The organism is Streptomyces sp. CB02400, from assembly GCF_001905725.1.
In the GTDB taxonomy this organism is placed as follows: domain Bacteria; phylum Actinomycetota; class Actinomycetes; order Streptomycetales; family Streptomycetaceae; genus Streptomyces; species Streptomyces atrovirens.
The window spans coordinates 254709-309952 of record NZ_LIWB01000009.1 but is presented as its reverse complement, the minus strand read 5'-3'; the positions used below and the strand labels follow the sequence as shown (position 1 = coordinate 309952).

The following is a 55244-nucleotide window of genomic DNA, read 5'->3' as shown; positions in this document are numbered from 1 at the left end:
GTCTCCGTCGGCCGCCGACCCGGAGATATCCGCCGGCGGGGATCCGCGCCACCGCGTCCTCGCCCACTGGACCGCGCCGGACGGCACCGAGCGGAGCGGGCCGGTGCCGACACGCCTGAAGGATCCCCGGCCGGACGACCGCTTCCGGATATGGACCGACGGGCACGGGACCACGGTGGCCCGTCCCCTGGACACCGCGACGGCCACGACGCACGCCGTGCTCGCCGGCATCGGCGCCGCCCTGGTGACCGCGGCCCTCGCCGAGGGCTTCAGGCGGCTGGCCGTCCGGCGCATGGTCCGCCGCCGGTACGCGCGTTGGGACCGGGCATGGGAGAAGGCGGGCCCGGACTGGGGCAGGACCGGGACCGGCAGCTGACCGACGTCACGGCTCTGGTCAACCCGGTGCCCGTGCGCACGCTACGGTGGTCCGGCCGAACCGATCGGCGGCAACACGCGCGTGAACGAGCCACGTACGACAAGGTGGGGGCACAGCTACGCCATGGCACAGGGCACGGTCCAGGTGACGCACACCGGCACATCGAGGTGGCGGCGCCGCACGGGTGAGTACGCATCGCTCGCCGCCGCCCTGGAGGCCGCGGCCGAGGGCGACGTCCTCACCGTCGCTCCGGGGACCTACCGGGAGAACCTCGTCGTGCAGCGGGCGGTGACCCTGCGCGGTCCCGAGGGCTCACCCGGCTCGGTGCGCATCGCGCCCCCGGACGGCGTTCCGCTGACCGTGCGCGCCTCGGCGGTGGTACAGGACCTGCACGTGGAGGGGCAGGACGCCACCGCCCCGGCCGTGCTGGTCGAGGGGGGCACCCCGGAGCTGCGCGACATACGCGTGGTCACCCGGTCCGCGGCCGGCATCGAGGTGCGCGGCGGCGCCCGGCCCACGGTGCGCCGCTGCACGGTCGACAATCCGGCGGGCGCCGGCATCGCCGTACTGGACGGCGGGGGCGGGGTGTTCGAGGAGTGCGAGGTGGTCGCCGCGGGGCAGGCGGGGGTCGCGGTGCGCGGCGGCGCCCACCCCCGCCTTGAGCGCTGCCGGGTGCACCACGCCTCGGGCTCGGGACTGACCGCGACCGGGGAGAACTCGGCGCTGGAGGCGGTGGGTTGCGAGGTCTACGAGGTGCGGGGCAGCGGTGTCCAGGTCACCGGCCGCGCCACCGCGCACCTCACCGACTGCGATGTGCACCGTACGACCGGGGACGGCGTCACGCTCGACACGGACGCGGTGCTGACGCTGGCCGACTGCCGGATCCACGACATCCCGGAGAACGCGGTCGACCTGCGGTCCCGTTCGGTGCTCACCCTGACCCGCACCAGCGTGCGGCGGTTCGGCCGCAACGGTCTGTCGGTGTGGGACCCGGGCACGCGCGTGGACGCCAACCAGTGCGAGATCTTCGACAGCACCGGTGACTACCCCGCGGTGTGGGTGAGCGACGGCGCCACCGCCGTACTGGACTCCTGCCGGGTGCACGACGTGCCGGACGCCCTGTTCGTGCTCGACCGCGGTTCCCGCGCGGACGTCGTCGACAGCGATCTGGCGCAGGTGCGCAACACGGCCGTGTCGGTGAGCGACGGCGCCACCGCGCAACTCGACGACTGCCGGATCCGGGAGGCGGCGACGGGCGCCTGGTTCCGCGACCACGGCAGCGGCGGCACTCTCGACAACTGCTCCCTGGACGGCGTGCAGACCGGCGTGATCGTCACCAAGGGCGCCGACCCGACCGTCGAGCGCTGCACCGTCGACTCCCCGGCCGAGGCCGGTGTCTACGTCTCGGCCGGCGGTCGCGGCACCTTCGTGAACTGCCGGGTCACGGGCAGCGGCGGCTACGGCTTCCATGTGATCGACGGCAGCCGTACGACGCTGCGGAAGTGCCGCACGGAGCGCTGCGCGCGCGGTGGGTACGAGTTCGCCGAGGGCGACGCGGCGTCCGGTTCGGGCGGTCCCGTCGTGGAGGACTGCACCAGCGACGAGAGCGGGAGCCTGAAGCCGGCGGCGGCACCGGAGCCGGCCGCCGCGCGGACGGTGAGCCACACCACCGGCCTGCTGAGCGCCGTTCCCGCCGCCCGCACGACCGAGCCGGCACCGCCCGCCCCCGCCCCCGAGCCGGAGCGGGAGACCCGCACCTCCAAGGCCGTGCTCGGCGAACTCGACGCGCTGGTGGGCCTGGAGAGCGTCAAGCGCGAGGTGCGCGCCCTCACCGACATGATCGAGGTGGGCCGGCGCCGGCAGCGGGCGGGCCTGAAGGCGGCGTCGGTCAAGCGGCATCTGGTGTTCACCGGCTCCCCCGGCACCGGCAAGACCACCGTGGCCCGTCTGTACGGCGAGATCCTCGCCTCGCTCGGGGTGCTGGAGCAGGGGCATCTGGTCGAGGTGTCCCGGGTCGACCTGGTCGGCGAGCACATCGGCTCCACGGCGATCCGCACCCAGGAGGCGTTCGAGAAGGCGCGCGGCGGTGTGCTGTTCATCGACGAGGCGTACGCGCTCTCCCCGGAGGACGCCGGGCGCGACTTCGGCAAGGAGGCCATCGACACGCTGGTGAAGCTGATGGAGGACCAGCGGGACGCGGTGGTGGTGATCGTTGCCGGCTACACGGCCGAGATGGAGCGGTTCCTGTCGGTCAACCCGGGTGTGGCGTCCCGTTTCTCGCGGACGATCACCTTCGGCGACTACGGCCCCGAGGAGCTGCTGCGGATCGTGCGGCAGCAGGCCGAGGAGCACGAGTACCGGCTGGCACCGGGCGCCGACGAGGCGGTGCTCGCGTACTTCACCGACATCCCCAAGGGGCCCGCGTTCGGCAACGGACGCACCGCGCGGCAGACCTTCGAGGCGATGGTCGAGCGGCACGCGAGCCGGGTGGCCCAGCTCGACGAGCCGACCACCGACGACCTGACCCTCCTCTACGCCGGGGACCTGCCCGCGCTGCCCTGAGCACCGTCGGGCTCCCCCGCCTGCCGGGGTGCCGGTACGTCCGGCCGCAGGCGGGCGAGCAGCCGGTGCCGTTCCTCGGCGAACGCCGGGTCGGCCTGGTAGTCGGAGTGGCCGAGGATCGGCGAGGGCAGGGGGTGGGCCTCGGTGCGGCCGTAGGCGAGGGGGTCCTGGAGCGCGGGGCGGTCCACGGCGGGGCCGCGGTCGCCGGGCAGCCGCATCGGGCCGCCGATGGGGTCGGTGCGCCGGTGGAGGTTGCGCCAGCAGTCGACCTCCCGGTGCAGGGAGCCGAGCGCGTCCGGTCCGAAGTGGGCCGGGAACCAGCGGCCGTAGAGCCGCTCCAGCGGGGAGCCGTAGGTCAGCAGCGCGACGCGTCCGCGGGTGGACGGCGCGAGCTGCCAGGCCGTGGCGGCGGCGAGGACGCTGCCCTGGGAGTGGCCGGAGATCACCAGTCGGCCGCCGGTGGCCCGGGTCCAGGTGGCGATGCGCCAGGTCAGGTCGGGCACCGCGCGCTCGGCGTAGCAGGGCGGCGCGAAGGGGTGCGCGGCGCGCGGCCAGAAGGTGCCGACGTCCCACAGGATGCCGATGGTGCGCCGCGCGGAGGCGTCCTTGTAGGCGCGGCGGCCCGAGGTGACGAGGAGTATGAAGCCGAGTCCGATCAGCCAGGAGCCCAGCGCCTGCGCGGTCTCGGCGGCGCCGTGGACGACGGCGTACGAGCCCCGGGCGGCCTCGCCGGGCGTCTTGTCGGTGGTCAGGGCGCCGACGAGGGCCCCGGCGCCCAGCAGCAGGGTCGCGGCGGAGGTGACGGCGAGGACGCGCGGTGCGCGGTCGGTGAGCGCGGCCATGGCGCGCACGGAGGCGATACGGCGGGTGCGGCCGGGGTCGCCCGTCTCGCCGGGGTACTCGCGTTCCACGGCGGCGCGCTCCGCGCGTGCGAGCCGCCAGGCGCGCCGGGCGAGCCAACCGCACAGCACCAGCAGCAGGACGAGCAGCGGCGGGATCACGGAGGCCTGCCAGGTGAGCAGCACGGGCGGGCCGGGGATGGAGGTCCCGGTGCCGTCCAGCCAGTCGGAGACCCGCTGGGAGACACCGCCGGACATGACGCCGCCCAGCGCGCAGGCGAGCATGGCGACCGCCGGTCCGGCCAGGCCCCGTATCGCGGCGCGCCGGTCGGGGTCGGTGCGGTGCAGGCCGTGGGCGACTCCGGCCAGCACGATCACCAGCAGGCCCTGGGCGAGGGCGAGGGCGCCGAAGGTGGCGTCGCCCGGCAGCCTGCCCGCCGACTCCCAGCCGGGGCGCTCCCACCCGGCGTAGAGCAGGGTGAGGGCGAGCAGGACGAGGGCGGCGAGCGGCAGGTACCGCACCAGGTGCCGGTCGAGTCCGTCGTCCAGCCGGCGTTCGGTGCGGCCCCGGCGGCACACCACCCACACCACGACGCACGCCCCGGCGGCCAGCGCCGCCTCCAGGAGCACGCCGAGGACGCCCAGGGCGGCCGGGCCGCCCGGCTCGCGGTCGTGGCGGGCGGCGGCGGAGCCGACCGCGGCGGCGACGGTGAGCAGTCCGGCGGCGGTGTGCGCGGCGCGCAGCCGGGCGACCAGGCGCCGGCCGTACCAGAAGCCGGGCCGACCCAGTGCGGTGCGCCCGCCGTCCTCCTCGGGCCCGTGGTCGTGGGTCATCGGCTGCTGGGACTCGTACGCGCTCCAGGTGCGCAGGGACAGGAACCACAGCAGGCCGGTGAGGGCGGCCGGCACCAGGGCGGCGAGCGCCAGCCTGCGGCCCGGTGTGCTCCACCAGCCGCCGTCGGACATCCCGGGAGAGAGGAAGCCGAGCCAGGAGTGCCGCTCGGCGCACGCGCGCGTGCCCGCGCACTGCCAGGCGGCCAGGTCGAGGGCGACCTCGCAGGCGGCCGCTACGAGCAGCACCGTCAGGCTGAGTCCGGCCAGCCGCACCAGCAGCCCGTACAGCCGGACCGCGCGCCGGCGGCCGTGGGCGGTGGGGCGCATCCAGTGGGCGAGGTTGACCACCATGAAGGGGAGCAGCAGCAGCCACAGGGCGCGGGTGCCGTTCCCGGAGGTGAGGTTGCACCAGACGTAGGCCTCGGGGACGGGCCCCTCGCGTCGTCCGGCGGGCCGGCGCTCCGCGTCGACGTCGTCGGCGCGGCGGAACACGGCGGCGATGTCGTCACCGGTGATCCGCACCGTGCGCGGGTCGTCGAGCATCTCCTCGGGGGTGGTGCCGCCCACCCCGTGGACCAGGAGTTCCAGGGCGGTCCCGTCGGTGCCCTCGGCCGGTCCGTGTCGCTGCGCGTTCTCCACTGATTCGCACTTCCCCCGTGACGCCCCGTCGGCTCCGTCCGTGCGGGCACAGGATCTCCCGTGACGGAACGGCTCACACCTCTCGTCACGTAATCTCCCCGGTCCGTGTGACAGGCAAGCGACATGCGGAAAATCAGTGACATGTGCGCGACGAGCCACCGGTGGCGCCGCGCGGGGCGCGGCGTGCGAGGATGGGACGTCCGCGCACCGATGACGGTGGGAAACCCGCTCGTCGCAGAGGGTGCGGGGCGTGTCGGACGGTTTGCGGCGAAAGGACCGGAGCGTACGTGAGCGAGAATCAGAACCTGCTCGCGGAGCAGCGGCGCACCCTGATCCTCGACGAGGTCCGGCGCCGGGGCGGGGTCCGGGTCAACGAGCTGACCCGCAAGCTCGGCGTGTCGGACATGACGGTCCGCCGCGACCTCGACGCGCTGGCCCGGCAGGGCGTGCTGGAGAAGGTGCACGGCGGCGCGGTACCGGTGGTGGAGGCGAGCACGCACGAGCCCGGGTTCGAGGCCAAGTCGGGCCTGGAGCCGACCGCCAAGGAGGACATCGCGCGGGCGGCGGCCGAACTGGTCTCCCCCGGCGCGGCGATCGCGCTGTCGGGCGGTACGACGACCTTCGCGCTGGCGCACCAGCTGCTCGACGTTCCCGATCTCACGGTGGTCACCAACTCGGTGCGGGTGGCCGATGTGTTCCACGCGGCGCAGCGCACGTCGGGGACCCGGCAGGGCGCGGCCACGGTCGTCCTGACCGGCGGGGTGCGCACGCCGTCCGACTCGCTGGTGGGGCCGGTGGCCGACCAGGCGATCGCGACGCTCCACTTCGATCTGCTGTTCCTCGGGGTGCACGGCATATCGGTGGAGGCGGGGCTGTCGACGCCGAACCTCGCGGAGGCGGAGACCAACCGGCGTCTGGTGCAGTCGGCCCGGCGGGTGGTCGTGGTCGCCGACCACACCAAGTGGGGCACGGTGGGGCTGAGTTCGTTCGCGTCCCTGGAGCAGGTCGACACCCTGGTGACGGATTCCGGGCTGCCCGCGGGGGCACGCGCGGAGGTGTCCGAGCATCTGCGGCGGCTGGTGGTGGCGGGCGAGCCCGTGGAAGAGGCGGGGGCCGCGGACATCTGACGGCCCGGCAGCCGGCCGCCCGGTCACCGGGGCCGGGGAACTCGTCGAGGGGATACGCCCATGGTTCACCGTCTGCGCCCCGTGGGGCACGAGTTCGTCCGGGCGGCGCCCGTACGTCTGGTCTTCGGGCGGGAGATCGCCGCCGCGCCGGAGCGGGTGTACCGCGCGCTGGCCGAGGACGTGACCGGCTGGGCGGAGTGGTTCGGGGCGGTCACGCTGTCCCGCCCCCTCGACGGCGGCGCGGGGCGTGAGATCCGGCTCCGGGGCGGCACCCGGTTCCGCGAGACGGTCCTCGTGGCCGAGGAGCCCGAGGCGTACGCCTATCGCGTCGACGTGACGAACGCGCCGGGCGCCCGTGCCCTGGCCGAGGAGTGGCGGCTCACCCCGGCCGGCACGGGCACGCGGGTGCGGTGGACGTTCGCGGCCGACGGCACGGCACCCTTCCGGCTCGTGCTGAAAGCCGCCCGGCCGGGGCTGGGACGGGCGTTCCGCTCCGCGGTGACCTCGCTGGACCGCCGGCTGGCGGGGTAGCCCTCAGTCGGGCCAGACGCCGGTCCGCAGCAGGGACTCGATCGCCGCCGTGTACGGCGCGATGTCCAGGCCCTGTCCGTCCAGCCAGGCGTCCGAGTAGTACTTGTCCAGGTACCGGTCCCCCGGGTCGCACAGCAGCGTCACCACGCTCCCCCGCCGCCCGTCCGCCACCATCTCCGCGACGATCTTGAGCGCGCTCCACAGCCCGGTGCCGGTGGAGCCGCCCGCCTTGCGGCCGATGACCCGCTCCAGGGCCCGCACCGCGGCGACACTGGCCGCGTCGGGCACCTTCATCATCCGGTCGATCGCGCCGGGCACGAAGCTTGGCTCCATACGGGGCCGGCCGATGCCCTCGATGCGGGAGCCGCGGTCGCAGGCGACGTCCGGGGCGCCGGTGGTCCAGCCCTCGAAGAAACACGAGTTCTCCGGATCGGCGACACAGACGCGGGTGTCGTACTGCATGTAGTGGACGTAGCGCGCCAGGGTCGCGGAGGTGCCGCCGGTGCCGGCCGTGGCGACGATCCACGCGGGTTCCGGGAACCGCTCCGACTCCAGCTGGCGGAAGATCGATTCGGCGATGTTGTTGTTGCCGCGCCAGTCGGTGGCCCGCTCGGCGTAGGTGAACTGGTCCATGTAGTGGCCGCCGGTCTCCGCCGCGAGGGCGGCGGACGCCTCGTACATCGTGCGGGGGTCGTCCACGAAGTGGCACCGACCGCCGTGGAACTCGATCAGGCGGCACTTCTCGGCACTCGTCGTGCGCGGCATGACGGCGATGAAGGGCACGCCGATCAGCTTCGCGAAGTACGCCTCCGACACGGCCGTGGAACCGCTGGACGCCTCGATCACCGGGCGGCCCGGACGGATCCAGCCGTTGCAGAGCCCGTAGAGGAAGAGCGAACGGGCCAGCCGGTGCTTGAGGCTGCCGGTCGGGTGGGTCGACTCGTCCTTCAGGTAGAGGTCGATGCCCCACCGCTCGGGCAGCGGAAAGCGCAGCAGATGGGTGTCGGCCGAGCGGTTGGCGTCGGCCTGCACCCTGCGCACGGCCTCTTTCAGCCAGGCCCGGTAGGCGGCGTCGCTGTGGTCGACGTCGAGGGTGGCACCGGTCAGGGTCTGTTGGGGAGTGCTCACGGCAGGGCTCCTTACGCTGAGCGCCGACGGCGTCTCACGCGGCCGGTACCCCGATCATAAGCACCATCCGCACCGCCTCCCACCTGCATAAACACTCCTTTGAGCCACTCAAAGGCACCCTGGGGAGCGCAGCGTGGCGACAGGGGGGCGCATTGGCGCGAGTGCACCCCGAGCACCGGGGAACGGTGGCGCGCGCACTGGTGCTCGGCGGCGGGTGGGGGCAGACTGCACCGGCGTGAGCAGGGCCCCGTACGGGGGCACACTGGAGCTGGGCAGGAGCCGGCCCGTGGAGCACGGTCCGGCGCACCGACGCGCACAAGGGGGCGGGTGGCATGGCGGAGCCGGAGTTCACGGCCACGGGCGTGCGGATCGGCAAGCGGCTGCGTTCGCTCACCCGGGCCGGCCAGGTCCGGATCAGCGAGGGCCGGCTGGAGCTGCTCACCAGCTACGGCAGCGAGATCGACAGCGCGCCGGTGCAGGCGGTACGGGCGTCCAGGCCCTGGTTCGCGCCCGAGGACCGGGCGCTCGCGGACCTCAACGGCAACCGGTACTCGCTGACCCTGGGCGATCACGACCCCGCGCCGGGTGAACCCGGTCCGCCCGCCGCCAGCCGTTTCATCGAGGCCGTGCGCCGGGCGTCGGGGCGCGGCGCCTGAGATGTCCGTGACTTGCGTCACTTCACCTCTTACGTCACGCTGGTCTCACGTCACTCTGGGTTTACCGGCGATAACGCTGCGAACCAGCCCGCCGGCCACGACAGCAGGCGGCAGCGTCACGCAGGCGCCCTGCTGGATCCGTCTTCCGTGTTCTTCCGGACCTCACGTCGGGGAGTCGCAGCCGTGATCACTCACCCAAGCAGGCACTGCGCGGTGGAGCTCCAAGCCCTGCCGTCGCGGATCGGCCAAGTCCGCAGAATCGTATCTGCGCAGTTGCGCTACTGGCATATGGACTCGTTGATAGACCGGGCATCGCTCGGTGTGACGGAGTTGTTGTCCAACGTCCACCGGCACGCCCAGCCCGACAAGACGTGCACCGTCGAGATCGAGCTGCTGCTCGACCGGCTCAAGGTGTCGGTGCACGACCACGACCCGCGCCTGCCGGTCATGGCGGACGCGAGCCCGCTCGCCACGTGCGGGCGCGGGCTGGCGATGGTCGCCGCGATGAGCGAGAGCTGGGGCGCGGTGCCGGACGGCGAGTCCGGCAAGATCGTGTGGTTCACCCTGCCGACACCGTCCGCGACCGCCGCGCCGGCCTGGGACCGGCAACCGAGGCTCACGGCCGGCGAGCCCGCCGACCACCGCTTCGCGGAGGTCGCCCTCGTGGAACACACCACCGGGGACCACCACACCGAACGAGCCCCCGCCCGCTCCACCGTCCCCGGCTGACCGCCGCCGCACCCGCGGGCGATCGTGCCTCCCCCAGCGCCTCAAAGGCCTGGGAGGCACCCCGCAGGCGCCGGGCCGCGCAACCCGTCCCGCCCCACACCGGGGGTCATGCCGGTCATCGCGCGCCGCCCTTGCCGTGCCGGCCGAACTGCTCGTCCAGGACGGACAGTCGCCGCCAGTACTCGTCCTCGTCGATCTCGCCGGAGGCGAAGCGGTGACCGAGCACCGCGATGGGCGAGGTGTCCTCCACCGTGGGCCGTCCGGGGCCGGGCCCACGGCGTCCGCGCCACACCGTGCGGCGCAGCAGGGCGATGCCGCCGCCGATGACCAGGGCCCAGATCACGGGGAAGAACAGGATCCACGGGCCGGGCCCGCCGTCGCCGAAGTGCGCCAGGGTCTGCATGATCGTCCATCTCCTCGGATGCGCTGTCTCGTCGCTCCTTTGTGCGACATCTCCGAGCGTCGTCCCGCGAGGGGGGCCGGGGCGTCGTACGGCCGGCGGCACCGTGTGTACCTCGCGGGGAGTACGCGGACGGCCGCGTCCTGCCGAGGAGTGCTCGACTTCTGTAACTACTGGTATGTACAGTGCGGGTGTGAGCACCTCGGAGCGGCTGATCGAGTCCACCCGCGAGCTGTTGTGGGAGCGCGGCTATGTGGGCACGAGCCCGAAGGCGATCCTGGAGCGGTCGGGCGCGGGCCAGGGCAGCATGTACCACCACTTCAAGGGCAAGCCCGACCTCGCGCTGGCCGCGATCCGGCGGACCGCCGAGGAGATGCGGGCCACCGCCGAAGCGGTCCTCGCCGGGCCGGGCACGCCGTACGAGCGGATCGAGGCGTATCTGCTGCGCGAGCGCGATGTCCTGCGCGGCTGTCCGGTCGGGCGGCTCACCATGGACCCGGACGTCATCGCCGACGACGCGCTGCGCGCCCCGGTCGACGAGACCCTGGACTGGCTGCGCACACGGCTCACCGGGATCGTCGAAGAGGGCAGGGAGCGGGGCGAGTTCGCGCCCGTGCTCGACAGCGCGGAGATCGCCGCGGCCGTCGTCGCGACCGTCCAGGGCGGCTATGTGCTGGCCCGCGCCTCCGGCTCCCCCGCCGCCTTCGACGCGGGGGTGCGCGGTCTGCTCGCACTGCTCGCGCCGCGAGAGCGGTGACCCCGCCGGCTTCCGTCGAGGAGACCCCCGTTGCATGCCCTGCAGTACGAACTCACCCTGCCCGCCGACTACGACATGGGGATCGTCCGGGACCGGGTGGCCCGGCGCGGACACCTGCTCGACGCGTGGCCGGGCCTCGGCGTCAAGGCGTACCTGGTGCGCGAGCGCGGGGTGCACGGCTCGCCGGTCAACCAGTACGCGCCGTTCTACCTGTGGAACACCGTGGAGGGCATGAACGCCTTCCTCTGGGGCGGCGGCTTCCAGGGCATCGCCGACGACTTCGGGCGTCCCCCGGTACGGCAGTGGACCGGCCTGGCGTACGGGGAGGGGCCGGCCGCGGATGCTCCTGCCGCCGTCGCCGTACGGCACCGGCGTCCCGTGCCGGACGGGGTGCGGGTGGGTGAGGCGGCCGAGGAGGCGGTGGAGGAGTGCGGGCGGCTGGCCGGCCGGGACGGCGCGGTGCTCACGGCGGTCGCCGTGGACACCGCCCGCTGGGAACTGGTGCACTTCTCACTCTGGGCGCGGGACGCGCCCGGGGCGGACGGCGAGGTCTTCCAGGTGCTGCACCTGTCGACGCCGGAGCGGGACGCGCTGCCCCGGGGACGCCGGTGGTGAGCTCGGTCCGCACCGCCCTCGGCGACGTCCCGCCCAGCTGTTCCCCGGCGGCCCCCGGCTCCTCGGTGAGGAGTCGCGCAGCCGGCCGTGTTCCGTGAACGGGGCGGCCCGGCGGGGACGTCGCGACCGTCGCCGCCCGTTCGGTGAACGGCGGTCCCGGAATGCCGTATCCGCCGGCCCGGCTCGCGCACGCCCTGGGTGAGGAGGCGGTGGAGCGCGTCCTCAACGGGAATTCCGGCCGGGCGTCGGTGGTCAGCCGCCCGCCTGGTCGCTGTCCTTCATCGCGCCCCAGCCGTGCCAGCGCTCGACCTCGAGCCAGCCGCTGACCCTCGTCCGCTCCCGGTCCGGGTACGGGTTGCCGGTGTAGTGGCGGGAGAGGCGGTCGATGTCGGCCAGGTCCTCGTCGTCGTAGATCTCGGTCACCCGGCCGATCAGGGTGACGTGGGTGTACCAGCCGTCGCCGTCCAGGACCGTGAGGGTGACGCGGGGGTCGCGGCGGACGTGCTTCAGGCGTACCCGGCCCTCGTCGAAGTTGATCAGCGCGCGGCCGTCCTCCCACAGGTACCAGGTGGGGGTGGACACGGGTGCGCCGTCGGAGCGCAGCGTGGCCATGACGCAGGGGTTGGCCTTGCGCAGCAGGTCTTGTGCCTCGGGGGGAAGCGGGGGCTTGGACACTACGGACTCCTTCGTGCTCGCTGCTCGGCCGATCAGGTGGTGGGGTCGTCGTCGAAGCTGGCGTAGTAGGCGGCGGCCATGTCCTCGTCGCCGTGGCCTTGGGCGTCGGCCCGCTCGAACCGTCCGGCGCTCGCGGCGGCCACGTCCAGGCGGACGCCGTGCTGCTCACCGGCCCGCACGATCAGTCTGGCGTCCTTCGCCGCGGTCGTCACGGCGAACTGGGCCGGGGTCAGCCGCCCGTCGAGGATCATCCCGGCCTTGGCGCGCAGATAGCCCATGTCGAGCGGGCCGCCGGCGATGAGGTCGAAGAAGCCGTCCGGTGCGACGTCGAGGGCCTTGGCCAGGGCGAGGGCCTCACCGGCGGCGGTGGTCGCGGCGAGCACCCAGCTGTTGGCGACCAGCTTCAGACGGGTCGCGCCGGCCGCCGCGCCGTCCTCCCCGGCCCATACGGTGCGGGCGCCCACCGCGTCGAACACCGGTGCCACCCTGTCCCGGCCCTCGACCGGTCCTGCGGCGAGCACGGTCAGCTGTCCGGCCTCGGCGGGCTGCCGGGTGCCGAGGACCGGGGCGTCGTAGAAGAGCAGACCGTGCTCGCGGGCGAAGCCGGCCAGCTCGGCGACGCCCTCGATGCCCGCGGTGGTGGACTGCGCCCAGACGGTCCCGCGGCGCAGGGCGGGGGCGGCCTGACGCATCGTCTCCAGGGTGGCCGGGCCGTCGTACAGCATGGTCAGCACGGCGTCGGCGGACTCGACCGCCTCGGCGGGGGTGCCGGCGATGTGCGCGCCGTCGGCGGCGAGCGGTTCGGCCTTCGCGCGGGTGCGGTTCCAGGCCCGTACGGTGTGCCCCGCGCGGAGGAGGTTGCGGGCCATCGCCGCGCCCATGATGCCGGTACCCAGGACGCTGACGGTGAGCTTGTCGGTCATGACTCCGCTTTCTGTCTGTCGGGCTGCCTTCTCACACCAGTGCCCCAAGAGGATCGTCCAGCACCGGCTGCCAGGCCAGTTCCGCCGCGCCGACCAGGCTGTTGTGGTCCAGGGTGCAGGGGAGGATGGGGACGCCGCCGCTGCGGCCCCACAGGCTGCGGTCGGCGACGACGGCGCGGAGCCGGTCCGGGTCGGCCTCCAGCAGGGTGCGGTGCAGTCCGCCGAGGATGATCCGGTCCGGGTTGAGGATGTTCACCAGTCCGGCCAGGCCAAGGCCGAGGCGGTCGATGAGGGACTCGGTGGCGGTGCGCACCTCCGGATCGTCGTACTGTCCGCGGATCAGGTCGTCGGCCTGCTTCAGCAGGGACATCTCGGGGCCCGGCGCGCGGCCCGCCGCGGTGAGCAGGGCCAGCGGGTCCGCCTCGACGTCGAGGCAGCCGCGGCTGCCGCAGTGGCAGGGGCGGCCCTCGGGGTTGACGGCGAGGTGTCCGACCTCCAGGGCGAGACCCGAACTGCCCGAGTGCAGACGGCCGTCGAGCACCAGCGCGCCGCCCACCCCGCGGTGGCCGGTGGCCACGCACAGCAGGTCGCGGGAGCCGCGCCCGGCGCCGTGCCGGTGTTCGGCGAGGGCGGCGAGGTTGACGTCGTTGGCCGCGAAGGCGGGCCCGTCCAGGCCGGCCGCGCGCACCTGCTCGGCGAAGATCTCCCGCACCGGGGCGCCCGCCGGCCAGGCCAGGTGCAGGGGGTTGAGGGCCAGACCCTCCGGTTCGGCCACCGCCGACGGCACGGCGAGCCCGGCGCCCACGCACCGCCGTCCGGTCTCCTCCAGCAGTTCGGCGCCGGCCGCGACGACGGAGCCGAGCACCTTCGCCGGGTCGGCGTCGACGACCTCGCAGCCGGGCGCCGTGGCGACGATACGGCCGCCGAGCCCGACCAGCGCCGCCCGGAAACCGTCGGAGTGCACCTGCGCGGCGAGCGCCACGGGTCCGTCCTCGGCGACCGAGAGCCGGTGCGAGGGTCGCCCCTGCGAACCGGCCGCCGCGCCGGGCCGGGCGTCCACCCGGATCAGTCCGAGCGCCTCCAGTTCGGCGGCGACCGCGCCGGCCGTCGCGCGGGTCACGCCGAGTTCGGCGGTGAGCACCGCGCGGGTCGGCGCGCGTCCGGTGTGCACGAGCTCCAGCGCGGGTCCGAGCGCGCCGCGCCCCCGGTCCAGCCGCGTCCTCGAGGTGGTCCCTTCCCCCGCCGGCCGGGGGTCCGCCTTCCCGCTCATGAAGGCGAGTCTCCCATGATCCGCAACCCGGGGCGGACTACAGACCACTGACCCGCAGCGTGATGTTCAGTCTTCCGGCCAGTCCCAACTCGGGCGGTGCCGTGCCCGCGTGCACCCGGGGGACGCCGTGGTACGCGAGCCGGGAGGGCCCGCCGAAGACGAACAGGTCTCCGCTGCGCAGCTCCACGTCCGTCCAGGGACGGTTCCGCGTCCCCGTGTTGCCGAAGCGGAAGACGCAGCTGTCGCCGAGGCTCAGCGACACCACGGGCGCGTCCGCCTCCTCGTCGCTGTCACGGTGCATGCCCATACGGGCGTCGCCGTCGTAGAAGTTGACGAGCGCGATGTCGTACGCGGCATCACGCGCGGCGTCCGCACCCAGCGCGTCGGTCACCGCGCGGCGGCCCAGCTCGCCGAGCCGGCCGGGGAAGGGTTTCACCGGGGCGCCGTCACCGTCGACTACGGTGCGGGCGTAACCGTACGGATACCAGTGCCACCCGAGGCACACCTGCCGGGCGGTCATGGTGCCGCCGCCGGGCGTGCGGACCGTGCGCAGTCCGGCGGGCGGCCTCGCCCAGTCCCGGCAGGCGTCCAGCAGCTCGCGCTGCGCCCGCGCGTCCAGCCAGTCCGGCACGTGCACCGCGCCGGACGCGACCTCGCTCCGTGCCCGGGGGAACAGCTCGGCGTCCATGCCTCCCATCCTGCCGGACGCACCCTGAGCTGCGGCTGGGCTAGCCTGGTCGGACGATGAACGACCGTATGACGACTGCGTGGGGCGAGCCTGTGCTGGCCAGGTTCCCCGAGGATCCGCGGGACAGGCTGCGGGCCTGGGACGCGTCCGACGAATATCTCCTCAGACATCTCGCCGACCGGCAGGTCCCGCTGTCCGGCGCGGTCGTGGTCGTCGGCGACCGCTGGGGCGCGCTGGTGACGGCCCTCGCCGCGCACCGGCCGACGCAGATCACCGACTCCTGGCTCGGGCAGGAGGCGACCCGCGCGAACCTGTCCCGCAACGGCGTCGAGCCGGGCGCGGTCCGCCTGCTCACCACGCAGGATCCCCCGCCGGCCCGGATCGACGTCCTGCTCGTCCGCGTGCCGAAGAGCCTGGCACTGCTGGAGGACCAGCTGCTGCGGCTGGCGCCGGCGGTGCACGAGGACACGGTCGTCGTCGGCACCGGCATGGTGAAGGAGATCCACACCTCGACGCTGGACCTCTTCGAGCGGATCCTCGGCCCGACCAGGACCTCGCTCGCCGAGAAGAAGGCCCGGCTGATCCTCTGCACGCCCGACCCCGCGCTGGCCCGCCCCGCGAACCCCTGGCCGTACCGCTACACGCTGCCCGACGGCATCGGCCCGGTGTCGGGCGCGACGGTCGTCAACCACGCCGGCGTCTTCTGCGCCGACCGCCTCGACATCGGCACCCGTTTCTTCCTGAAGCACCTGCCCGCCGGCGAGGACGGCGGACGGGTGGTGGACCTGGGCTGCGGCAACGGCGTCGTCGGTACGGCGATGGCGCTGGCGGATCCGCGCGCCGAGGTGCTGTTCGTGGACGAGTCGTTCCAGGCGGTGGCGTCCGCACAGGCCACGTACCGGGAGAACGACGTGCCCGGACACGCCGAGTTCCGGGTCGGCGACGGCCTGTCGGGCGTACCGGCCGGCAGTGTCGACCTGGTCCTGAACAACCCGCCCTTCCACTCCCACCAGGCGACCACCGACGCCACGGCCTGGCGCATGTTCACCGGCGCCCGGCGCACCCTGCGCCGGGGCGGCGAACTGTGGGTGATCGGCAACCGCCACCTGGGCTACCACGTGAAGCTGCGACGGCTGTTCGGCAACAGTGAAGTGGTCGCGTCGGACCCGAAGTTCGTGGTCCTGAAGGCCGTGAAGCGGTAGCTCAGGACCCCGCGGGAGCCGGACCCAGCGCCTCGATGATCCCTACCACCGCACGTGTCATCGCCTCCCGGCCCACCGTGAGGTAGCCGCGGGAGTCGACCGCCTCGGGGCGGGCGGTGAGGAATTCCCTGATCGCGCCGGTCATGGCGATGTTCAGGGCCGTTCCCACGTTGACCTTGGCGATGCCGCCCGTGACCGCCGCCGCGAGTTCGTGGTCGGGGAGGCCGGAGGAGCCGTGCAGGACGAGGGGGACGTCCAGGGTGGTGGCCAGCCGTTCGAGGAGGGCGTGGTCGAGGGTGGCGGTGCGGGTGGTCATGGCGTGGGTGGTGCCGATGGCGACGGCCAGCGCGTCCACGCCGGAGTCGGTGACGAAGGCGCGGGCCCGGTCGGGGTCGGTACGGGCGCCCGGGGCGTGGGCATCCGGCGCGGCCTGCCCGTCCTTGCCGCCGATCTCGCCCAACTCGGCCTCGATCCAGAGCCCTTGGGCGTGGGCCCAGTCGACGGCGGCCCTGGTCGCGGCGAGGTTGTCGGCGTAGGGCAGCCGGGCCGCGTCGTACATCACGGAACCGAATCCGGCGTCCGGGGCCTGGCGCAGCAGGGTGTCGCTCCGCACGTGGTCGAGGTGCAGGGCGACGGGGACGGTGGCGCGTTCGGCGGCGGCGACGGCGGCGCGGGCGAGCGGGAGCAGCCGGCCGTGGCGGAACTTCACGGCGTTCTCGCTGACCTGGAGGACGACGGGGGCGTTCGCCGACTCGGCGCCGGCGATGACGGCCTCGACGTGTTCGAGGGTGATGATGTTGAACGAGGCGATCGCCGAGCGGTGGGCGGCGGCGCGGGTGACGAGCTCGCCGGTGGTGGTGAGGGGCACGGTCCGTCCTTTCCTACGGAGTTCCGTCCTTTCCCATGGGGTCAGGGCGCGAGGACGACCGAGCGGGTGAGGTGGCGGGGCCGGTCGGGGTCCAGGCCGCGGGCCGCGGCGACGGCGACCGCGAGCCGCTGGACGCGGACGAGTTCGGCGAGCGGGTCGAGGGTGCCCTCGATCCACAGTCCGCCGGTGTCCCGCACCTGCCGGGCCAGCCCCTCCGGCGCGTCGCCGAGCATCCAGGTCGCGGTGCCGGACGTGGTGATGCTGATGGGTCCGTGCCGGTACTCCATCGCCGGGTAGGCCTCCGTCCAGGCGAGGGCCGCCTCACGCATCTTCAGCGCGGCCTCGTTGGCCAGGCCGACGCTCCAGCCGCGGCCGAGGAAGGTGAACTGGGCGCGGGCCACGAGCCCTTCGGGCAGCGGGTCGGCCAGCGCCGTACGCCCGTCCTCGACGACCGCGTCGGTGTGCAGGCCCAGATGGGCGCGGAGCAGGGTGAGGGCCGTGGTGGCGAACCGGGTCTGGACGACGGAGCGTTCGTCCGCGTGGTCGAGGACGACCGTCTCGTCGGCGAGTGACATCACGGGGGTGGCCGGATCGGCGGTGACCGCGGTGGTACGGGTGCCGCCCTTCAACCGGCCCAGCAGGTCGAGGACTTCGGTGGTGGTCCCGGAGCGGGTGAGGGCGACGACACGGTCGTAGGCCCGATGGCGCGGGAACTCCGAGGCGGCGAAGGCGTCGGTCTCGCCCTGACCCGCGTCCTCGCGCAGGGACGCGACCGCCTGCGCCATGAAGTACGACGTCCCGCAGCCGACCACCGCGACCCGCTCCCCCGCCGCCGGCAGGACCGGGGCGTGGGACGGGGCCTGCGCGGCGGCGCGGCTCCAGCACTCGGGCTGACTGCTCAGTTCGTCCTCGACATGGGTCATGCCGCGCCCCCGAAGGCTCGGTGATTGTTATTGCAAGATTGAGCGAGGTTTCAAGCAAAATCAAGCATCCTGCCGAAGGTCGGGTGCGCTAGGGTCGCCGAAGACCGAAGGAGACCGAGGGGGACGACGGGAGGGCGGATGTCGCGGGACACCCGCTGGAAGACGCTGCTGGAGCTGCTCGTCGAGCGCGGCCGGCTGGACGTCGAGGAGGCGGCCGGCGAGCTGGAGGTGTCGGCCGCGACGATCCGGCGCGACTTCGACCAGCTCGCCGAACAGCAGATGCTGGTGCGCACCCGTGGCGGCGCGGTGGTGCACGGGGTGTCGTACGAGCTGCCGCTGCGCTACAAGACCGCGCGGCACGCCTCCGAGAAGCAGCGCGTCGCGAAGGCGGTGGCGGATCTCGTCGCGCCGGGCGAGGCGGTCGGGCTGACCGGCGGTACGACCACCACGGAGGTGGCGCGGGCACTGGCCGTACGCGGAGACCTCGCCTCGGGCTCGCCCGCGCTGACCGTGGTGACGAACGCGCTCAACATCGCCAACGAGCTGGCCGTGCGCCCCCAGTTCAAGATCGTATCGACCGGCGGGGTGGCGCGTGCCCAGTCGTACGAGCTGGTCGGGCCGCTCGCGGACGGGGTGCTGGGGCAGATCACCCTCGATGTGGCGGTGCTCGGTGTCGTCGCCTTCGACGCCGTGCACGGGGCGGCGGCCCACGACGAGGCGGAGGCGGCGATCAACCGGCTGCTGTGCGAGCGGGCCGAGCGGGTGATCGTGGCCGCCGACTCCAGCAAACTGGGCCGGCGGGCGTTCGCCCGGATCTGCGCCACCGAGCAGGTGGACACCCTGGTCACGGACACGGGCGCGGACCCGGGGACGGTACGCCGCTTCGAGGAGGCGGGACTGCGGGTCGTGGTGACCTGAGCCGGTCCGGCCGAAGCTGCCTAAGCTGGCACATGAGCACGGCGTGCCGGCCCAGGGAGGCTGCTATGGACGCGACGGCCAGGGGACAGGACGGGGCCGGGACGCGCCGGTACGTACCGATCGCCGACCACGGGCTGATCGGCGACCTGCGCAGTGTGGCGCTGGTGGGCACCGACGGCACCATCGACTGGTACTGCTGCCCGTCCTTCGACGCGCCGAGCGTGTTCGGCGCGATCCTGGACACCGGGCGGGGCGGCTGCTTCGAGCTGGCGGCGGCCGTGCCGGCCCGCACCAAGCAGTTCTACTTCCCCGACACCAATGTGCTGATCACCCGGTTCTTCACCGAGGACGGCGTCGGTGAGGTGCAGGACTTCATGCCGGTCGGCGGCACGCCGGTCGACGAGGCCCGGCACCGGCTGATCCGGCGGGTGCTGTGCGTACGCGGCGCCGTGCCGTTCCGGACGCTGGTGGCGCCGCGGTTCGATTACGGCTCCCGCCCGCACACCGTGCGGTTGACCGGCGGCATCGCGATCTTCGACTCCGAGGAGCTGTCCCTGGCGCTCACCGCGACCGTCCCCATGGAGACCGACGGGCCGGACGTACGGGCCGAGTTCAAGCTGGCCGAGGGGGAGACGGCGGTGTTCGCCCTGGACCAGGTCGGCCCGGAGGTGACGCCGAGCCGCTGCGAGTGCGGGGAGGCGGAGCGGCAGTTCGCCGCGACGGTGGCGTACTGGAGGCGGTGGCTGTCCTCCTCGCGGTACCGGGGCCGCTGGCGGGAGATGGTGCACCGCTCCGCCCTCACCCTGAAGCTGCTCACCTACGCGCCGACCGGGGCGATCGTGGCGGCGCCGACGACCAGCCTGCCCGAGGAGCTCGGCGGGGAACGCAACTGGGACTACCGGTACGTGTGGGTGCGCGACGCGGCGTTCTGCGTGTACGCGCTGCTGCGGCTGGGCTTCACCGAGGAGGCCGAGGCGTTCATGGGGTTCGTCTCCCGGCACATCAGTCCGGGCGACCGCAAGGCCTCCGGCCCACTGCAGATCATGTACGGCATCGACGGCCGCACCGAACTCCCCGAGCGCGAACTCGGCCACCTGGAGGGCCACCACGGCTCGGCACCGGTCCGCGTCGGCAACGCGGCGGCCGACCAGCTCCAACTGGACGTCTACGGGGCGCTGATCGACTCCATCTACCTCTACGACAAGTGGGCCGAGCCCGTCTCCAGCGAGCAGTGGGACCATGTGACGGCGCTGGTGGACTGGGTGTGCGCGCACTGGGACCAGCCCGACGAGGGCATCTGGGAGACGCGCGGCGGACGGAAGAACTTCCTGTACTCGCGCCTGATGTGCTGGGTGGCGATCGAGCGCGCCATCCGCATGGCCAACCGGCGGGGCCTGCCCGCCGATCTCCCCCGCTGGCAGTCGAGCCGCGACACCATCTACCGGCGGATCATGAGCCGCGGCTGGTCGGCGTCGCGCCGGGCCTTCGTCCAGCACGAGGACGGGGAGGTGCTGGACGCGGCGGTCCTGATGATGCCGCTGTCGAAGTTCATCGCGCCGACCGACCCGAAGTGGCTGTCGACGCTCGACTCCCTCACCGAGGACCTGGTGTCCGACTCGCTGGTCTACCGCTACGACCCGCTGGTGAGCCCCGACGGACTGCACGGCGACGAGGGCACGTTCTCCATCTGCTCGTTCTGGTACGTCGAGGCGCTGACCCGCGCCGGGCGCCTCGACGAGGCGTCCCTCGCCTTCGAGAAGATGCTGACCTACGGCAACCATCTCGGTCTGTACGCCGAGGAGATCGGCCACACCGGGGAGCAACAGGGCAATTTCCCGCAGGCGTTCACCCACCTCGCCCTGATCAGCGCCGCGTTCAATCTGGACCGGGCCCTGGGCTGAGGATCGGTGGCCGTGCGGGAGACTGCCGCGGCGGGACGCCGTCCGGCTCGCCACGGCCACGCACCTTCCCGGCCGACTGACCGGGGTGGGCGAGCCCGTGCGGATGGATCATGCGTACCGTGGGCACCTGGTGATTCGTCCACGATGCCGCCACGGGAGAGACAGATGAGCGAGCTGCCCACCACCGACCAGGACGTCACCCGTCCGCTCACCAAGCCCGTACCGCCCGCCGACGGACTGCGCAGGGTCGCCTCCGCGGTCCTCGGCGATCTCAGAGCCGTGGACGGCGCCCTGTACGCGGCGGTCGCCGCCACACCGACGCCCACGCTCGACCGGGCGCTGCGCAGGCTGTCCCACACGGCCGACCACTCCAAGATCTCGTTCGCCGTCGCCGGGGTCCTCGCGCTGAGCGGGGCGCGGCCGCGGCGGGCGGCGCTGGCCGGGGTCGGCGCCATAGCCGTGGCCTCGGCGTCGGCCAATCTGCTGGGCAAGCGACTGGTCCGCAGGGCCCGGCCGGACCGGGAGGCGGCGCGGGTGACCGTGGACCGGCACGTGCCGATGCCGACGTCGGCGTCGTTCCCCTCGGGACACACGGCGTCGGCGGTCGCGTTCGCGACGGCGGTGGGCACGGTGCTGCCCGCGGCGTCGGTCCCGTTGGGGGCGCTGGCGTGTGCGGTGGGGTACTCGCGGGTGCACACGGGTGTGCACTATCCGGGTGATGTGGCTGCCGGGGCGATTCTGGGCATCGCCAGTGCGGCCACCGCGCTGGCCGTGGGCGCGGCCCGGCTTCCGGCGTCGTACGCCCCGCACCGGATACTGTCCCTGCGCCGACCGTGACCCACGGACGCCGGCGCGGCCCGCTCCGCAGCCGCCGGTGACGGGGACCGCGCCCGGTCCGTCGAGCGCGATCCCGCGCCCGCGGGATCAGCCCGAACGAGCGATGACCTGTCCGACGACGGAGCAGCGCCTCTCGCACTGCGGACAGGTCGCCTCGCCGAAGGCATGGGTCAGGGCATGCGCCACGTCCTCGTGGCCGTCCGCCAGGGCCAGCCCGTGGAGGCGGCGGCCGAGGCCGTCGAGAGCACCGGGAGCGGCCGGGTGGAGAGGGAGGGTCTCGACACCGTCGGAGAGGGCGTAGTCCTCCGACGTGCTGAAGAAGCCCCGCTCGCCGATGACCACCCACAGCACCGCGGAGCAGTCCTCATCAGGGCATTCGAGCTCGTACTCCTCACTGATGAGGCCCCAGATCAGCTCCTCTCCCCAGTGGATGTCGCCTTCCAGGTTCAGGACCGCTTCGAGCAGGTAGCAGTAGCCGTTCCGGTCCCCGGTTGCCTGACGCCACCGGTGGGCGGCGGCCAGCAGGCGCGCGACCTCGGGCGCCCGCCGGTCCCGCAGCTCCCGGGTCTCGTACCGCTGGTCGGCCTGGACGAGGAGCGCGCCGGCCAGATGGAGCGCCGAAGCGGCGGTGTCGGCGTCGTCCCCCTCGGCCATGTCCGTCAGGGCGGGCAGCACCAGCGGATGGGACGCTTCGAGCGTGCCGTTGTGGTACAGCTCCGTCCAGAGGTCGCTCCAGGCCTGACCGTCCCGACCGGCGGCGGCACGTTCCAGCAAGGCGGCCGGCCGGCCGGAACCGGCTTCGTCCGCACGGGGACCCGGGGAGTTGTTCGTCACCTGCGACATCCAAACAGACTCGCCGATCCGACGGCACCGGGAGAGTCCCGGCGACGTCCGTGAGGGCGGCGGGTTCACTCGCCCCCGTACGGCACGGTGACCCCCGGCAGCGCGTACTCGTCCCGCCGCCCGCACATCCCGTACCCACCGTGCCGGCTGGGCTCCGCCTCGTACGCCGTCGCCCCGGTCAGATGGGCGAAGTCACCGTCCGCCAGGGCGTCCAACTGCGTGCCCGTGCGTTCCGCGGCCGCCAGCGCGCCCGCCCGCCACAACTCCCGCCACACCGGCACCCGTTCCCGCACCAGCCGCGCGGCCGCCCGCAGGAACTCCCGGTACGGTCCGTCGTCACCGGCGGAAAGCGCCTCCCGCAGCACGAGGTACCCCTCGACCGCGAGGTCCCGCCGCCGCCGCGCCGCCTCCTCCACCCGGGTGCCCGCACCGGCCGGAAGGGTCGCGGCGTCCGCGTACCGTCCGGGGTCGGCCAGCACCTCCGCCGGGAAGGTGAACACGGCGTCCCCGGCCTCCGGCAGCCCGCTGTTCTGCATCAGCACCGTGACCCGCAGACCGCCGCCCTGCACCATCCGGTGCACGGTCCCCGGCGTGAACCACGCGACCGCCCCCGGCCGCAGCGGGATGTCCCGGTATCCGCCGGAACTCAGCGTCTGCACGGCGCCCCGGCCGCCGGTGACGACGTACGCCTCCGTGCACACCGTGTGCAGATGCGGGCTCCCCCCGCACACACCGTCCGCGGCCTCCCACTCGTACGCGCTCAGGTGCGACAGCCCCACGGCCCCCGGCAGCGGCGCACCGCCCCCGCTCACCACGGCAGCCCGTCCAGGCAGGCCTCCACCCGCTCCCGGTCCCACGCACCGTCCGCGACCACGATCCGGTAGCGGTACGAGAAGGACTCCCCCGGCGGCAGCGCGAACTCCTCGAAGAACGCCCACGAGAACGCGACCGACGGTATGGGCTGCGAGCGCACGAACCAGTGCGACGGGTGGACGGCGCTCCCGTCGAGGTTCTCCGGCGCGTGCGCGAAGACGAGTGTGGAGTGACCGTCGTGTTCGTCGTGTTCGGCACTGAACGAGAGCCACGGCCCCTGCGTGCCCATGATTTCCTCGGCACCGGCACCGACGTCCGGCACCAGGACCGTACCGCCCGTGAAGTCGCGCGGCCCGCGCCACTGCAGCCCGGTGTAGCCGGCCATCTCACGGCCGGCGGTGGTGGGTGAGCCGAACTCCAGTGCCACGTCACGCAGGTTGGTGAGCCGGATCGACCAGTCCAGCACCCAGGCCCCGGCCGTCACGTCCACCGAGTGGACGCTCAGCCCGCGTTCCTCGCGCGCCCACTCGGCGCCTCCGTTCTCCACCCAGGTGAGGTCCTCGGTGCAGTCGAAGCGCTCCTCCGCGACCGCGAACACGGAGAAGCCGTCGTGCCGCATGGAACCGATCCGCTCGGGCAGCGCCAGGTAACCCCGCCCGTGCACATACGAGTTGCCGCCCCAGAAGTTCTGTCCGGACAGATGACTGGCCGTCATCTGCAGGCCCTTGTGCCAGCGGTGGTCGTTCGGCCGGTACCCGGTGACCGTACGTCCGCCCAGCGTCCGCACCGGATGGGCGTACGGCTTCCGGGACTCGAACGCCTCGGGATCGGGCCGGTAGACGTACCGCAGGATCTCCGTACCCCCCGCGGCCGTCACCACCACGGCCTCGCCGACCTCATGAGTGACGCGGATGCTCATCTCAGTGCTCCTCGGGCGCCCAGCCGGAGTGACCACCGTGCATGGCCGCGTAGAACGGATCACCGGGGCCGATCTCCCCGGCCCGCACCGGCAGCCCGGTGAACGCGGCCTTGTACAGCGCGGCGGCGAACTCGAGGGTGCTCCGCGCCTCCGCCCCGCTCCCCGGCGGTCGCGTACCGGCGTCGTAGGCGTCGAGGAGGGTGCCCAGCTGCGCCGTGTGCGAACTGGGCACGTCCTGTGAGGGCGTACGCCACGCCGCGGCACGCTCGGCGGGGACGTGCCGGGCCGGGGTGTAGGCCCAGTCGTCGTTGGCATGCCCGTACAGGTGGGTGAGTTCGACCGTCGCGTCGGCGCAGTCGACACGGATCCGGCTCACCTCGTCCGGCGAGAGCACGCTGTTGACGACGGTCGCGAGCGCGCCGCCCCGGAAGCGGACCAGGGCGGTGGAGACGTCCTCGCTCTCGGTGTCGTGGACGAGTCGCGCCGCCATGGCCCGTATCTCCTCCCACTCGCCGAGCAGGTGCAGCAGCAGGTCGTACTGGTGGATGCCGTGCCCCATGGTGGGCCCGCCGCCCTCGGTGGCCCAGCGTCCGCGCCAGGGCACGGAGTAGTACGCGCTGTCCCGGTGCCAGGTGGTCTGGCAGTGCGCGACCAGCGGGACGCCCAGCTCACCGCCGCGGATCAGCTCACGGGCGTGGACGGCGCCGGAGCCGTAGCGGTGCTGGAAGATCACGGAGGCGTACGCCCCCGAGGCCTCCTCGGTGGCCGCGATGTCGTCGTACTCGGCGAGCGACAGGCACAGCGGCTTCTCGCACAGCACCCAGGCGCCGGCCTTGAGCGCGGCCACCGTCTGCTCCCGGTGGAGCGACGGCGGGGTCCCGATCAGCACCAGGTCCGGCCGTACGGCGTCCAGCATCGCGCTCATCGAGGTGAACCCGGCGACCTGCTCCCCGGCGGTCACGCGGAAGGCGTCGAGCCGGCCCTGGTCCACGTCGACGGCGGCGACCAGTTCGGTGCGGTCGGCGTGGGCGCGCAGCGCGGGCAGATGGCCGCCGCTGACGATGGCGCCGGTGCCGACGACGGCGACACGGCGGCGGACGGGGGACAAGGACATGCGGCGCTCCTCGGAACGACGACGAAGGCAGACCGGAAAGCACCTTAGAAAGCGCTTACTCTCATGGTCGACCCTAGGCCCGCCCGCAGACAGGGACAACCCCGCGCCCCGTATTCGAGATCAACCGAAGCCAAAGCCGAAACCAAAGCCGAGTCCGAAACCCCATCCCTACGCCCGCACCCCGCCCCCCGACCGCAGCCCCCCGCCCTGCCCCAGGAACCGGTACCGCCGCTCGGGCCGCCCCGTCGCCCCGTACCTCAGCGACACCTCCACGGCACCCACGGTGTGGAAGTACTCCAGATACCGTCGGGCGCTGACCCGCGAGACCCCGGTCAGAGCGGCGCACTCGGTGGCCGACAGGGTGCCGTCGGTCTCGCGCAGGGTGCGTTCGACCAGCCCGGCGGTCTCCGCGCTCATGCCCTTGGGCAGCGCCGGGGACACCGGCCCCGTCGCACCGCCCGCCAGCACCCGGTCGACGTCCGCCTGACCGCGCACCACCGTGTCGAGCATCCGTCCCCGCTGCACGGCGTAACGCTCCAGCCGCCCCCGCAGGTCCTCGAAGTCGAACGGCTTGAGCAGATAGTCGACGACCCCGTGCCGCACCGCGCCGCGCACCGCGTCCGCCTCCCTCGCGGCGCTGATGACCATCACGTCGCAGTCGTGCCCGGCGGTCCGCAGCCGCGGAATGACATCGAGACCGAAGAGATCCGGCAGATACAGATCGAGCAGCACCAGATCGGGACGGAGTTCGTCCACGGCGGCGATGGCCTGCTCCCCCGTCCCCGCGACACCGACGACCCGGAACACGTCGAGGCGCTCGACGTAGGCCCGGTGCACCCGGGCCACCCGGAAGTCGTCGTCGACCACGAGTACGTCGATCGCGTCGGCTGTCGTGGGCGCAGGGCGATCGCCCCGACCACTGTCCATCGGCTTGCTCCTTCCGCCACCGCGTCGGTGAGGTGACCGGAACCGCCCATCATGGCCCCCACCTGCGGCTGGGGAAAGAGACGTGCGCCACTGGCGCACCCGCGCTGACGCAATGACCACAACCTCCATTGGTTCCGCAAGCGCGACAGCCCGGCGGCGCGCGGGCACCATGTGGCCCGCGTCACCCTCCCCCACAGGGCCTGGCGTGATCCCAGACGACCGACCGACAGGTGGTGGCATTCGTGCGCCTGCGCACACCCCTCGCCCTGCTCGGGGCCGCCGTGCTCGTACTCGTGGGCCCGCCGCTGCTCACGACCGGCAGCGGCACCGAGACCGGCACGCAGATCCCGGGTCTGCGCTTCATGGTTCCCAACTCGCCCGGCGGCGGCTACGACATCACGGCCCGTACGGCCGCGAAGAACGCGGAGGACGCCGGGCTCACCCACTCCATCGAGGTGTTCAACCTGCCCGGCGCCGGCGGCACCGTGGGTCTGAGCCGGCTGGTAAGCGAGCACGGCAACGGCAAGCTCGCCATGTCGATGGGGCTGGGCGTGGTCGGCGCCGTCCGCTCCAACGACGCGCCGAAGACCCTCGCGGACACCACCCCGATCGCCCGGCTCACCGAGGAGCAGGACGTCGTCGTGGTCGGGAAGGACTCCCCGTACAAGACGATCGACGATCTGATCGGCGCCTGGAAGGAGAACCCCGGCAAGCTCCCGGTGGGTGGCGGGTCCTCCCCCGGCGGGCCCGACCACCTCGCGCCGATGCTGATGGCGCGGGCGGCCGGCATCGCGCCGAAGGAGGTCAACTACATCCCCTTCGACGGCGGCGGCGAGCTGCTCGCCTCGATCCTCGGCAACAAGGTCGCCTTCGGTGTCTCCGGTGTCGGTGAGTACCTCGACCAGATCAACTCCGGTGAGCTGCGGCTGCTCGCGGTCACCGGCCCGGAACGCGTCGCGGGGCTCGACGCGCCCACCCTCCAGGAGGCGGGCTACGACGTGAACTTCACCAACTGGCGCGGCATCGTCGCCCCGCCCGGCCTCACCGACGCCGAGCGCGACAAGCTCGTACGCCTGGTGCGGGAGCTGCACGACTCCGAGGAGTGGCGGGAGTCGATGAAGCGGAACGGCTGGGACGACGCCTTCCTGACCGGCGAGGAGTTCGGCGCGTTCCTGGACTCCGAGGACAAGCGCGTGGTCTCGGTGCTGAAGGAGCTCGGACTGTGACGACCTCGACCACGGACACGGCCCCGGTGCCCGCCCCCGGACGGCGCTCCTGGCTCCGCGACCACTCCGAACTCGGCGTCTGCGCCCTGCTGCTGGCCCTCGGCGTGCTCGTCCTGGCCGACGCGCTCACCATGGACGTCGACATCACCCAGCGCGGTCCCGTGGGCCCGAAGACCGTGCCGATCGTGGTCGGTGCCGGCCTGCTCGTCATCGCCGCGCTCCTCGCCGTCGACGTGCTGCGCGGCGGCCGGGGGCAGGCCGAGACCGGCGAGGACGTCGACCTGTCCGAACCCGCCGACTGGCGCACGGTGTTGCTGCTCGCCGGGGTGTTCCTCGGCGCCGCCGTGCTCATCGAGCCGCTGGGCTTCCCCGTCGCGGGCGCGCTGCTCTTCTGGGGCGCGGCCTTCGCGCTCGGCAGCCGCCGAGTCGACCGCGATCCGCTGATCGCGGCGGTGGTCTCCTTCGTCACCTACGCCGTGTTCAACAACCTGCTCGGAGTGCCGCTGCCCGGCGGTCCGCTGATGGGAGTGCTGTGACATGAACGCCCTCAACTCCCTCATGGACGGTTTCGGTACGGCCCTCACCCCGCTCAATCTGCTCTGGGCCGCCGTGGGTGTGCTGCTCGGCACGGCGATCGGTGTGCTGCCCGGCATCGGCCCGGCGATGGCGGTGGCGCTGCTGCTGCCGGTGACGTACGGGCTCGAGCCGACCGGCGCGTTCATCATGTTCGCCGGGATCTACTACGGCGCGATGTTCGGCGGTTCGACCACCTCCATCCTGCTGAACACACCTGGTGAGAGCGCGGCCGTGGTCGCGGCCATGGAGGGCAACCCCATGGCCAAGTCGGGGCGTGGCGCGCAGGCCCTCGCGGCCGCCGCCATCGGGCACTTCACGGGCGGCATGGTCGGCACGATCCTGCTGGTGGCGCTGGCTCCGACGGTCGCCGATCTCGCGGTGGACATCGGCGCCCCGGACTACTTCGCCATCATGGTGCTGGCGTTCATCGCGGTGACGTCGGTGCTGGGTTCGTCCCGGATCCGGGGTCTGGCCTCGCTGCTGATCGGGCTGACGATCGGTCTGGTGGGCCTGGACCAGATGACCGGCCAGCAGCGGCTGACGTTCGGCTCGCTGCAACTCGCCGACGGTGTCGACGTGGTGATCGTCGCGGTGGGTCTGTTCGCGATCGGCGAGGCGCTGTGGGTGGCCGCGCATCTGCGGCGCCGGCCGCCGGACCCGATCCCGGTGGGCCGGCCGTGGCTGGGCCGCGCCGATGTGAGGCGCACCTGGAAGTCCTGGGCGCGCGGCCCGTTCATCGGCTTCCCGTTCGGCGCGATCCCGGCGGGCGGCGCGGAGATCCCGACGTTCCTGTCGTACGTCACGGAGAAGCGACTGTCGAAGCACAAGGACGAGTGGGGCAAGGGCGCGATCGAGGGTGTCGCGGGCCCCGAGTCGGCGGCGTCGGCCTCGGCGGCGGGCACGCTGGTGTCCATGCTGACCCTGGGCCTGCCGACCACGGCGGTCGCGGCGGTGATGCTGGCCGCGTTCCAGCAGTACGGCATCCAGCCCGGCCCGCTGCTCTTCGAGCGCGAACCGGACCTGGTGTGGGGCCTGATCGCCTCGCTGTTCGTCGGCATGGTGCTGCTGCTCGCCCTCAACCTGCCGCTGGCCCCGGTGTGGGCGAAGCTGCTGCGCATCCCGCGGCCGTACCTGTACGCCGGGATCATGTTCTTCGCGGCGGTGGGCGCGTACGCGGTCGGCGGCGAGGTGATCGACCTGGTGATCCTGCTGATCATCGGCCTGATCGGGTTCGGCATGCGGCGGTACGGACTGCCGGTGCTGCCCGCCATCATCGGGGTGATCCTCGGCCCGGCCGCCGAACAGCAGTTGCGCCGCGCCCTGCAGATCAGCGACGGCAGTGTCACGGGTCTGGTCGACACGCCGTTCTCGGTGATCGTCTACGCGGTCGTCGTGCTGCTGCTGGCCTGGCCGCTGGTGCGCAAGGCGCTGCCCCGGAAGGGCGCCCGGACCTGATCGAACGCGTCATTCGCCGGTCGGGGCGCGGCACACGAAGGCCGCGCCCCGACGGCGTACGGGCATCGGGGCGCCGGACCGTAATCCGTCCAGCCTCTTGACGCGTCAATGACAACAGTGGCTTGATGTCCGGCATGGGAGCGCTCCCACCTAGTCCAAGGAAGGGGAAACCATGCGCGACACCCGCCTCCTACGCTTACGCACGCTTCCGCTCCTCGGCCTGCTGGCCGCCCTGCTCCTCCCCCTCGGGCTGACCGCGCCGGGTGCGGCGGCCGCGCCGGGTGCGGCCGACCCGGTGCGCGTCATGCCGCTGGGCGACTCCATCACCGGGTCGCCTGGCTGCTGGCGGGCCCTGCTGTGGAACCAACTGCTGGACGCCGGGCACACGGACATCGACTTCGTCGGCACCCTGCCCACCCAGGGCTGCGGCGTGGCGCACGACGGGGACAACGAAGGGCACGGCGGCGAACTGGTCACCAACGTGGCGGACCAGAACCTGCTTCCCGCACGGCTGGCGGCGACGCTGCCGGACATCGTTGTCATGCACTTCGGCACGAACGACGTCTGGAGCAGCGTCTCCCCCGACCGCATTCTCACCGCCTACACCAAGCTCGTGGGACAGATGCGGGAGTCCAACCCGGACATGCGGGTCCTCGTCGCCCAGATCATCCCCATGAACCCCAGCACCTGCGCCGCCTGCGCCCAGCGCGTGGTCGACTTCAACGCCCGTGTTCCCGCGTGGGCCGCGGCGACGAGCACCGACCGCTCCCCGGTGACCGTGGTCGACCAGTGGACGGGGTTCGACACGGCCACCGACACCTATGACGGCGTGCACCCGAACGACGCCGGCAACGAGAAGATCGCCGCACGCTGGTTCCCGGCCCTGTCCGCGCTTCTCGGCCAAGGCGTCCCGGGTGATCCCGACGACCCGGACGAGCCGGGTGGCGCCACCTGCACCGCCTCCTTCCGGGCGGTCTCCACCTGGCAGGGCGGCTACCAGGCCGAGGTGACGGTACGCAACACCTCCGCCGCCCCCGTCAAGGGCTGGACGGTGACGGTCGTACCGGCCGACGGCGCACGCGTCGGCCAGCTCTGGAACGGCACCCTGAGCACGGCCGCCGACGGCACGGCCACCGTCACCAACGCGAACTGGAACGGGGCCCTCGCCCCCGACGCGAGCGCCGCCTTCGGCTTCATCGCCACCGCCCCGGCAACCTCCTCGGTCCCGGCGGCGACCGTCGACTGCACGGCCACCTCCTGACCGCACGGCGCACAGCAAGGACAACCGACCGCACCCCCACTGGAGCCGCCATGAGACCCCGTACGCCCGCCTCCCCACGAGCCGTCGGCCTTCTCGCCGCCCTCCTGGGACTCCTCCTCCCGTTCCTCGCCTTCACCACTCCGGCGCACGCGGCGCCCACCGGGTTCCGCGTCGAGAACGGCCGGCTCCTCGAAGCGTCCGGGAACGACTTCGTGATGCGCGGCGTCAACCACGCGCACACCTGGTACGCCGACCGGACCGGCTCGCTGGCCCACATCAAGGCCAAGGGCGCCAACACCGTGCGCGTCGTCCTCTCCAGCGGCGACCGCTGGACCCGCAACGACGCCGCCGACGTGGCCGACGTCGTCGCGCAGTGCAAGCAGAACCGGCTGATCTGCGTCCTGGAGGTGCACGACACCACCGGCTACGGCGAGCAGAGCGGAGCGGCCACCCTCTCCCGGGCCGCCGACTACTGGATCAGCGTCCAGAGCGCCCTGGCCGGCCAGGAGGACTACGTCATCGTCAACATCGGCAACGAGCCGTACGGCAACACCGGTTACACGGCTTGGACGGCCGACACCAAGGCGGCGATCCAGAAGCTGCGCGACGCCGGGTTCGACCACACGCTGATGGTCGACGCCCCCAACTGGGGCCAGGACTGGGCGTTCACCATGCGGGACAACGCCGCCTCGGTCTTCGCCGCCGACCCGGACGCCAACACCGTGTTCTCCATCCACATGTACGGCGTCTTCGACACCGCCGCCGAGATCAGCGACTACCTGGGACGCTTCGTCTCGGCGAAACTCCCCATCGTGGTCGGCGAGTTCGGGCACAACCACTCCGACGGCGACCCCGACGAGGACACCATCCTGGCCGTCACCCAGCAGCTCGGCCTCGGCTACCTCGGCTGGTCCTGGAGCGGCAACGGCGGCGGCGTCGAGTACCTCGACATGGTCACGAACTTCGACCCGAACCAGCTCACCAGCTGGGGCGAGCGCCTCTTCAACGGCGCCAACGGCATCGCGGCCACGTCCGAGGAAGCCGCGGTCTACGGATCCGGCCCGGGTGACGACACCACGGCCCCGACCGCTCCCGGCACCCCGGCCGCCTCAGCGGTGACCGCCTCGTCCGCGACCCTCACCTGGGGCGCCGCCAGCGACGCGAACGGTGTCACGGGTTACGACGTCGTACGGATCAGCGGCGGCGCGGAGACCGTCCTCACCACGACGGCCGGCACCTCCGCCACCGTCACCGGCCTCACCGCGGACACGGCCTACACCTTCGCCGTCTACGCCCGGGACGCCGCCGGCAACCGCTCGCAGCGCTCCGCCACGGTGACCGTCACCACGTCCTCCGGCGGCACGACGGGCGCCTGCGAGATCGGCTACCGGGTGACCGGCGAGTGGCCCGGCGGCTTCCAGGGCGAGGTCACCGTCCGCAACACCGGCAGCTCGGCGGTCAACGGCTGGACGCTGACCTGGACCTTCCCGGCCGACCAGCGGATTACCAACATGTGGGGCGGCACGCCGACGCAGAGCGGTTCCGCAGTCAGCGTCGCCTCCGCCTCGTACACCGCGTCGATCCCAGCGTCCGGCTCGGTCTCCCTGGGCTTCACGGCCTCGCGGACCGGCGCGAACCCCAGCCCCACGGCGTTCGGCCTGAACGGCGCGGACTGCTCCGTGGCCTGACGGACCGCTGCCCGGAAGGCGTCCTCCCCCCCTTCCGGGCAGCCGACCACCCCGGCCGGCTCAGACGAGGTGGGCGAAGACCACCAGGTTCTCGGTGTAGTCCTTGGCGGCATGGTCGTAGTCCCCGGCGCAGGTGATGAGCCGCACCTGGGCGTCGGGGGTGTCGGCGTACACGCGCTCGTCGGGGAAGTCGTCCTTCTCGAAGGACTCCGTCTCGTCCACCACGAACGTCGCCTTGCTGCCGTCGGCGCGCAGCACCCGGAAGCGGTCGCCCTTCTCCAGTTCGCTGAGCCGCGCGAACACGGCCGGGGACGTCGTCGTGTCCACGTGCCCGGCGATGATCGCCGTACCGCGTTCGCCCGGGGAGACGCCCTTGGCGTACCAGCCGACCAGGTTGGTGTCGTGGGGCGGCGGCGGCTCGAGCCGGCCCTTGCTGCCGATGGCGAGGTCGGTGAAGGGGGCGTCGACGTCGATGGCGGGGATGAGCAGTCGCTTCGGCTCGGAGCGCGGCAGGTGCTCGGCCGCCGGTCCACGGGTGGCGGGCTCGCCGGCGGCCGGGGTGCTCGCGGCGGGGGTGGACGGTGCGGCGGAGACCGCGGATGCCGCGCGCGGCCCGTGCGCGTCGTCGGGAGGGTCCTCCCCGCCGCCCATCAGCGTCATGGCCAGCAGCAGGCCGGCTCCGCTCCAGAAGACCGCCGTCATGGCGGCGCGCAGCCTCCGCCGCGTCGGCGACGCCTGATCGGTTTCGAGGGGGGAAGGGGGACTGGCCGGCATCGGGGGGACCACCTCATTCGGACACGGCACACGGACGAGCGAGCGGGGCCGTCATGACGCGCGGGGCACGTACGACGGCCCCGTCTATGGAGCCGGGCATGGCTCAGGCCACGCTCCCGGCGACCTTCTTGCGGCGCAGCGCGTATGCGCCGGCGCCGAGGACCGCCAGTGCGGCCAGACCGCCCGTGGTGACACCGGGCTCGGCGAGCCCGCCGCCACCGGTGTGCATCCCGCCGCGCGGCTTCTCCTCCTTGTTCCACTCCTTGTCCTGCTTGCCGCCGTAGGACTCCTCGCTGCCCGAGTCGTCCTTCTCCTTGTACGTCTCGGGGTCGTACTTCGGGTCCTTGGCGGTGCCCCAGTCCTCCTCGCCCACGACGGTCAGGGCCCCACCGCCCGTGTGCACGCCGCCGTGCGGCTTGTCGTGCTTGCCGTCCTTGTCGTGCTCCTTGCTGTCCTTGCTCTCCTTGTCGTACTCCTTGCTCTCCTTGTCGTACTCCTTGCTGTGAGAAGACTTGTCGTAGCCCCCGTCGCCCGAGTGGTCGGCGTAGGCTGCGGGCGCGGCGATGGCGAGGGCCGCCGTGGCCGTCGCGGTGGCGAGCACCATGCGGGCAGAGCGCATCTGGGAGTCCTTCCACGGGAGACTGGGCAGCTGACTCCTCGTCAGCACGGATGTCCCGGTCTCCGGCATGATCCACGCTTGTTCATGGCGCCCGGTCCCACCATCCGGGACGATCACACGGGTTAACGCCCCCACTCCTCCGGCGGCACACCGGCCGTGTCCGCCCCTTTCCGGCCTCTCTTGCCGCAGGTCGCGACACCGCCTAGCCTGACTTTGTGCCGCTGATAAACAAAACCCGTTCGCACAGTGTGGTGCCGGGTACCGACCTCGTCCGACTCCGTCTCGCCCTGACCGCCTTCTTCGCCCTCGACGGCTTCGTCTTCGCCGGCTGGGTGGTGCGCATCCCCGCCATCAAGGAACAGACCGGCGCCTCCGCGAGCGCCCTCGGCCTGGCCCTGCTCGGCGTCTCCGCCGGGGCCGTGATCACCATGACGCTCACCGGCCGCCTGTGCCGCCGGTACGGCAGCCATCTCGTCACCGTCGTCTGCGCGGTCCTGCTCTGCCTGAGCGTCGGGCTGCCCCCGCTGACCCATTCCGCCCTCGCGCTCGGCACCGTACTGCTGCTGTTCGGCGCGGCGTACGGCGGGATCAACGTCGCCTTCAACAGTGCCGCCGTCGATCTGGTGGCCGCGCTGGGGCGGCCCATCATGCCGAGCTTCCACGCCGCGTTCAGTCTGGGCGGCATGATCGGCGCGGGGATGGGCGCCCTGGTCGCCGGTTCGCTGTCGCCCACCCGGCATCTGTGGGGGCTCGCCGCCGTGGGGCTGCTCGTGACGGCGGTCGCGGGGCGGGCGCTGATGCGGTGCGAGCCGCTGACCCCGGCGGACGCGGGACGGACCGAGCAGGGCGCCCCGCGCCGGCCGGACCGCCGTACCCGCGCGCTGGTGATCGTCTTCGGGCTCATCGCGCTGTGCACCGCGTACGGCGAAGGGGCGCTGGCCGACTGGGGCGCGCTCCACCTGGAGGAGGACCTCGGCGCCTCGCCGGGTGCCGCGGCCATCGGGTACTCCTGTTTCGCGCTGGCCATGACGGTCGGGCGGCTCTCCGGGACGACGCTGCTGGAACGGCTGGGCCGGACCCGTACCGTCCTCGCCGGCGGTACCACCGCGGCGGCCGGCATGCTGCTCGGCGCGCTCGCGCCGTCCCTGTGGGCGGCCCTGCTCGGTTACGCGGTCACCGGCCTCGGACTCGCGAACCTGTTCCCCGTGGCCGTCGAGCGGGCGGGCGCGCTCGCGGGCGCCGGCGGGGTCGCCACCGCCTCCACCCTGGGCTACGGCGGCATGCTGCTCGGTCCGCCCGCGATCGGCTTCATGGCGGACTGGTTCAGCCTCCCGGCCGCGCTGACCAGCGTGGCGGTCCTGGCGGCGGTGGCCACCGTCATCGGCTTCGCCACCCGCCACGTACGCGCGGACTGATCCCGTACGGTCCCCCGGCCGGCCGGGTGGCGACGGTCCCCCGGCCGACCGGGGGCGGGTGGCGGTGGGGCGGGCCGGATCGGAGTCGCGGTGCCGGGGTACCCGGGTGGTGGCGTCCGCCGGTCCTCCGTCGGCGGGCGCCGACCGCACGACCGCCCCTCCACGGACATGGGAGAGACCGTGACCGAGCAGCAGAATCCCGTCGAGCAGCACCCGACCCCCGACTTCCCGTCCCAGGACCAGCCGCATCCCGGCTGGACCGGCCCCATGGATCCGCCGCCGGACCACGGGGAGGACTCCTACCGGGGCAGCGGCCGGCTGGCGGACCGCAAGGCCGTGATCACGGGCGGGGACTCGGGGATCGGCCGGGCGGTCGCCCTGGCGTTCGCCCGCGAGGGCGCCGACGTGGTCTTCACGTACCTGGACAGCGAGAAGGACGACGCCGCCGAGACCGTGCGGTGGGTGGAGGAGGCCGGCCGACGGGCCGTGCCCGTCGCGTGCGACGTGCGGGAGGAGGAGAACTGCCGGGCGCTGATCGACCGCGCGGTCTCGGAGTTCGGCCGGATCGACGTCCTGGTGAACAACGCGGCGTACCAGATGTCTCAGCCCGACGGCATCGAGGCGATCTCCACCGAGCAGTTCGACCGCGTGATGCGGACCAACCTGTACGGCATGTTCTGGCTGTGCAAGCTGGCCGTGCCGCACATGCGGGAGGGCGGCAGCATCATCAACTCGGCCTCCGTGCAGGCCTACAAGCCGAGCCCGCACCTGCTGGACTACGCGACCACGAAGGGCGCCATCGTCACGTTCACCCAGGGGCTGGCGCAGATGCTGATCGAACGGGGGGTCCGGGTCAACGCCGTGGCGCCGGGGCCGGTGTGGACGCCGCTGATCCCGGCGACCCTGCCGGACACCGCGGAGTTCGGCAAGCAGGCGCCCATCGGACGTCCGGCCCAGCCGGCCGAGATGGCCCCGGCGTACGTCTTCCTCGCCTCGCAGGAGGCGTCGTACATCACCGCGGAGATCGTGAACGCGACCGGCGGGACCCCGCTCCCGTAGGGCCCGGGCAGGCGTCCGTACGGCAGACTCCTGCCCATGGACACTGCCTGGTTCCTGGAAACACTGGAGAAAGAGGGCCAGTTGCTGGCCGACGCCGCGGAGCGGGCGGGCACGGACGCCGCCGTGCCGACCTGCCCGGGGTGGCGTACGCGGGACCTGGTGCGGCACACCGGTGCGGTGCACCGGTGGGCCGCGGCCTTCGTCGCGGACGGGCACACCGCGCCGCGCCCGATGGGTGAGCACCCCGTACTGGACGGCCCCGCGCTCGTGGCCTGGTACCGCGACGGCCACCGCCGCCTGGTGGACACCCTGACGGGCGCGGCGCCCGACGTGGAGTGCTTCACCTTCCTGCCCGGACCGCCCTCCGCCCTCGCGTTCTGGGCCCGCCGGCAGGCGCACGAGACGACCGTCCACCGGTTCGACGCCGAGTCGGCGCGCGGCGGCACCCCGTCGCCGGTCGCCACGGATTTCGCCGTGGACGGCGTCGACGAGCTGCTGCGCGGGTTCCACGCGCGGCCCAGGAGCCGGGTGCGCACCCAGGCGCCCCGCGTCCTGCGGGTGCGCGCGACCGACGCGGACGCGGTGTGGACCGTACGGCTGTCCCAGGAGCCGCCGGTGACCGCCCGGGGCGCGGACGGGGACGCGGAGTGCGAACTCGCCGGACCCGCCGAGCAGTTGTACCTCGCGCTGTGGAACCGGGTGCCGGTACCGGCGGTGTCGGGTGATCCGGAGCTCGCCGCGCTCTGGCGGGAGACGTCCGCCGTGGTCTGAGGACCCCGCCGCTCAGCCGTCCGAGAGCATCCGGGCCAGCACCGCGCGCTGCACGGGCAGTACCTCGCCGTGCAGCGCGCGCCCCTTCGCCGTGAGCGACACCCGCACTCCCCGCCGGTCCTCCGGGCACGTCCCGCGCTCGGCGAGGCCCTCCTTCTCCAGCCGGGCGACCAGCCGGGAGAGGGCGCTCTGGCTCAGATGGACGTGCTCGGAGATCTCCTGGACGCGGTAGGAGCAGCCGCCCGGCCCGGGGCCCTGCGCGAGGATGTCGAGGACCTCGAAGTCACTGGCGCACAGGCCGTGTCCGTGCAGGGCGCGGTCGATCTCGCACTGGGTGCGCGCATGCAGCGCGAGCACGTCCCGCCACCGTTCCACGAGCGCCTGTTCGGCCTGCTTCGCCGCCATGGGCGCACCGTAGCAGGCATGCGCGTACGAGTCTCCCGAGCACACCTTCTCCACTCGCCGCCTCCGTCCCCGACGGACACCGGGCCCCGGCTGCGGAGCAGCTTGCCGGGGCTCTGTGGCTCGAGGGCGGCCGGTCCGTGGGCGTGGCCGGGTTCCTTGCCCGCCGTGGCGCACGTCTGTTTGACTCCTTGGGTGACCGGATGCAGGGGGCGGGCGTGACGGGGTACGGGGGGCGGCGGAGTCCGGCCGAGCGGGACGCGATCACCGTGGAGATCGGGTACGCGCTGTGCAGCGCGGCGTTCGCGGCGGCGGTCGTCCTCGGGGCCGTGGCGGGACCGGCGCTGCTCTTCGAGCTGCCGGGCCCCTTCGAGACGGTGCTGCGCCGCACCGGAGCACTGCTCGCGACGGTGCTGTTCGCCGTCCGCACGGTGGCCGTGCTGGTCCGGTTCCGGCGGGCGGATCAGCCCAGCCAGCCGGGCCGTACCAACCCCGACTCATAGGCCAGCACGACCAGTTGGGCCCGGTCACGGGCGCCCAGTTTCACCATGGTGCGGCTGACGTGGGTCTTGGCGGTGAGCGGGCTGACGACCAGACGGCGGGCGATCTCCTCGTTGGACAGGCCGATGCCGACCAGCGCCATGACCTCCCGCTCCCGCTCGGTGAGCCCGGACAGGGCGTCGGCGGCGGCCGGTTCCTTGGAACGGGCCGCGAACTCCGCGATCAGCCGGCGCGTCACCCCGGGCGACAGCAGCGCGTCACCGTCGACCACCGCCCGCACCGCGCGCAGCAGTTCCTCCGGCTCGGTGTCCTTGACCAGGAAGCCCGAGGCTCCCGAGCGGATCGCCTCGAAGACGTACTCGTCCAGCTCGAAGGTGGTGAGCATGACCACCTTCACGTCCCCCAGCCCCGCGTCCCCGGTGACCCGGCGGGTCGCGGCGAGACCGTCGAGCGCGGGCATCCGGATGTCCATGAGCACGACGTCGGGCCGCAGTTCGCGGATCAGCCGCACCGCCTCCTCGCCGTCGGACGCCTCCCCGGCCACCTCGATGTCCGGCTGCGCGTCCAGCAGCGCGCGGAATCCCGCCCGGACCAGTGACTGGTCGTCGGCGAGCAGTACACGGATCACCGGTCCTCCTCGGCCTCGATCGGCAGTACGGCGAGCACCCGGAAGCCGCCGTCCGGGCGCGGGCCCGCCTCGATGGTGCCATCCAGCGCGGCGGCCCGCTCCCGCATCCCGGCGAGCCCGTTCCCGCTGCCGCCCGCGTCGGCGCCGGTGGCGGGCCCGTCGTCGTCGACGCGCAGCCGCAGCCGCCCCCCGCCCCGTTCGATCCGCACCCGCGCCTCGCGCGAGCCCGAGTGCCGTACGACGTTGGTGAGGGCCTCCTGGACGATGCGGAAGGCGGCCAGGTCCGCGCCGGGCGGCAGGTGCGGCGGCTCCCCCTCGACCGTCACGGTGAGGCCCGCGCTCGCGGCCTGTTCCACCAGCTCGGGCAACCGGTCCAGGCCGGGCGCCGGGGCGCGCGGCGCGGCGCCCGGCGCGCGCAGCGTGTCGAGCACCTGACGCACCTCCCCGAGCGCCTCCTTGCTCTTGGCCTTGATGGTGGTGAGCGCGCTGCGCGCCTGCTCCGGGTCGCTGTCCAGCAGGGCGAGTCCGACGCCCGCCTGCACATTGATGACGGAGATGCTGTGCGCGAGGACGTCGTGCAGTTCGCGGGCGATCCGCAGCCGCTCCTCGTCCGCGCGCCGCCGTGCCGCCCGGGCCCGCTCGGCCCGCTCCCGCGCCCACTGCTCGCGGCGGGTCCGGACCAGTTCCGACACCGCCGCGAGCGCCACCACCCAGGTGGCGATCACGATCTCCTGGTTCCAGGAGGGCGCCCGGTCACCGGAGGGCGGCAGCCATCCGTACAGCACATGGGCGATCAGCACATGTCCCGCCCAGAACGTCCCCATCGCCGCCCACGCGGCATGCCGGTGCCCCGAGACGATGGCGCTGAAGCAGGCGACGGCGACGGTGAGGAACACCGGTCCGTACGGATATCCGGCCCCGGCATAGAGCAGAACGGCGGCCACGGTGCCGAACACGACGGGTACCGGGTGACGCCTGCGCCACAGCAGGACCGCGCCCGCCAGGAACAGCAGGACCCGCCCGAGGGGGTCCAGGGCGACCCGCTCGCCCTCCTGGGCGTGCTCGGCGAAGCCGGAGCCGACCAGCACGAACACCGTGAGCAGCACGGTGGAACGCCAGGGCCACCGGGGGCGCCGGTTCTCGCCGCCGTCGGCGGCTGCGGCTCCATGGGCTCCGGAGGCCCCGTCGTCCTCGTGGGCCCGGCGGATCCCGCCGGGCGGGCCGTGCCGGAGCGGCCGCCCCGGGCGCCACCACCCCGGCGGCCCGCCGCCGGGTCCGCGCTGCTCGTCCATGTCCGTCACGCTAGACGCCGGGCGCCCGGTGCGACGTCAGCCCGGCGTGGTGGTCACACGTACTCCCGGCGGAGTACGCCCGTCCGCCCTGCCTCCTACGACGACTCGGCGGCGGGCCCGCCCGGCGTGGCCACGGGACCCTGCTGCGGGTACACCAGACCCACGGTGTGCGCGAGCTGTCCCACCGCGTGGCGGAAGAACGTGTCGCGGTCCTCCACCACCCGGTTGAACTGCCCGAACAGCTCGAACCCGATCAGCCCGAACAGCTGGGCCCAGGCGGCCACCATCGTCGCCACCACCTCGGGCGGCAGGTCGGGGGCGAGGTCGGCGGCCATGCGCACGGCCTCGGGCCTCAGCTCGGCCGGCAGCGGGGGCTTGGCGAGGCCGAGGCCCTGGTGCGCGTCGCGGAGGATGCCGATGGCGACGAGGGCGGAGCGGGCGGCGGCCGGAACGGTCGTCTCGGGCGCGGTGTAGCCGGGCACCGGTGTGCCGTAGATCAGCGCGTACTCGTGCGGGTGCCCGAGCGCCCAGCCGCGCACGCCCTCGCACACGGCGGTCCAGCGCCGCACCGGTCCGACGTCGGCGGCCGCGTCCCGGGCCGCTTCGGCCGCCGCGCCGAGGGAGTCGTAGGCGTCGATGATGAGCGCGGTCAGCAGGTCGTCGCGGCTGGGGAAGTAGCGGTAGAGCGCGGAGGAGGCCATGCCGAGCTCGCGGGCGACGGCCCGCAGCGAGAGCTTGACGGCACCCTCCTTCGCGAGCTGTCTGCGGGCCTCTTCCTTGATGGCCGCGGTGATTTCGATCCTGGCCCGGGCGCGGGCGCCATGTGCGGTGCTGCTCATGCGGACCAGTGTTCCACGAATCCAGAGCAGTGCACACAAACGAGATCGGTGCACCCAGACGAGATCGGCGTGCGCAAGCGAGAGCGATGTACGCAAATGAGAGCGACGCACGTAAAAAAGAGCGGCGCACAAAAACGAGAGCAGTGCTCTTGCTTTGCCGCACCGACATCATGCAGACTGAAGGCACACCGCGAGAGCAGCGCTCACAAAAGAGAGCAGCGCTCTCGCCACCACTCCGACCTGGGGGTCACCGATGTCGTCGTCCACGCCGTACTACCTCAAGGGCAGCCCCATGGCCATCCGGCTCAACAGCGTCATCGGCTGGCTGGCCCGACACGGCGTCAGCCTCGCCGGAACCGCGGAGATGTCCGTCCGCGGCCGCAAGAGCGGACGGATGCAGCGCATCCCGGTCAACCCGCACACCCACGACGGCGGGCAGTACCTGGTCTCGGCACGCGGTCACTCCCAGTGGGTGCGCAACATGCGCGCCGCCGGCGGCGGGGAACTGCGCGTGGGACGCAAGGTCCGCGCCTTCACCGCCGTGGAGCTTCCCGACGAGGAGAAGCTCCCGATCCTGCGGACCTACCTGGAGAAGTGGGGCTGGGAGGTGAACCAGTACTTCCAGGGGGTCACCGCCCGGTCCTCCGACGAGGAGATCGTCGCGGCCGCCCACGACCACCCGGTCTTCCGGATCACGGTCAGGAGCTGACCTCGTCGCCCGCGGGACGCCGGTCCAGCGCCATCAGCGCGCGGTGCGCCAGCGGGTGGGTGCGGACCAGCTCGCCGAGCGTCGTCGAGCCCTGCGTGATGTCCTTGAACGCCTTCCACGCCGGGCGGAAACCGGTGAGGACCGCGTGGAACACCCCCGGACGCCGTTCGAACGCGGCCAGCATCCGCTTGCCGACGCTCATCTCCACGCCGAGCCCCGCCTTGACGGCGAAGGCGTAGTTCAGCGCCTGCCGGCGCGTGTCCACGGCGTCGTGCGCCTCGGCGATCCGCACCGCCCACTCCCCCGCCAGCCGGCCCGAGCGCAGCGCGAAGGAGATGCCCTCGCGGGTCCACGGCTCCAGCAGCCCCGCCGCGTCCCCGCACACCAGCACCCGGCCGCGCGACAGCGGCGAGTCGTCGGCGCGACAGCGGGTCAAGTGGCCGGAGGAGATGCTCGGTTCGAAGCCGGCGAGGCCGAGCCGCCCGATGAAGTCCTCCAAGTAGCGCTTGGTCGCGGCGCCTTCACCCCGCCGAGAGATCACACCGACGGTGAGCGTGTCGCCCTTGGGGAAGACCCAGCCGTAACTGCCGGGCATCGGGCCCCAGTCGATGAGCACCCGCCCCTTCCAGTCCTCGGCGACCGTCTCCGGCACCGGGATCTCCGCCTCCAGGCCCAGGTCGACCTGGTCCAGCTTGACGCCGACGTGGGCCCCTATGCGGCCCGCGCTGCCGTCCGCGCCGACCACGGCCCGCGCCAGCACCGTCTCGCCGCCCTGCAGGACGACGGCGACCGTGCGCCGGTCCGGTACGGCAGAGCCGTGCTGCTCCACCCGCTGCACGGCGACGCCGGTGCGCAGCTCGGCGCCCGCCTTCTGCGCGTGCTCCACGAGCTGCTGGTCGAACTCGGGCCGGTTGATCAGCCCGAACAGCATCTGCCGGGAGCGGCGGGTACGGGTGAAGCGGCCGTTGTGGGAGAACGTCACCGCGTGCACCCGGTCCTTGAACGGAAGCTCGAAGCCGGGAGGGAGCGAGTCACGGGAGGGGCCGATGATGCCGCCGCCGCACGTTTTGTAGCGCGGCAGCTCCGCCTTCTCCAGCAACAGCACGCGCCGCCCCGCGACCGCCGCCGCGTAGGCGGCCGAGGCCCCCGCGGGTCCCGCGCCCACCACGACGACGTCCCACACCTGCTGTACGTCGTCCGCCGAAGAGTTCTCGCTGCTCACGATGGTCTACTGCTCCCGATCCAGCCGCCTGCCGCTGATGTCCTCCCGCATCCTACGGCGGCGATCACCTCGGACCACTGTGGGAGGATCGGCGGCGTAAGTGCCCCGTACACGGGTCCTCACGCACACCGCACGATCATCTCGTACAAAGAAGTACGCAGAAGTTCCAACGTCGCACCCACAAGGAGCGTGCCCATGTCGTCGAATCCGGTCGCCGCGACCGTCGCCTCGCTGATGCCCAGGGCGAAGGAGGAGCTCACCGAGCTGGTGGCCTTCAAGTCGGTGGCGGACTTCGGCCAGTTCCCGCGCGAGGAGAGCGAGGGCGCCGCGCGGTGGATCGCCGACGCGCTCACCGCCGAGGGCTTCCAGGACGTGGCGCTGCTCGACACCCCGGACGGCACGCAGTCGGTGTACGGCTGCCTGCCGGGCCCGGAGGGCGCCAAGACCGTGCTGCTGTACGCGCACTACGACGTGCAGCCGCCGCTGGACGAGGCCGGCTGGGCCACCCCGCCCTTCGAGCTGACCGAGCGCGACGGCCGCTGGTACGGGCGCGGGGCCGCCGACTGCAAGGGCGGCGTGATCATGCACCTGCTGGCGCTGCGGGCGCTGAAGGCGAACGGCGGCATACCGGTGCACGTCAAGGTGATCGCCGAGGGTTCGGAGGAGCAGGGCACCGGCGGCCTGGAGCGGTACGCCGAGGACCACCCCGACCTGCTGACGGCCGACACGATCGTGATCGGCGACGCGGGCAACTTCCGCGCCGGTCTGCCGACGGTCACCTCCACCCTGCGCGGCATGACGCTCGTCCGGGTGCAGGTCGACACCCTGGCGGGCAACCTGCACTCCGGCCAGTTCGGCGGGGCCGCGCCCGACGCGCTGGCCGCGCTCGTCCGCGTACTGGACTCGCTGCGCGCCGAGGACGGCAGCACGACCGTCGACGGGCTGGCCGGCGACGAGGCGTGGGACGGACTGCAGTACGACGACGAGCAGTTCCGCATGGACGCCAAGGTGCTGGACGGTGTGGAACTGATCGGTTCCGGCACGGTCGCCGACCGCATCTGGGCGCGCCCGGCGGTGACCGTGCTCGGCATCGACTGCCCGCCGGTGGTCGGCGCCACGCCGTCGGTGCAGGCGAGCGCCCGCGCGCTGATCAGCCTGCGGGTGCCGCCGGGCGTCGACGCGGCCGAGGCGACGAAGCTCCTCCGGGCGCACGTGGAGGCTCACACGCCGTGGGGTGCGCGGGTGAGCACCGAACAGATCGGCCAGGGGCAGGCGTTCCGCGCGGACACCACCAGCCCGGCCTACCAGGCCATGGCCGACGCGATGGCGGTGGCGTACCCGGGGCAGGAGATGCAGTACGCCGGCCAGGGCGGCTCGATCCCGCTGTGCAACACCCTCGCCGCCCTCTACCCGAAGGCGGAGATCCTGCTCATCGGCCTGAGCGAGCCGGAGGCGCAGATCCACGCGGTGAACGAGAGCGTGTCTCCCGACGAGCTCGAGCGGCTGTCGGTCACGGAGGCGCTGTTCCTGCGCAACTACGCGTCCGGCGCGAGCTGATCGCCGTGGTCCGTCGCTCTGCCCGCGGGCAGAGCGACGGACCACGGGCGGGACCCTGCCCTGCCCTGCCCAAGACGGACAACTCCCTGACACGGCTGAGCGTTCGGACTCTCCCGAAGGGAAGAGGCCGCGCCGTCCGCCTCGGGCACCCCGCCCGTCGACGGCACCGTACTGCCGGGTGTGTTCGGCCCCGGCCGGCGGCGGGCCGGTGAGGGGCGTCCGCCGGTCCGGGCTCAGCCGACCGGCACTCCGGCCTCCAGGTACATCGCCTTCCCGCGTTCCCGTGCCCGCAGGGCCCGCCGCAGCCGTTCGTAGCGGACCGGGGGCAGCAGATCGGCGGCCTCGGCCTCGGAGGCGAAGCGCCAGCCGCGCAGTTCCGGGCCGGGCAGCAGGAGGCGTCCGGCAGTCGCGGAGTCGAGACGGCCGCCGTCGAAGAGCAGCCGCAGGCCGCCGAATCCGGGCGGCGCGGGCGGCTCCCAGTCGACGACGAGGAGCGCCGGTACGTCGTCGAGGCGGATCCCGGTCTCCTCGGCGACCTCGCGCATGCCCGCGCGCGCGGGGGCCTCGCCGCGTTCCACGACCCCGCCCGGGAACTCCCAGCCCGGCTTGTAGGTCGGGTCGACGAGCAGCACCCGGTCCTGCTCGTCGAAGAGCAGCACACCGGCGGCGACCGTCTCGGCGGTGGGCTCGGGCGTCTGCACGATGTCGCAGGCCGGCGCCTCCCCGCTGCCGACCGCCTCGGCTATCCGCAGGGCGGTCTCGTAGGGGCTGAGGGTCCCGCTGTCGACCGGGTAGGCGTCGGCGGTGAGCCAGGCGGCGAGGGCCGCCTTGTACGGTTCGATGTGGTCGTACGACCATTGCCGGACGCGTATCTCGCCGTCGGGGAGGTCCGCCGGGACCTCACGGGCGGCTATGCGCTCGCGCAGGATCGTTTCCGCCGGGGCGAGGAGGACATGCCTCACCGGTATGCGCCGGGCGGCGAGCCCGCCGAAGATCTCGTCGCGGTACTCCTGGCGCAGCAGGGTCATGGGGACCACGAGGGTCCCGCCGAGCTCGGCGAGCATCGCGGCCGCCGTGTCGATCACGAGTCGTCGCCAGATCGGGAGGTCCTGGAAGTCGCCGACCTCGGCGAGGCGTTTGGGCGGGAGCAGCCGCTCCAGTGCTCCGCCGATGACCTCGGGGTCGAAGAGCGTGCTGTTCGGGATCAGCTCGATCAGTTCGCGCGCGGTGGTGGTCTTTCCCGCACCGAACGTGCCGTTGACCCAGACGATCACGTTTCCCCCTCTTCTGTTGGCCCCCTGTGGCTTGCCCGCTCCACCCTGCCACGGAAACCAGATCCGGGAGAGAACGCACGAGAACGGCGCCGGCGCCCCCTGGAAGACAGGGGCGCCGGCGCCGTACGGCCGCGCCGTGGGGCTCGTCAGGCCTTGTCACCCCGGTCGGTGTCCAGGTCCAGGGTGTTGCCCTCGGCGACGGTCCGGTCGAGGGTGCTGAGGGTGTCGTCGACGCCGAGCGGGGCGACACCGTCGGCGACCGCGTGCGACGGGGTGACGGCCGCGACGACGAAACCGGTGGCGAGGGAGGCGATGGCCAGCATGCTGCGCTTCTTCATACCGGTTCAACCGGCGGAGCGGCCCCGAGGTCACGCGCGGGTTCCCGGGCCCGACCGCCCGCCGTCCCGCGGCCCTCAGACCCCCGCCACCGCCGTGTCCGTCCTGCCCGCCAGTGCTGCCGCCGCCGCGCCCACCAGGCCCGCGTCCGTGCCCATCAGGGCCGGGGTCACGGCGAGGCGCTGGACGAAGGACAGGGTGGCGTACTCGGTGAGGGCCTTGCGGAGAGGGGCGAAGAGGACCTCGCCCGCCTTGCCCACGCCCCCGCCGATCACGGCGATGTCGATCTCGACGAGTGTCGCGGTGGCCGCGATCCCGGCGGCCAGCGCCCTGGCCGCCCGCTCGAAGGACGCCACGGCCACCGGATCCCCGGCCCGGGCGGCGGCGGCCACCGCGGCGGCGGAGGTGTCGCCGTCCGGGCCGGGACGCCAGCCGTTGTCCAGGGCGCGGCGGGCGATGTTGGGGCCGCTCGCGATGCGCTCCACACAGCCGCGCGAACCGCACGGGCACAGGTCGCCGTCGAGGTCCACGCTGATGTGACCGATGTGGCCGGCGTTGCCGGTGGGTCCGGGGTGCAGCCGGCCGCCGAGCACCAGGCCGCCGCCGACCCCGGTCGAGACGACCATGCACAGCGCGTTGTCGTGGCCGCGGGCGGCGCCCTGCCAGTGCTCGGCGGCCGTGATCGCCACCCCGTCGCCGATCAGCTCCACGGGCAGGCCCCCGGCCGCGTCCCGGACCCGGGCGACGAGCGGGTAGTCGCGCCAGCCGGGCACGTTGACCGGGCTCACCGTGCCGGCGGAGGCGTCCACGGGGCCGGCGCTGCCGATGCCCACCGCGCCGGCACGGTGCCACAGCGGGGACGCGGTGAGCTCACCGAGCGCCGTCTCGACCGCCCGCATCACGGTCTCACCGTTCTCCTGCGCGGGCGTCGGCCGCTGGGCGCGGACCAGGATCCGGCCCTGGCCGTCCACCAGCGCGCCGGCGATCTTGGTACCGCCGATGTCGAGCGCGGCCACGAGGTCGGTGTGCATCAGTGTCGGATCTCCCCGTTGAAACATCAGAAAATCGCCGAGAACGACCATGTGCGACCACGAGGCAACACATGGAGCACGAGCAACGGCCCGATCGTGCGGCGAAGTGCGGGCCGGAGTGCGCGTTGGACAGTGTCCCCCGAGCCTGACAACGTTGTCCAGGCTCTATGCTCGACGCCACATCCTCATACAAGCCCATGGACCTACGCATCCCCGTGGCCGACAGGACAGGACACCGCACCGTGCCGGAGACGACCCGCCGCACCGACCGCATCCCAGGGACCCGTTACGGCAACCGTCCGACGATGAAGGACGTGGCCGCGCGTGCCGGGGTCGGGCTCAAGACGGTCTCCCGCGTGGTCAACGGCGAGCCCGGTGTCACGCCGGAGACGGAGCGCCGCGTCCAGGAGGCGATCGAGGCGCTCGGCTTCCGCCGCAACGACAGTGCCCGCGTGCTGCGCAAGGGCCGCACCGCCAGCATCGGTCTGGTCCTGGAGGACCTCGCGGACCCGTTCTACGGACCGCTGAGCCGGGCGGTCGAGGAGGTGGCCCGCGCGCACGGCGCCCTGCTGATCAACGGCTCCAGCGCGGAGGACGCCGACCGCGAGCAGGAACTGGTGCTGGCCCTGTGCGCCCGGCGGGTGGACGGTCTGGTGGTGATCCCGGCCGGCGACGACCACCGCTATCTGGAGCCGGAGATCAAGGCGGGCGTCGCCACCGTCTTCGTGGACCGTCCGGCCGGGCACATCGACGCGGACGTCGTCGTGTCGGACAACTACGGCGGTGCCCACGACGGCGTGAGCCACCTGATCGCGCACGGTCACCGCAGGATCGGCTTCATCGGCGACATGCCCCGCATCCACACCGCGGCCGAGCGGTTGCGCGGCTACCGGACCGCCATGGAGGACGCGGGGATAACGGTGGCGGACTCCTGGATGTCGCTGGGCGTCACCGACCCGGAGCGGGTGCGCCGGGCGGCCGAGGAGATGCTCTCAGGACCGGACCCGGTCACCGCGATCTTCACGGGCAACAACCGGGTGACGGTCACCGTGATCCGGGTGCTGGCCGGGCACACCCGCCGGGTCGCCCTGGTCGGCTTCGACGACATCGAGCTCGCCGATCTGCTCCAGCCCGGCGTCACGGTCGTCGCCCAGGACGCGGCGGCCCTCGGCCGGACCGCGGCCGAGCGGCTGTTCCGCCAGTTGGACGGCACCCTGCTCGCCCCGGAGCGCATCGAGCTCCCCACCCGGCTGATCACCCGCGGCTCCGGCGAGCTGCCTCCGGCGGACTGAGCGGGCGGTGCCGTCGGAGGAGGACCGCACCCTGCGGGCGCTGGGCCTGGAGAAGGCACCGCGTGAACACCCGCTGCTGTATCCGGGCGCGTGGCCACGGGATTCGGGGCTGCTGAACGGGGACCGGCTGCTGCCGCTGGACCGCCTGGTGTACGAGGACCGCGTGCCCGTGCTCGCGGTCGGTTCCAACGCCTGTCCCGGTCAGCTGCGGCACAAGATGGCCGAGTCCGGGATCATCACACCGGTGCCGATGGTGCGGACGCGGGTGACGGGCGTCGACGTCGGGGTCTCGGCGCACGTCAGCCGTATGGGCTATGTGTCCAACTCGCCGGTCCGCGCCCCGGGGACGGTGCGGGAGCTGTTCGTCATCTGGCTCGACGCCCGGCAGCTCGCGGTGATCGACGCGAGCGAGGGCGCACCGCGGCCGGACGGCAACTTCCACCGCGCCTGGCTGCCCTCCCCCGACGTGCGCGTCGAACTCGCCGACGGCTCCACGCTCCCCGGCGCGTACGCGTACGTGAACCGCCACGGCGTGCTGCACGACGGCACCGGCGTCCCGCGCACCCATCCGGGCCAGCGGGCGCTGCTCACCGATCTGCTCGTGAACGTGCCCGGACTGCGGGAGCTGTTCGGCTTCTCCCCCGAGGAGTTCTGCGCGCGGGCCCGCGCCGACCTCCGGCTGTGCGCGCGGGGCACCCGGCTGTTCGCCGAGGAGAAGCTGGTGACGGTCTGCGGCCTGGAGCGGTATGTGGGGTCCGAGCAGTACGGACGTCCTGGTACGGGCGCGTCGCCGGTGCCGCTGCCGAGGCAGGGGCACGGGTGACGGGTGGCAGGTCAGGGCCGGGTGTCGTCGGGCTCCCAGCGCAGCAGGTCGCCCGGCTGGCACTCGAGCACGTCGCAGAGCGCGGCGAGGGTGGTGAAGCGCACCGCCTTGGCGCGGCCGTTCTTGAGCACCGCCAGATTGGCCGGTGTGATGCCGACGCGTTCGGCGAGTTCGCCCACGGACATCTTCCGCTTGGCCAGCATCACGTCGATGTCGACGGCGATCGGCATCAGATCACCTCGGCCAGTTCGGCCTGCATCCGCGACGCCTCGACGTCGCGCGCGACGGCCTGCGCCAGCAGCATCCGCAGGACGAGTACGACCAGGGCGATGCCCAGGATCGCCAGACCGGCCCCGCCCAGCAGTGCCACGATGCCCGGGGCCACGGCCTCGCCGGGCGCGAGGAGCGCCCCGAGCGCGAACACCAGCAGCGCCGCGGCGACGAACGCGCCGATGACGGTGTGCACGTAGCGGAAGGCGGCGTGGGAGAAGACGGTCCCGCGCCGCACCATCGTCACCAGCCGCCAGACACAGACCAGGACGACCTGGGCCGTCACGACACCGAGGACCACGACGAGGAGGAAGGGGACGCGCAGGTACGAGTACTCCGCGTCCAGCCCTTCGAGGTCGCTCGCCATCAGCGGCACCATCACCGCCTGAATCCCCAGGGAACCCGCCAGCAGCACCACCATCACGGTGCGCAGCGCGAGCACGGTCAGCCGTCCCATCACCCCTCCTTGAACCGAATCACGATGGAAAACTATCGAAATTCGATAGGCGAGGCAAGCGGGTGCGCCCCGGACTACCGCGCGAAACCCTCCAGGTCGGCGCGGGACAGCGAGGTCGGGCGCGCCACCTCGGCGGCGTCCAGGGCGCCGCAGTCCAAGCCGCGCAGCAGGTATCCGGCGAGGGCCTTGGCGGTGGCGGGCTCGTCCATGACGTCGCCGCCGGCCCGGTCGACGTACCGGGCGAGACGGGCGGCGGCCTGCGCGAAGCCCTCGCGGTAGAAGGCGAAGACGGCCGCGTAGCGGGTGGGGAGGTGGCCGGGGTGCATGTCCCAGCCCTGGTAGTAGGCGCGGGCGAGGGCGCGGCGGGTGAGGCCGTAGTGCAGCCGCCAGGCGTCGTGGACCTGCTCCGTGGGGCCGACGGGCAGCACGTTGGTGGAGCCGTCCGAGAGGCGTACGCCGGTGCCCGCGGCGGCGACCTGCATGACGGCCTTGGCATGGTCGGCGGCCGGGTGGTCGCTCGCCTGGTGCGCGGCGGAGACGCCGAGGCAGGCGCTGTAGTCGAAGGTGCCGTAGTGCAGCCCGGTGGCGCGGCCCCGGGCGGCCTGGATCATGCGGGCGACGGTGGCGGTGCCGTCGGTGGCGAGGATGGACTGGCTGGTCTCGATCTGGATCTCGAAGCCGATCCGGCCGGGCGCGAGGCCGCGCGCCTCCTCGAAGGCGTCGAGGAGGCGGGCCATGGCGGTGACCTGCTCGGGATATGTGACCTTGGGCAGGGTCAGGACCAGTCCGTCCGGCAGGCCGCCGGTCTCCATGAGGCCGGTGAGGAAGATGTCGAGGGTGCGGATGCCCCGGTCGCGGACGGCGGCCTCCATGCACTTCACGCGGATGCCCATGTACGGGGCCGCGGTGCCGTCGCCGTACGCCTCGGCGATCAGCCGGGCCGCGCGGGCCGCGGTCTCGTCCTCCTCGGCGTCGGGGCGCCTGCCGTAGCCGTCCTCGAAGTCGACGCGCAGGTCCTCGACCGGTTCGCGTTCCAGTTTGGCGCGGACACGGCCGTACACGTCCTCGGCCAGTGCGCCGTCCAGTCCGAGGACGGCGGCGAAGGAGGCGGCGTCCGGGGCGTGTTCGTCGAGCGCGGCGAGGGCCCGGTCACCCCAGGTGCGGAGGGTGTCGGCGGCGAAGGCGTCGCCGGGGACGTAGACGGTGTGGACGGGCTGACGGGTGCCGGGGTCTCCGGGGTAGCGGCGCTCCAGTTCGGCGTCGACCGGCGCGAGGGAGGCGCCGATCTCCTCGGTGACGGCGCCCGCGAGACTCGTCGCCACCCGCTCCTGCTGCCCCTGACCCATCCCACACCCTCCCGAATTTCCGCGATACGGAATCAACAATCCGTTGAATGAAGTTATCGGGCCTGCTTCCCCCGGTCAACACCATCTTGCGACCCGGTCCACCCCCGTCTCTCCATGCTCACGTCCATCCTCGGCGGTCTTCCACGACACCCTGTGACGCGCCGAGGCCCCCGCGACCGGAGTGGTCGCGGGGGCCTCGTACGGCTCGGGGTGATCAGCCCTTGCGGGTCTTGATCTCCTCGGTGAGCTGGGGCACGACGTCGAACAGGTCGCCGACGACGCCGTAGTCGACCAGGTCGAAGATCGGGGCCTCGGCGTCCTTGTTGATGGCCACGATGGTCTTCGAGGTCTGCATGCCGGCGCGGTGCTGGATCGCACCGGAGATGCCGGAGGCGATGTAGAGCTGCGGCGAGACCGACTTGCCGGTCTGGCCGACCTGGTTGGTGTGCGGGTACCAGCCGGCGTCGACGGCGGCGCGCGAGGCACCGACGGCCGCGCCGAGCGAGTCGGCGAGCGCCTCGATGATCGCGAAGTTCTCCGCGCCGTTGACACCACGGCCACCGGAGACCACGATCGCGGCCTCGGTCAGCTCCGGACGGCCCGTCGACTCGCGCGGCGTACGGCCGGTGACCTTGGTGCCGGTCGCCTGCGCGGAGAAGGTCACCGACAGGGCCTCGACCGCGCCGGCGGCCGGGGCGGCCTCCACGGCGGCCGAGTTCGGCTTGACCGTGATGACCGGGGTGCCCTTGGAGACACGGGACTTGGTGGTGTAGGAGGCGGCGAACACCGACTGGGTGGCCACCGGGCCCTCGTCGCCGGCCTCCAGGTCGACGGCGTCGGTGATGACGCCCGATCCGAGACGCAGCGCCAGGCGGGCGGCGATCTCCTTGCCCTCGGCGGAGGAGGGGACCAGGACGGCGGCCGGGGAAACGGCCTCTACGGCGGCCTGCAGCGCGTCGACCTTCGGGACCACCAGGTAGTCGGCGTACTCGGCGGCCTCGTCGGTGAGGACCTTCACCGCGCCGTGCTCGGCGAGCGCGGCGGCGGTGTCGCCGGCGCCGTTGCCCAGCGCGACGGCGACGGGCTCGCCGATGCGGCGGGCCAGGGTCAGCAGCTCCAGGGTGGGCTTGCGGACGGCACCGTCCACGTGGTCGACGTAGACGAGAACTTCAGCCATGGGACTTCTTCTCTCCTGCTTGCGAAGTATGAGGGGCGGGAAGCGAGTTGAGCCCGTGGCTCAGACGAACTTCTGGCTCGCGAGGAACTCGGCGAGCTGCTTGCCGCCCTCGCCCTCGTCCTTGACGATCGTGCCGGCGGTGCGGGCCGGACGCTCGGCCGCCGACTCGACGACCGTGTAGGCGCCCCCCAGGCCGACCTCGTCCTCGTCGATGTCGAGGTCGGACAGGTCCCAGGACTCCACCGGCTTCTTCTTGGCCGCCATGATGCCCTTGAAGGACGGGTAACGCGCCTCACCCGACTGGTCGGTGACCGACACGACGGCCGGGAGGGAGGCCTCGAGCTGCTCGGAGGCGGTGTCGCCGTCGCGGCGGCCCTTGACCGTGCCGTCCTCGACGGACACCTCGGACAGCAGGGTCACCTGCGGCACGCCCAGACGCTCCGCCAGCAGCGCCGGTACGACGCCCATGGTGCCGTCGGTGGAGGCCATGCCGGAGATGACCAGGTCGTAGCCGGCCTTCTCGACGGCCTTGGCCAGGACCAGGGAGGTGCCGATGGCGTCGGTGCCGTGCAGGTCGTCGTCCTCGACGTGGATCGCCTTGTCCGCGCCCATGGACAGCGCCTTGCGCAGGGCGTCCTTGGCGTCCTCGGGGCCCACCGTCAGAACGGTGATCTCCACGTCGTCGTCGGAGTTCTCCGAGATCTGCAGCGCCTGCTCGACCGCGTACTCGTCCAGTTCGGAGAGCAGACCGTCCACGTCGTCACGGTCGACGGTCAGGTCATCGGCGAAGTGCCGGTCGCCGGTGGCGTCGGGCACGTACTTCACGGTGACAACGATCCTCAAGCTCACGCCGGCTCTCCTACTGCATCGTCATTTCTGGCTGCCTGCCTGCAGGCAGCATAGGCGCCTGAAGCGGGCGGTCCCGGTCGGGGCGGTCCGCGCTCCGACCGAAATATTACTCGTCAGTACACCCAGTTCCTTCCCGCTAAGCAAGCGCTTTGAACTGTGACCTTCGCAACGCAGCGTAACCGGAACTCGACGGGTCCGCGACCAGGGGGAACCCCGTCTCAGTCGCGCAGGCCGTTGAAGCGTCCCTGGTGGTAGAGGAGCGGACGGCCGTGACCGGTGGGGTCGCCGAGCAGGACCTCGGCGATCACGATCCGGTGGTCGCCGGCGGGCACCCGGGTCACCACCTCGCACACCATCCAGGCCGGGACTCCGTCCAGCACCGGAACCCCCTTCGGCCCCTCCCGCCAGGCGGTGGCCGGACCGAAGCGGTCGGCGCCGCTGCGCGCGAAGGTCTCCGCCAGCTCCTGCTGGTGCTCCCCGAGGACGTGCACGCCGACGTGGTCGCCCGTCGCGATCGCCGGCCAGCTCGAGCTCCCGGTGCCGATGCCGAAGGAGAGCATCGGGGGCTCGGCGGAGACGGAGGCGAGGGAGGTGGCGGTGAAGCCGACCGGACCGCGGTGACCGCGCGCGGTGATCACGGCGACGCCCGCCGCGTGCCTGCGGAAGACGGAGCGCAACAGCTCGGGCGAGGCGGGCCGGGCGGTGCCCAGGTCGGACGTGGCCGTCATGAAACTGTCCTTCTGCGGGAGGTGACGAACGGGTTCGCGGCTGCTCACCGGCCCGGTCGGCGCACACGCGCGGCGCGGGCGGCGGCCGCCGGGCGGCCGGGTACCCGCCGGGGGCGAAGGAGTTCCGAAGGCATGGGGTCAGGCTGACGACGGGTGGCATGCACAGTCAAGTCGGTCCCGTGATGTGGGAGATGCCTCACCACGGCCCGGCCGGCCCTCACACGGCCTCCCCGAGCGCGGCGATCACATCGGCCTTGCGCGGCTGTCCGGTCGCGCGCCGCACGATCCGGCCGGCCGCGTCGAGGACCAGCACCGTCGGCGTCTTCACGACCTCCAGACGGCGTACGAGGTCCAGACGGGCCTCGGCGTCGATCTCCACGTGGGCCACGCCCGGCACCAGCGCGGCCACCTCGGCGAGCACCCTCCGGGTCGCCCGGCAGGGCGCGCAGAAGGCGCTGGAGAACTGCACCAGGGTGGCGCGCTCCCCCAGTGCGACTCCCGGTCCGGCTCCCGGCCCGGCCCACGACTCCGGCACGCCGAGCCGTCCTCCGTCGTCCCCGTCCCGCACTCGCGCACTCCTCTCGCGGATCACCCGTCGACGATGTCCAGCGCCGCCGGGAGCGCGGGCATTCCCGGCCGCACGCACAAAGTCCGAGGTGGATCAAGGAGTGGACGTGACGAGAATCTCGCCGACGACGGGCACCAGGGCTGGTCCACCGGCCGTTCTTCGGGCACCATCTGCGACAAGCCGTAAAACCTACGGCTGCGTAACTTCGACTGGGAGCCTCCTTCCCAGGCAGAGAAGGAAGGGTTCCAACCCGCCCATGGCAGACCTCGTCTACCGGCCCGTCGTCGGTTTCGCCCGCACTCTGTTCAAGGCGTGGGACCTCAAGATCGACTGCCAGGGGTCGGAGAACATACCGCGCTCGGGCGGCGCCGTGCTGGTGAGCAATCACATCAGCTACCTGGACTTCGTCTTCAACGGCCTGGCGGCACTCCCCCAGAAGCGGCTCGTCCGTTTCATGGCGAAGGAGTCGGTCTTCCGGCACCGGATCTCCGGTCCGCTGATGCGCGGCATGAAGCACATCCCGGTGGACCGCGAGCGGGGCGAGGCGGCGTACGAGCACGCGCTGCGGTCGCTGCGGTCGGGGGAGATCGTGGGCGTCTTCCCGGAGGCGACGATCTCGCAGTCGTTCACGCTGAAGAGCTTCAAGTCGGGTGCCGCGCGCCTGGCCCAGGAGGCCGGCGTGCCGCTGGTCCCCATGGCGGTGTGGGGCACGCAGCGGCTGTGGACGAAGGGGCACCCGCGCAACTTCGGGCGCAGCCACACCCCGATCACCATCCGCGTGGGCGAGGCGATCGAGGCGTCCAGGGACAAGTACGCGGGCGCGATCACCCGGCAGCTGCGTGAGCGTGTGCAGGAGCTGCTGGAGGCGGCGCAGCGGGCCTACCCTGTGCGCCCCAAGGGTCCGGACGACACCTGGTGGATGCCGGCCCACCTCGGCGGCACGGCCCCGACCCCGGAACAGGTCCGCCAGGCCGAGGCCCACTGACGCCGCCCTCCGCGGGCATTCGCGCCGCACATCCCACGCCCTCCGCGCCTTCCGCGTGCAGTCGCGCCGCATCCGCCCGCTCTCCGCGGGCAGTCGTGCC

The 55244-nt window shown here is 72.9% G+C and carries 57 protein-coding genes (1 of these 57 only partly in view); 26 read left to right on the top strand and 31 right to left on the bottom strand.

Annotated elements, in window-relative coordinates:
* On the top strand, positions 1–376 hold the 3' portion of the coding sequence (locus tag AMK33_RS23160) for an Rv1733c family protein (protein ID WP_073934829.1). Its footprint begins 230 nt before the window's first position; only the last 376 of its 606 coding nucleotides appear in the window; the start codon falls outside the window, past its left edge; the stop codon is at positions 374–376.
* A gap of 123 nt (positions 377–499) precedes the next feature.
* A complete protein-coding gene (locus AMK33_RS23155) occupies positions 500–2938 on the top strand; it encodes a right-handed parallel beta-helix repeat-containing protein (RefSeq protein WP_073934828.1) in 2439 nt (812 codons plus the stop codon).
* On the opposite strand, the gene AMK33_RS23150 is transcribed toward AMK33_RS23155, so the two are convergent.
* Positions 2908–5250, bottom strand: coding sequence for a hypothetical protein (locus AMK33_RS23150; RefSeq protein WP_073934827.1), 2343 nt, complete (start codon positions 5248–5250; stop codon positions 2908–2910). The genes AMK33_RS23155 and AMK33_RS23150 overlap by 31 nt on opposite strands.
* 287 nt (positions 5251–5537) lie before the next feature.
* On the opposite strand from AMK33_RS23150, the gene AMK33_RS23145 reads away from it, so the two are divergent.
* Both AMK33_RS23145 and AMK33_RS23140 read left to right on the top strand, forming a co-directional pair.
* Positions 5538–6377, top strand: a complete 840-nt coding sequence (locus AMK33_RS23145) for a DeoR/GlpR family DNA-binding transcription regulator (protein ID WP_073934826.1) — start codon at positions 5538–5540, stop codon at positions 6375–6377.
* Between the two features lie 60 nt (positions 6378–6437).
* Positions 6438–6908, top strand: a complete 471-nt coding sequence (locus AMK33_RS23140; protein WP_073934825.1) for an SRPBCC family protein — start codon at positions 6438–6440, stop codon at positions 6906–6908.
* A gap of 3 nt (positions 6909–6911) precedes the next feature.
* Here AMK33_RS23140 and AMK33_RS23135 read toward each other — a convergent pair whose 3' ends face one another.
* Positions 6912–8036, bottom strand: coding sequence for a PLP-dependent cysteine synthase family protein (locus AMK33_RS23135; protein WP_073934824.1), 1125 nt, complete (start codon positions 8034–8036; stop codon positions 6912–6914).
* A 332-nt stretch (positions 8037–8368) separates the two neighbouring features.
* On the opposite strand from AMK33_RS23135, the gene AMK33_RS23130 reads away from it, so the two are divergent.
* Both AMK33_RS23130 and AMK33_RS23125 read left to right on the top strand, forming a co-directional pair.
* Positions 8369–8692 (top strand): hypothetical protein, encoded by a 324-nt coding sequence (locus tag AMK33_RS23130; RefSeq protein WP_030865918.1) that lies wholly within the window; start codon positions 8369–8371, stop codon positions 8690–8692.
* Positions 8693–8875: 183 nt separating this feature from the next.
* Positions 8876–9421 carry an ATP-binding protein gene (locus AMK33_RS23125; RefSeq protein ID WP_073934823.1) on the top strand — a complete coding sequence of 182 codons (546 nt, stop codon included), beginning with the start codon at positions 8876–8878 and terminating at the stop codon, positions 9419–9421.
* Positions 9422–9536: 115 nt separating this feature from the next.
* Here AMK33_RS23125 and AMK33_RS23120 read toward each other — a convergent pair whose 3' ends face one another.
* Positions 9537–9824: an SHOCT domain-containing protein gene (locus AMK33_RS23120; RefSeq protein WP_073934822.1), complete on the bottom strand. Its 288-nt coding sequence runs from the start codon at positions 9822–9824 to the stop codon at positions 9537–9539.
* A gap of 175 nt (positions 9825–9999) precedes the next feature.
* Between AMK33_RS23120 and AMK33_RS23115 the strand changes: the two genes are divergently transcribed.
* Together AMK33_RS23115 and AMK33_RS23110 are read left to right on the top strand one after the other, a co-directional pair.
* Complete coding sequence (locus tag AMK33_RS23115) at positions 10000–10578, top strand: TetR/AcrR family transcriptional regulator (RefSeq protein WP_073934821.1); 579 nt, start codon at positions 10000–10002, stop codon at positions 10576–10578.
* Between the two features lie 30 nt (positions 10579–10608).
* Positions 10609–11193 carry a DUF4865 family protein gene (locus AMK33_RS23110; protein ID WP_073934820.1) on the top strand — a complete coding sequence of 195 codons (585 nt, stop codon included), beginning with the start codon at positions 10609–10611 and terminating at the stop codon, positions 11191–11193.
* A 252-nt stretch (positions 11194–11445) separates the two neighbouring features.
* Here the strand turns inward: AMK33_RS23110 and AMK33_RS23105 are convergent, their stop codons facing one another.
* Genes AMK33_RS23105 through AMK33_RS23090 form a run of 4 tightly spaced genes read right to left on the bottom strand, consistent with a single transcriptional unit; the run spans position 11446 to position 14749 of the window.
* Positions 11446–11868, bottom strand: a complete 423-nt coding sequence (locus AMK33_RS23105) for a PPOX class F420-dependent oxidoreductase (protein ID WP_073934819.1) — start codon at positions 11866–11868, stop codon at positions 11446–11448.
* A gap of 32 nt (positions 11869–11900) precedes the next feature.
* Positions 11901–12791 carry an NAD(P)-dependent oxidoreductase gene (locus tag AMK33_RS23100; protein ID WP_073934818.1) on the bottom strand — a complete coding sequence of 297 codons (891 nt, stop codon included), beginning with the start codon at positions 12789–12791 and terminating at the stop codon, positions 11901–11903.
* A 31-nt stretch (positions 12792–12822) separates the two neighbouring features.
* Entirely contained in the window at positions 12823–14061 is a 1239-nt protein-coding gene (locus AMK33_RS23095) for an ROK family protein (protein WP_073934817.1), read from the bottom strand.
* 37 nt (positions 14062–14098) lie between these two features.
* Positions 14099–14749 (bottom strand): alpha-ketoglutarate-dependent dioxygenase AlkB family protein, encoded by a 651-nt coding sequence (locus AMK33_RS23090; RefSeq protein WP_073934816.1) that lies wholly within the window; start codon positions 14747–14749, stop codon positions 14099–14101.
* A gap of 68 nt (positions 14750–14817) precedes the next feature.
* On the opposite strand from AMK33_RS23090, the gene AMK33_RS23085 reads away from it, so the two are divergent.
* The gene (locus AMK33_RS23085) at positions 14818–15951 is read left to right on the top strand and encodes a methyltransferase (protein WP_073934815.1); all 1134 of its coding nucleotides are present in this window, start codon (positions 14818–14820) and stop codon (positions 15949–15951) included.
* 1 nt (position 15952) lies between these two features.
* Here AMK33_RS23085 and AMK33_RS23080 read toward each other — a convergent pair whose 3' ends face one another.
* Entirely contained in the window at positions 15953–16819 is an 867-nt protein-coding gene (locus tag AMK33_RS23080) for a class II fructose-bisphosphate aldolase (protein ID WP_073934814.1), read from the bottom strand.
* 41 nt (positions 16820–16860) lie between these two features.
* On the bottom strand, positions 16861–17742 hold the full coding sequence (locus AMK33_RS23075) for an SIS domain-containing protein (protein WP_073934813.1): 882 nt from the start codon (positions 17740–17742) through the stop codon (positions 16861–16863).
* A 138-nt stretch (positions 17743–17880) separates the two neighbouring features.
* Here AMK33_RS23075 and AMK33_RS23070 point away from each other — a divergent pair, with 138 nt between their 5' ends.
* The 3 genes from AMK33_RS23070 to AMK33_RS23060 all read left to right on the top strand — a co-directional run bounded on the left by AMK33_RS23070 (position 17881) and on the right by AMK33_RS23060 (position 21398).
* Entirely contained in the window at positions 17881–18660 is a 780-nt protein-coding gene (locus AMK33_RS23070; protein WP_073934812.1) for a DeoR/GlpR family DNA-binding transcription regulator, read from the top strand.
* A gap of 65 nt (positions 18661–18725) precedes the next feature.
* On the top strand, positions 18726–20561 hold the full coding sequence (locus tag AMK33_RS23065) for a glycoside hydrolase family 15 protein (protein WP_073934811.1): 1836 nt from the start codon (positions 18726–18728) through the stop codon (positions 20559–20561).
* Positions 20562–20726: 165 nt separating this feature from the next.
* A complete protein-coding gene (locus AMK33_RS23060; protein ID WP_073934810.1) occupies positions 20727–21398 on the top strand; it encodes a phosphatase PAP2 family protein in 672 nt (223 codons plus the stop codon).
* An 87-nt stretch (positions 21399–21485) separates the two neighbouring features.
* On the opposite strand, the gene AMK33_RS23055 is transcribed toward AMK33_RS23060, so the two are convergent.
* The 5 genes from AMK33_RS23055 to AMK33_RS23035 all read right to left on the bottom strand — a co-directional run bounded on the left by AMK33_RS23055 (position 21486) and on the right by AMK33_RS23035 (position 26014).
* Positions 21486–22241, bottom strand: a complete 756-nt coding sequence (locus tag AMK33_RS23055; protein WP_073934809.1) for a hypothetical protein — start codon at positions 22239–22241, stop codon at positions 21486–21488.
* Positions 22242–22306: 65 nt separating this feature from the next.
* A complete protein-coding gene (locus AMK33_RS23050) occupies positions 22307–23053 on the bottom strand; it encodes a cupin (protein WP_443030926.1) in 747 nt (248 codons plus the stop codon).
* Entirely contained in the window at positions 23050–23973 is a 924-nt protein-coding gene (locus AMK33_RS23045) for a PmoA family protein (protein WP_073934807.1), read from the bottom strand. The genes AMK33_RS23050 and AMK33_RS23045 overlap by 4 nt, the downstream gene beginning before the upstream one ends.
* 1 nt (position 23974) lies before the next feature.
* Positions 23975–25087, bottom strand: coding sequence for a Gfo/Idh/MocA family protein (locus tag AMK33_RS23040; protein ID WP_073934806.1), 1113 nt, complete (start codon positions 25085–25087; stop codon positions 23975–23977).
* A 168-nt stretch (positions 25088–25255) separates the two neighbouring features.
* The gene (locus AMK33_RS23035; protein ID WP_073934805.1) at positions 25256–26014 is read right to left on the bottom strand and encodes a response regulator; all 759 of its coding nucleotides are present in this window, start codon (positions 26012–26014) and stop codon (positions 25256–25258) included.
* Positions 26015–26256: 242 nt separating this feature from the next.
* Here AMK33_RS23035 and AMK33_RS23030 point away from each other — a divergent pair, with 242 nt between their 5' ends.
* The 5 genes from AMK33_RS23030 (at position 26257) to AMK33_RS23010 (ending at position 32220) form a co-directional block, all read left to right on the top strand.
* The gene (locus AMK33_RS23030; protein WP_073934804.1) at positions 26257–27240 is read left to right on the top strand and encodes a Bug family tripartite tricarboxylate transporter substrate binding protein; all 984 of its coding nucleotides are present in this window, start codon (positions 26257–26259) and stop codon (positions 27238–27240) included.
* Positions 27237–27776 (top strand): tripartite tricarboxylate transporter TctB family protein, encoded by a 540-nt coding sequence (locus tag AMK33_RS23025; RefSeq protein ID WP_073934803.1) that lies wholly within the window; start codon positions 27237–27239, stop codon positions 27774–27776. Before AMK33_RS23030 ends, AMK33_RS23025 begins: the two co-directional genes overlap by 4 nt.
* A gap of 1 nt (position 27777) precedes the next feature.
* Positions 27778–29271 (top strand): tripartite tricarboxylate transporter permease, encoded by a 1494-nt coding sequence (locus tag AMK33_RS23020; protein WP_073934802.1) that lies wholly within the window; start codon positions 27778–27780, stop codon positions 29269–29271.
* Positions 29272–29443: 172 nt separating this feature from the next.
* A complete protein-coding gene (locus tag AMK33_RS23015; protein WP_073934801.1) occupies positions 29444–30532 on the top strand; it encodes a GDSL-type esterase/lipase family protein in 1089 nt (362 codons plus the stop codon).
* A 50-nt stretch (positions 30533–30582) separates the two neighbouring features.
* The gene (locus tag AMK33_RS23010; protein ID WP_073934800.1) at positions 30583–32220 is read left to right on the top strand and encodes a cellulase family glycosylhydrolase; all 1638 of its coding nucleotides are present in this window, start codon (positions 30583–30585) and stop codon (positions 32218–32220) included.
* Positions 32221–32280: 60 nt separating this feature from the next.
* Here AMK33_RS23010 and AMK33_RS23005 read toward each other — a convergent pair whose 3' ends face one another.
* Positions 32281–32922: a class F sortase gene (locus AMK33_RS23005; RefSeq protein WP_073934799.1), complete on the bottom strand. Its 642-nt coding sequence runs from the start codon at positions 32920–32922 to the stop codon at positions 32281–32283.
* Positions 32923–33097: 175 nt separating this feature from the next.
* Positions 33098–33613 carry a hypothetical protein gene (locus AMK33_RS23000; protein WP_073934798.1) on the bottom strand — a complete coding sequence of 172 codons (516 nt, stop codon included), beginning with the start codon at positions 33611–33613 and terminating at the stop codon, positions 33098–33100.
* Between the two features lie 251 nt (positions 33614–33864).
* Here AMK33_RS23000 and AMK33_RS22995 point away from each other — a divergent pair, with 251 nt between their 5' ends.
* From AMK33_RS22995 to AMK33_RS22985, 3 genes are all read left to right on the top strand, one after another.
* Positions 33865–35028, top strand: a complete 1164-nt coding sequence (locus tag AMK33_RS22995) for an MFS transporter (RefSeq protein ID WP_073934869.1) — start codon at positions 33865–33867, stop codon at positions 35026–35028.
* A 180-nt stretch (positions 35029–35208) separates the two neighbouring features.
* On the top strand, positions 35209–36087 hold the full coding sequence (locus AMK33_RS22990) for an SDR family oxidoreductase (protein WP_235618169.1): 879 nt from the start codon (positions 35209–35211) through the stop codon (positions 36085–36087).
* A gap of 36 nt (positions 36088–36123) precedes the next feature.
* Entirely contained in the window at positions 36124–36858 is a 735-nt protein-coding gene (locus tag AMK33_RS22985; RefSeq protein WP_073934796.1) for a maleylpyruvate isomerase family mycothiol-dependent enzyme, read from the top strand.
* A 12-nt stretch (positions 36859–36870) separates the two neighbouring features.
* Here the strand turns inward: AMK33_RS22985 and AMK33_RS22980 are convergent, their stop codons facing one another.
* Positions 36871–37263, bottom strand: a complete 393-nt coding sequence (locus tag AMK33_RS22980) for a MarR family winged helix-turn-helix transcriptional regulator (protein WP_073934868.1) — start codon at positions 37261–37263, stop codon at positions 36871–36873.
* A 215-nt stretch (positions 37264–37478) separates the two neighbouring features.
* Here AMK33_RS22980 and AMK33_RS22975 point away from each other — a divergent pair, with 215 nt between their 5' ends.
* Positions 37479–37763 (top strand): DUF6332 family protein, encoded by a 285-nt coding sequence (locus AMK33_RS22975; RefSeq protein ID WP_107425194.1) that lies wholly within the window; start codon positions 37479–37481, stop codon positions 37761–37763.
* Here AMK33_RS22975 and AMK33_RS22970 read toward each other — a convergent pair.
* From AMK33_RS22970 to AMK33_RS22960, 3 genes are all read right to left on the bottom strand, one after another.
* Positions 37724–38389 (bottom strand): response regulator, encoded by a 666-nt coding sequence (locus tag AMK33_RS22970; RefSeq protein ID WP_073934794.1) that lies wholly within the window; start codon positions 38387–38389, stop codon positions 37724–37726. The two genes, AMK33_RS22975 and AMK33_RS22970, sit on opposite strands and share 40 nt — an antisense overlap.
* Positions 38386–39681 carry a sensor histidine kinase gene (locus AMK33_RS22965; protein WP_079194930.1) on the bottom strand — a complete coding sequence of 432 codons (1296 nt, stop codon included), beginning with the start codon at positions 39679–39681 and terminating at the stop codon, positions 38386–38388. The genes AMK33_RS22970 and AMK33_RS22965 overlap by 4 nt, the downstream gene beginning before the upstream one ends.
* 95 nt (positions 39682–39776) lie before the next feature.
* The gene (locus tag AMK33_RS22960) at positions 39777–40520 is read right to left on the bottom strand and encodes a TetR/AcrR family transcriptional regulator (RefSeq protein ID WP_073934793.1); all 744 of its coding nucleotides are present in this window, start codon (positions 40518–40520) and stop codon (positions 39777–39779) included.
* A gap of 253 nt (positions 40521–40773) precedes the next feature.
* On the opposite strand from AMK33_RS22960, the gene AMK33_RS22955 reads away from it, so the two are divergent.
* Entirely contained in the window at positions 40774–41229 is a 456-nt protein-coding gene (locus tag AMK33_RS22955; protein WP_073934792.1) for a nitroreductase family deazaflavin-dependent oxidoreductase, read from the top strand.
* Here AMK33_RS22955 and AMK33_RS22950 read toward each other — a convergent pair.
* Positions 41219–42451: a geranylgeranyl reductase family protein gene (locus AMK33_RS22950; RefSeq protein ID WP_073934791.1), complete on the bottom strand. Its 1233-nt coding sequence runs from the start codon at positions 42449–42451 to the stop codon at positions 41219–41221. The genes AMK33_RS22955 and AMK33_RS22950 overlap by 11 nt on opposite strands.
* A 195-nt stretch (positions 42452–42646) precedes the next feature.
* On the opposite strand from AMK33_RS22950, the gene AMK33_RS22945 reads away from it, so the two are divergent.
* Positions 42647–44008: a dipeptidase gene (locus tag AMK33_RS22945; protein ID WP_073934790.1), complete on the top strand. Its 1362-nt coding sequence runs from the start codon at positions 42647–42649 to the stop codon at positions 44006–44008.
* Positions 44009–44241: 233 nt separating this feature from the next.
* On the opposite strand, the gene AMK33_RS22940 is transcribed toward AMK33_RS22945, so the two are convergent.
* The 3 genes from AMK33_RS22940 to AMK33_RS22930 all read right to left on the bottom strand — a co-directional run bounded on the left by AMK33_RS22940 (position 44242) and on the right by AMK33_RS22930 (position 46649).
* On the bottom strand, positions 44242–45282 hold the full coding sequence (locus AMK33_RS22940; protein ID WP_073934789.1) for an NUDIX hydrolase: 1041 nt from the start codon (positions 45280–45282) through the stop codon (positions 44242–44244).
* A gap of 146 nt (positions 45283–45428) precedes the next feature.
* Positions 45429–45620, bottom strand: coding sequence for a hypothetical protein (locus AMK33_RS22935; RefSeq protein ID WP_073934788.1), 192 nt, complete (start codon positions 45618–45620; stop codon positions 45429–45431).
* 75 nt (positions 45621–45695) lie between these two features.
* Positions 45696–46649, bottom strand: a complete 954-nt coding sequence (locus AMK33_RS22930; protein WP_073934787.1) for an ROK family protein — start codon at positions 46647–46649, stop codon at positions 45696–45698.
* A 197-nt stretch (positions 46650–46846) separates the two neighbouring features.
* Here AMK33_RS22930 and AMK33_RS22925 point away from each other — a divergent pair, with 197 nt between their 5' ends.
* Both AMK33_RS22925 and AMK33_RS22920 read left to right on the top strand, forming a co-directional pair.
* Positions 46847–47941 (top strand): LacI family DNA-binding transcriptional regulator, encoded by a 1095-nt coding sequence (locus AMK33_RS22925; protein ID WP_201263064.1) that lies wholly within the window; start codon positions 46847–46849, stop codon positions 47939–47941.
* 7 nt (positions 47942–47948) lie between these two features.
* Positions 47949–48764 carry a hypothetical protein gene (locus AMK33_RS22920; protein ID WP_073934785.1) on the top strand — a complete coding sequence of 272 codons (816 nt, stop codon included), beginning with the start codon at positions 47949–47951 and terminating at the stop codon, positions 48762–48764.
* An 11-nt stretch (positions 48765–48775) separates the two neighbouring features.
* On the opposite strand, the gene AMK33_RS22915 is transcribed toward AMK33_RS22920, so the two are convergent.
* The 7 genes from AMK33_RS22915 to AMK33_RS22885 all read right to left on the bottom strand — a co-directional run bounded on the left by AMK33_RS22915 (position 48776) and on the right by AMK33_RS22885 (position 54159).
* Positions 48776–48994, bottom strand: coding sequence for a helix-turn-helix domain-containing protein (locus tag AMK33_RS22915; protein WP_030865797.1), 219 nt, complete (start codon positions 48992–48994; stop codon positions 48776–48778).
* The gene (locus tag AMK33_RS22910; RefSeq protein WP_073934784.1) at positions 48994–49491 is read right to left on the bottom strand and encodes a DUF2975 domain-containing protein; all 498 of its coding nucleotides are present in this window, start codon (positions 49489–49491) and stop codon (positions 48994–48996) included. The genes AMK33_RS22915 and AMK33_RS22910 overlap by 1 nt, the downstream gene beginning before the upstream one ends.
* A 74-nt stretch (positions 49492–49565) precedes the next feature.
* Complete coding sequence (locus tag AMK33_RS22905) at positions 49566–50837, bottom strand: DUF6986 family protein (protein ID WP_073934783.1); 1272 nt, start codon at positions 50835–50837, stop codon at positions 49566–49568.
* A 214-nt stretch (positions 50838–51051) separates the two neighbouring features.
* Positions 51052–52014, bottom strand: a complete 963-nt coding sequence (locus AMK33_RS22900) for an electron transfer flavoprotein subunit alpha/FixB family protein (protein ID WP_073934782.1) — start codon at positions 52012–52014, stop codon at positions 51052–51054.
* Between the two features lie 60 nt (positions 52015–52074).
* A complete protein-coding gene (locus AMK33_RS22895) occupies positions 52075–52863 on the bottom strand; it encodes an electron transfer flavoprotein subunit beta/FixA family protein (protein WP_073934781.1) in 789 nt (262 codons plus the stop codon).
* A gap of 218 nt (positions 52864–53081) precedes the next feature.
* The gene (locus AMK33_RS22890) at positions 53082–53591 is read right to left on the bottom strand and encodes a flavin reductase family protein (RefSeq protein ID WP_073934780.1); all 510 of its coding nucleotides are present in this window, start codon (positions 53589–53591) and stop codon (positions 53082–53084) included.
* A gap of 217 nt (positions 53592–53808) precedes the next feature.
* Positions 53809–54159, bottom strand: a complete 351-nt coding sequence (locus tag AMK33_RS22885) for a TlpA family protein disulfide reductase (protein ID WP_443030925.1) — start codon at positions 54157–54159, stop codon at positions 53809–53811.
* A gap of 256 nt (positions 54160–54415) precedes the next feature.
* Between AMK33_RS22885 and AMK33_RS22880 the strand changes: the two genes are divergently transcribed.
* Positions 54416–55144, top strand: coding sequence for a lysophospholipid acyltransferase family protein (locus AMK33_RS22880; protein ID WP_073934778.1), 729 nt, complete (start codon positions 54416–54418; stop codon positions 55142–55144).
* The last annotated feature ends 100 nt before the right edge of the window (positions 55145–55244 follow it).

Excerpts from the sequence above, each read along its gene's own strand:
- AMK33_RS23130 (WP_030865918.1), top strand. The coding sequence starts at position 8,369 with ATGGCGGAGCCGGAGTTCACGGCCACGGGCGTGCGGATCGGCAAGCGG.
- AMK33_RS23015 (WP_073934801.1), top strand. The coding sequence starts at position 29,444 with ATGCGCGACACCCGCCTCCTACGCTTACGCACGCTTCCGCTCCTCGGC.
- AMK33_RS23070 (WP_073934812.1), top strand. The coding sequence starts at position 17,881 with ATGTCGCGGGACACCCGCTGGAAGACGCTGCTGGAGCTGCTCGTCGAG.
- AMK33_RS22955 (WP_073934792.1), top strand. The coding sequence starts at position 40,774 with ATGTCGTCGTCCACGCCGTACTACCTCAAGGGCAGCCCCATGGCCATC.
- AMK33_RS22915 (WP_030865797.1), bottom strand. The coding sequence starts at position 48,994 with ATGCCGATCGCCGTCGACATCGACGTGATGCTGGCCAAGCGGAAGATG.
- AMK33_RS22930 (WP_073934787.1), bottom strand. The coding sequence starts at position 46,649 with ATGCACACCGACCTCGTGGCCGCGCTCGACATCGGCGGTACCAAGATC.
- AMK33_RS22960 (WP_073934793.1), bottom strand. The coding sequence starts at position 40,520 with ATGAGCAGCACCGCACATGGCGCCCGCGCCCGGGCCAGGATCGAAATC.
- AMK33_RS22935 (WP_073934788.1), bottom strand. The coding sequence starts at position 45,620 with ATGAAGAAGCGCAGCATGCTGGCCATCGCCTCCCTCGCCACCGGTTTC.
- AMK33_RS23065 (WP_073934811.1), top strand. The coding sequence starts at position 18,726 with ATGGACGCGACGGCCAGGGGACAGGACGGGGCCGGGACGCGCCGGTAC.
- AMK33_RS23005 (WP_073934799.1), bottom strand. The coding sequence starts at position 32,922 with ATGACGGCGGTCTTCTGGAGCGGAGCCGGCCTGCTGCTGGCCATGACG.
- AMK33_RS23075 (WP_073934813.1), bottom strand. The coding sequence starts at position 17,742 with ATGACCCATGTCGAGGACGAACTGAGCAGTCAGCCCGAGTGCTGGAGC.
- AMK33_RS23060 (WP_073934810.1), top strand. The coding sequence starts at position 20,727 with ATGAGCGAGCTGCCCACCACCGACCAGGACGTCACCCGTCCGCTCACC.
- AMK33_RS22880 (WP_073934778.1), top strand. The coding sequence starts at position 54,416 with ATGGCAGACCTCGTCTACCGGCCCGTCGTCGGTTTCGCCCGCACTCTG.
- AMK33_RS22945 (WP_073934790.1), top strand. The coding sequence starts at position 42,647 with ATGTCGTCGAATCCGGTCGCCGCGACCGTCGCCTCGCTGATGCCCAGG.
- AMK33_RS22980 (WP_073934868.1), bottom strand. The coding sequence starts at position 37,263 with ATGGCGGCGAAGCAGGCCGAACAGGCGCTCGTGGAACGGTGGCGGGAC.
- AMK33_RS23010 (WP_073934800.1), top strand. The coding sequence starts at position 30,583 with ATGAGACCCCGTACGCCCGCCTCCCCACGAGCCGTCGGCCTTCTCGCC.
- AMK33_RS23045 (WP_073934807.1), bottom strand. The coding sequence starts at position 23,973 with ATGAGCATCCGCGTCACTCATGAGGTCGGCGAGGCCGTGGTGGTGACG.
- AMK33_RS23040 (WP_073934806.1), bottom strand. The coding sequence starts at position 25,087 with ATGTCCTTGTCCCCCGTCCGCCGCCGTGTCGCCGTCGTCGGCACCGGC.
- AMK33_RS22900 (WP_073934782.1), bottom strand. The coding sequence starts at position 52,014 with ATGGCTGAAGTTCTCGTCTACGTCGACCACGTGGACGGTGCCGTCCGC.
- AMK33_RS23000 (WP_073934798.1), bottom strand. The coding sequence starts at position 33,613 with ATGCGCTCTGCCCGCATGGTGCTCGCCACCGCGACGGCCACGGCGGCC.
- AMK33_RS22925 (WP_201263064.1), top strand. The coding sequence starts at position 46,847 with ATGGACCTACGCATCCCCGTGGCCGACAGGACAGGACACCGCACCGTG.
- AMK33_RS22985 (WP_073934796.1), top strand. The coding sequence starts at position 36,124 with ATGGACACTGCCTGGTTCCTGGAAACACTGGAGAAAGAGGGCCAGTTG.
- AMK33_RS23020 (WP_073934802.1), top strand. The coding sequence starts at position 27,778 with ATGAACGCCCTCAACTCCCTCATGGACGGTTTCGGTACGGCCCTCACC.
- AMK33_RS22965 (WP_079194930.1), bottom strand. The coding sequence starts at position 39,681 with ATGGACGAGCAGCGCGGACCCGGCGGCGGGCCGCCGGGGTGGTGGCGC.
- AMK33_RS23115 (WP_073934821.1), top strand. The coding sequence starts at position 10,000 with ATGTACAGTGCGGGTGTGAGCACCTCGGAGCGGCTGATCGAGTCCACC.
- AMK33_RS22905 (WP_073934783.1), bottom strand. The coding sequence starts at position 50,837 with ATGGGTCAGGGGCAGCAGGAGCGGGTGGCGACGAGTCTCGCGGGCGCC.
- AMK33_RS23095 (WP_073934817.1), bottom strand. The coding sequence starts at position 14,061 with ATGAGCGGGAAGGCGGACCCCCGGCCGGCGGGGGAAGGGACCACCTCG.
- AMK33_RS22890 (WP_073934780.1), bottom strand. The coding sequence starts at position 53,591 with ATGACGGCCACGTCCGACCTGGGCACCGCCCGGCCCGCCTCGCCCGAG.
- AMK33_RS23100 (WP_073934818.1), bottom strand. The coding sequence starts at position 12,791 with ATGACCGACAAGCTCACCGTCAGCGTCCTGGGTACCGGCATCATGGGC.
- AMK33_RS23085 (WP_073934815.1), top strand. The coding sequence starts at position 14,818 with ATGACGACTGCGTGGGGCGAGCCTGTGCTGGCCAGGTTCCCCGAGGAT.
- AMK33_RS23140 (WP_073934825.1), top strand. The coding sequence starts at position 6,438 with ATGGTTCACCGTCTGCGCCCCGTGGGGCACGAGTTCGTCCGGGCGGCG.
- AMK33_RS23120 (WP_073934822.1), bottom strand. The coding sequence starts at position 9,824 with ATGCAGACCCTGGCGCACTTCGGCGACGGCGGGCCCGGCCCGTGGATC.
- AMK33_RS23155 (WP_073934828.1), top strand. The coding sequence starts at position 500 with ATGGCACAGGGCACGGTCCAGGTGACGCACACCGGCACATCGAGGTGG.
- AMK33_RS23035 (WP_073934805.1), bottom strand. The coding sequence starts at position 26,014 with ATGGACAGTGGTCGGGGCGATCGCCCTGCGCCCACGACAGCCGACGCG.
- AMK33_RS22910 (WP_073934784.1), bottom strand. The coding sequence starts at position 49,491 with ATGGGACGGCTGACCGTGCTCGCGCTGCGCACCGTGATGGTGGTGCTG.
- AMK33_RS23055 (WP_073934809.1), bottom strand. The coding sequence starts at position 22,241 with ATGTCGCAGGTGACGAACAACTCCCCGGGTCCCCGTGCGGACGAAGCC.
- AMK33_RS23090 (WP_073934816.1), bottom strand. The coding sequence starts at position 14,749 with ATGGACGCCGAGCTGTTCCCCCGGGCACGGAGCGAGGTCGCGTCCGGC.